Here is a 57,671-nt window from a genome sequence, read left to right as displayed (position 1 = left end):
CGGTCGCATGCCGACGCAGGTCGTCGCCGCGTTCGGGGCGTGGGTCGCGTTTCTGATCCGCCGGTCGCGTGCCGGCCAGCCTATCGTCGACCCGGCCGGTGAGACACTAGGTGCGATCGCCTCGGAAGGCAGCCCGGCGGAGGTTGTCGCCCGGCTCGCCGAGAAGGGCCTGGGCATTCCGCGCGAGGCGATGGACGATGCTGACCTGCTCGACGCCCTGATGCGCGCAGCCTGCGCTGCTCATGACGAAAACTGGACGACACTGTTCGCAGCCTGAGCATGCCCGCTTGTCAATGACACCGGTTTCCCATACGCTTCGGCAAAATAGAATACATGACAGGAGGGGTTCTTGGCGGCACTGCCGAACACGACCGACAACACGACACGGATCGCCCGAACTTTCGTGGAGGCGCGCCGCACCGGCAGCGCCGTACCCGAGTTTCCGGGTGACGTGCCGGTCACGCTCGACGAGGGCTACGCCGTGCAGGACGCCGCTTTGCTGCTCGCCGACGGCATCGTCACAGGGTGGAAGGTCGGCCGGATCAACCCGCCGCTGGACGGCATCGACCGACTGACCGGGCCGATCTTCGCCGATCAGGTCGTCACCGCCGACGTGGCTCCGGTCGCAATGCCGGTGTTTGCCGAGGGGTTTGCCGCCGCCGAGGCCGAATTCCTGCTCCGGATCGGCACCGCACCCGATCCCGCCAAGACGCTCTATTCGATGGATGAAGCACGCGCGATGATCGACGCAGTGCATGTCGGGATCGAGATCGCCAGCTCGCCTTTCCCCGGTATTAACGTGCTGGGGCCCACCGTCACCGTATCCGATTTCGGCAACAATAACGGGCTAGTCGTCGGCGCGGATGCCGAGGGCTGGAAGGATGGCGACATCAATGGCTGGCCGGTCGAACTGTGGATCAACGACGCCTTGATCGGGTCCGCGACGAGCGCGACGATGCTCGACGGGCCGTTCGGTGCGGTACGCTACCTGCTCGAACACATGGCGGCACGCGGCATCGCGTTGTCGCCGGGACAATGGGTCTCGACCGGCGCGGTCACCGGCGTCCACCCCGTCGCGATCGGCGATCGGGTCGAGGCGCGCTTCGACGGACGGTTCGCCGTCCATTGCACCATTAAGGCCCGCTAGAGGCTGCTTTAGGAGAAGAGGCCAATGGCAACCATGGACAGGCCGGAGGTCGCAGGTGTGGCCGGACCAAGTCTCGATGGCGCAGGCGGCGCGATCGGACGGTATCGGTGGGTGATCTGCAGCCTGTTGTTCGCGGCGACCGCGATCAACTATGTCGACCGACAGATGATCGGTGTGTTGAAGCCGACGATCTCTGCCGAGCTTGGCTGGAACGAGACGACCTATGCCGACGTCATCTTCTGGTTCCAGGCGGCCTATGCGATCGGGTATCTGAGCTTTGGCCGGATCGTCGACGTGCTCGGTGCGCGGATCGGTTATTCGGTTGCGTTTGTGATCTGGACGCTTGGCCATACGCTGTGCGGGTTCGCCGGCAACGCGTTCCAGTTCTCGGCCGCGCGCGTTGTGCTGGGCCTTGGCGAAGCGGGTAATTTCCCCGCGGGCATCAAGGCGGTCTCCGAATGGTTTCCCGCCAAGGAACGCGCATTTGCAACCGGCGTGTTCAACGCGGGGGCAAACATCGGCGCGGTGATCACGCCGCTGATCGTGCCGATCATCACGATCGCGTTCGGCTGGCGGATGGCGTTTATCATAACCGGCGTGATCAGCCTGGTCTGGCTGGTCGCGTGGATCGCAATCTATCGCCGCCCGCGCGAAGTGGCGAAACTGTCGCCCGCCGAACTCGCGCATATCGAGAGCGATCCGGCGGATCCCGCCAAGAAGATCGGCTGGCTCAAGCTGCTCGGCTACCGCGAAACCTGGGCCTATGCGCTCGGCAAGTTCCTGATCGATCCGATCTGGTGGCTGTTCCTGTTCTGGACGCCCGATTTCCTCGCCAAAACGTATAATCTCGATCTCAAAAGCTTCGGTCCGCCCTTGGTTGCGATCTACTTGCTATCCGACGTGGGCAGCGTCGCAGGGGGCTGGTCGTCTTCGAAGCTGATGAAGCGCGGTTACACCGCCAATTTCGCGCGAAAGGTGACGATGCTGGCCTGCGCGTTCCTGGTGATGCCGATCTTCTTCGCGCAATATGTCGACAATCTCTGGCTCGCTGTCGGCATCGTCGGGCTTGCGACGGCCGCGCACCAAGCGTTCTCGGCGAACCTCTACACGATCCCGTCGGACATGTTCCCGCGCGGCGCGGTAGGGTCAGTGGTCGGCATCGGTGGCACGGTCGGTGCGATCGGCGGCATGATGATGGCCAAGTTCACCGGCTATATCCTGCAGACCACGGGCAGCTACACGCTGATCTTCGCGGTCGCTGGCAGCACCTATCTGATCGCGATCATCGTCGTGCACCTGCTCTCTCCAAGGCTGGCAAGGGTGGACGCGGGCTGACGCCATCCCTGCCGCGGTGGTCTCCCGCGAAGGCGGAAGACCATGCTTTGGACGACGAATATTTGGCCAAATCGCTCAATGCAGATTGGCCCCAGGAGAGCACAGTGAAGCGTTTCACCACGGCGTCCGTCCTCGCATTAACCGTCGCCAGCATCGCGCCGGCACAGGCGCAGGACGCGACCGGCCTCCTCTTCCGCGCCTCGGCGGACAAGAGCCTGACCGCGGACTATGCCACTGGCGACCCGGTTCCCAATTTTCGCAGCGGCGTGGATGTCGTGCCGGACGGCGCGATCGGCGGCGCGGCGCAGTGGGCGGACGACGGCTATGTCGCATGGAAGGCGCCCGGCAACATCCGCGCCGACCGCGGCACGCTCGCCTTCTTCTGGCGGTCGCGCACGCCCGTCGGCGAAGCGCCGTTCGTGATCTTCCGCACGGGGTTCGCGGACCATTCGAGCTGGGACATGGCGTTCCTGCGGATCGACTGGAACGGCCACGGCTTCGACGCCTTCGTCACCGACGCGAACCTCTCGCGCCTCCGCGTGTCGTGGACGATGCCGCAAGCCCCCGATGCCGACGCCTGGTTGCACATCGCCTTCGCCTGGGACGAGACGGTCGGCGTACAGCTCTATATCGACGGCAAGCTGGTCGCGCGGAAGGACCAGAAGGCCGACCTCGACAGCGGCCTGGACCAGTTCGGTCTCGCCGGGCGCGTCATGTCGCCGCATCAGGTCCAGAGCCGCTACAATTTCATGCGCGGCTCCGACCTCGACGAGATCCGCGTCTATGACCGGATGCTTCCCCCAACCGACGTCTCGGCACTCGCGAGCAAGCGTGAACCGGCCCCCGCCCCCGCGACCGCGACCGAATCCCCCGCCAAACGCATCGCTTGGCTCCATCGCTACGGCTGGGACAAAACCGCTCCACCGGTCCTCGACGCCCGTGTCACCCGCGTGCGGAAAGTCGAGTTCGCCGATGCGAAGGACCTCAAGGAGTGGATGTGGAAAGGCGTCGACGGCATCGCGGAGACGACCTGGCCCGGTGTCTATAACCGGTCCCGCCTGCCCGGCCGCGACGATTATTTCCAGCTGCCCGACTGGAACACCTATGTCGAAGGCGGCAAGCGCTACGACTTGACGATCCCCCCCGGCGAGCGTGTCAACCGCGTCGAAATCCGCGGTGCGGCATACGGACGGCTCGACTGGAGCGACGGCGCCAAGACCTCCCCGCTCGCCACCCGCGCGCAAGGCATCGTCCGCAGCGTCGACCAGTTCGCGCCCCGCACCGGCGGTACGTTGCGGTTCACGAACACGATGCAGGAACAGCCGATCCAGGAAATCTGGGCCTATGACGTCGGCGCAGGTGCAGAACCCGCCGGCAGCTTCAAGCTCTCCTACACCGTAGACGCTGCCGCTTCCCCCAACCTCGCCGCGCTCGCCCCCCTCAATACCTACATCGCCGGCCGCTTTGCCCCGGACGAGCGCAGCACCGTCGTTGCCATGCCCTCCGCCGGCCTCAAAGCTGCAGTCGGCGCAGGCACCGGCGGCGCGTCCGGCGCCCCCGTCCGCCGCACGCACGCAGCCCCGATCGTCCACATCCTGATCCCGGCGAGCTTCGGCGACGCGCTCCCCGACCGCCCGCTCGCACGCGCATTCGATTACGGCTGGCAGAACCTCAACGACGCCCTCGACGGCATCGCGCTCGACATCCCGGCGCTGAAAGCCAAGCCCAACGCCGCCGGCCTGATCGCGCTCAACGTTCGCGTAAAGGACCCGATCTGGCCCGGCCGCGAGTTGATCGACCTCTCCGTCTCGGTGCGGCCGAACGAAGCACGCACGCTCTGGCTAGATCTGCGCGACCGCATCCTGCCCAACGACAGCCTCTATCTGACGATCGCCAGCGCCGCCCCCGACTTCGACGCCACTGCGCTGAACGGGGCCAAGATCCGCCTTGTCTTCAAGCCGCGGGCTGCAGCCCTGCCCGAACACATCGCCGACCGCATGGCGCAGGTGAAGGACAATTGGGGCTTCCTCGTAGAGGAACACACCGCCTCCAAGCGCGCCGGCCTATACCAGCGGCTCTTCGCGGATATCTCCGACTTGCTCCGCGTCGATCCGGAAAATGCCCGCGCTCGCGCCTATTGGGCCGACATCAATTACCGTCCCGAAAACCTGCCCGCGTTCGTCCAACCGGTCGCGCCCGCGGGCGTACCTCTTTGGGCCTTCCGCCAACTCGAAGACCTGAAGCGCGTGCGCCAGTTCGTTACGTGGTGGATCGACGAACGCCAGGTCCCTTATGGCGATTTTGGGGGCGGACTTTCCGACGATACCGACCTGACGCAGCAATGGCCCGGCCTCGCGCTGATGGGAGTCGAGCCCGACAAGATCAACGCGTCGCTCCGGGCGCTGTCCGACGCGGTCTACAAGAACGGTATGATCGTGAATGGCCTTGGCTATATCACCGCCGACGAACTCCACGCCTACGAGGAAGGGCTGAACAGCAACGCCGAGCGCCTGTATCTGAACTGGGGCGAACCCAGGGCGGTCGAGCGCCTGATGGAGAATACGCGCGCGCTCCAGACCGTGATCCTGAAGAACCCCGCCGGGCACAAGCACTTCGCCAGTAACTGGTATGGCGGTCGAAAGATGTACCGCGAGGGCGCATGGGAATGGCAGAAACCCTATGCCTTCACTGTCATGCACGGTCCGATGCTGGTCGGTCTCTACAACGCCAGCCCGGCCGCGCGCGAACTCGTAACCGGCGTGATCGATGGCTGGATGGCACACGGCAAGCAGGGACCGGACGGCAGCTGGAGCTATCCCAACGAGATTAATTGGCGCACCGATGCCGAACGCACTGGCGACGGCGGCGGCATCACAACGTCGTTGCAGGCGACCTGGGCCGCTTGGCGGTACACGGGCGACGCGAAATACCTCCGCCCGATCGAGGCACGTCTCGCCAAGGCCGGTCCGGGTGCGCTTGCCGAGTTCAACGAAAATGCTTTCGCCGCACTCCCCGGAGGCGCTGCGGCGCGCGCGAAACTGGCGGCGAGCAAGTCCGAGAATCCGTTCGCCCGCTACGCCGCCTGGTCCGCGACCGGCGACACCGCACCTCTTGAAGCGCTCCACGCCGATGCGATCGCGGACAAGTCGCAACACATGGACATGTACACCGAAGGCCATTGGTGGAGCGACCGCGTCGATCAGCCGAGTGAAATCCTGCAGCGCGAACGCCTTGGCGGCATCGCGCTGCGCCGCAACCAGAGCTGGCCCGGCCACACCGTAAGCTGGCGCTTTGCGGATCCGGGCGCTGCCGAACGGGTCGCGATCCTGCTTCCCGGCGCCACCCCCACCAGGTTCCGCGTGATCGCCTACAACACCACCGACCACGCGCTGGCCGCAACGATGTCGACGTGGACGGTCACCGCAGGCCGCTGGTCGATGCAGGCGTCGAGCAGTGCGGACGGCGGCAAGACGCTCGTTCCAACCGGCGCCGCGACGACGATGACACTCGAACGCAGCGCTGGTACGGATGTGACGTTCGCACCCGGCACGACGGTGTTCGATTTCGCGCTGGTCGAAGCCGGCACCCCGGTTGACGAGCGCGCAGACCTGGGTATCGGCGCGGACGACGTGGTCATGAAGGGCCGCAACGTCGCGGTCACCGTCCACAGCCTGGGCGCGAAGGATGCCAGGGGAGGTCGCACGGAACTGATCGATGCGACCGGGAAGGTCGTCGCCACCGCAACTATCCCGCCGCTTACAGCGCCGCTTGATCTTCAGCCAAAGACCACGATGGTGAAACTGGCGATCCCGGCGCGCCTCGATCCCGCAACGCTCTCCGTCCGTGTCGCGCTTACCGGTGACGAGCTCGAGATAACGCAAGCCAATAACCGTGTTCCGCTACCGCGATGAGGCCCCTCCGATGACGTCGCCTCGAAATTCTATCCGAAACGCGGTCCGGCGCGACTCAGCGCCCGCCCCCGTGAGTGTTGAACAAAGTCGAAGCGCTGTGTCCTGGGATACGCCCTTCGTTTTCGTTCAGGGCGAATGGAGGAGCGCGGATTGACGCCGAACCGCAGAAGCGTCGTTGCCGGACTGGCCGCGTCGGCATTCATCCCTGAATTTGCACGCGCGCAGCCCTTCGCGGTCTTGCGCGACGCCCTCGACGCCGCTGCAAGGTCCGATCCCGACGAGGCGCTTCGGCTGCTCGCTCCCTTCGACGAATACGCCCTGCAGCCGGGCGACCGCCTCGACCTGACGACGGCGCGCGCCGGTCTGGCGATCGACGCCGCCATCGGTCGGTCCGCGTTCGGCCGCACCGGCCGCAGCCCCTACCGTGTCACCCCCACGACCGGCGCTTGGAAAGCTGCACGTCCCGATGCCGCCGAGATCGACGCCGACACCACTGCGATCCTCGCCGACGCCGAAGCGGGCATCGTCCTGCCCCGCCTGTCTCTGGACCGCACGGTCCACGCGCTTCGAACCGCTCGCACGAACGCCGCGATCGACCGACAGATCGCCGCGCTTCAAAGTCTCCGCGATATCGCCCCATCCTCTCCTGGGGTCGGACGACTTAAGGGCGGCGCGGACTGGTATGCACTACAACTGCAACGCTCGCTCGGGACCATGACACCGAGCTATGCCGAACGCCGTCTATCCGCCGAACTGAGCCACCTCCACGCCCGCGCCACGCACCTGTTCGACCAGATCGGCGCCTCCAGGGGTACGGTTGCGGCACGCTACGCTACACTCTGGCGCGACGAACGTTTCCTCTACTCGGACACCGACGCCGGCCGAGCGAACGCTGTCACCGACATGAACCGCATGCTCGCCACCGCGCGAACCGCTATCACGCCGGCGTTCGGCCAGCTACCGCACTGGTGCCTAAACGCCAGCGCTAGCATGGTATCCGCGCAGGAGATCGCCGCCGGCCGCGGAGGCTATCGCGAGGTCCCGACCCCAACTCGACCCGGCGCCTATGTCGTCGATCTCAAGGACATCCGCCGCCGCCCACGCTGGACGCTCCCCAGCGTCGTCGCGCACGAACTGCTCCCCGGCCACATGATACAGTTGGGTCTGGAAGGGGCCGCGCCGCCCCACCCGCTCCGAGTCGAATACGCTTCGGCGTTCGTCGAAGGCTGGGGTATCTACGCGGAACAACTCGCTGAACAAGCTGGCGCCTATACCGACCCGCACGATACGCTCGGCCACATCCACTGGCTCCTGTTCCGTGTTGCCCGGGCGCTCGTCGATCTCGGTATCCATCTCCACGGCTGGTCGATCGAGCAAACCCGCGAGCGCCTTGCGGAATGGCAAGGCCAACCCGCCTATTTTGCACCGTTCGACGTCGAACTTGCACGGATCCCACTTGAACCGGGCGCTCGTGTTGGCGAAGCAATGGCTTGGCTTATGATCGCCTATCGAAGTCGACATAGATCACCTACTGCGTATCACCGACATCTTCTGCTACGGGGACGTAGAAGACTCTAAATCTTACATGATTCCTGATATCTACTGAAAAACCTTAGTTAGAATATAACACGTATTATAATCTCATGGAGAAATTAGTTAATTATCCAATATTATGACACATGATATGGCGTCTACCCTTAATTTGTCGGGTATTTGCGCAATTATTAGAATAAGGGAATATTAAAATCATTCCATGCGAGCGAAGCTTCTTCTAATCACTTTAAGGAGGAGGATCGCAATCTATCAGCGGTTGGCTCCGCCGCTACATTCCCCGGCATGGACGAATGCTTGCCCTAACCACCACCGGTCCCAACGCAGACACGCGTCAATCCACCATGAACCCGCCAATTGGGCCCTTGCCCCATCATCTGAACGAACGGCTGCTTACCGTGATCGCTGCCCGAAAGCGGCCGGGCCGCAATCCACCAAGATTTGACCTCGCTATGCCTTGACCTCTCTTCTGCTCAACCATGCGACTGGTCTGGTACCATCCCAGCCGCGGCGGTCGAGAGTACGTAGTACGGAGCCGCCGTCCGACGAGGTCCGCTCGGCACTGCGCTGGCTGATGGCGCACTGTCCCGAGCGCCGGCCGCTGGACATGTTCAGGGTCCCAGCGGCGACGGATTACGAGATCGGACGCGGTCAAGGCAGCACTGCGGCCACAAACGCAATCATGCGCCAGCTGAACCGAACCGCCCGCTGAACGGGATCTCCGCTGGCAGACGGCAGGACGAGGCCTATCGTGCCACCTACCTCCGCGTTCGACATTTGGCGGCTTCGAAAACGCCCCGACCCGGTGATATGCCCCCCCCGCTCCCCCGGGTCGATGCTGCGGCATCGCCGAAGACGGCATCCGCCGATTCCCCACCGACCAGTACGGTGTTGCCATGGATCATCGACGAAGGAAGAAGAAATGAGACCCATCATATGCCTACTCTGCCTGCTGGTCTTCGGATGCACGCAGGCAGCGACCTCCTGTCAGGGAGATACAGCCTGTCGACAACGACGCCGACAGCCCGTTGAAGGATGACCTCGCGAATGACTCCGAACACGGAAATACCGAAGCCGATCGATCGCGCTGTCCTTGCTTCGGAAGATGGCTAACCTGCGCGACCGAAGAGGACGGTGAATCGTCCGTTCAAGGGCGGATGGCGGCTTTGCTGTTGGCCGCAGTCGAATGCCCGCGGGCGGCCTTTGCCGGCGAAAGCGATTGAACGATGACACCGAGCAAGGAAGCCAACCCAGGCAAGCGTGCCATCTACCACCATGGCCGGCTGAGCGAAGCGCTCATAGAAGGGGCCGAATGCGATAATCCGCGAGCGGGGGCTGGAGGGGTTCTCCCGGCGGGAGGCGAACGCCGTACGATGCGGCAAGGCTATCGACATCCGCTCCCGACGATTGTCGAAGCCCGCCTCATCTCGTCGACAGTGGCGGGCGAATCGCGAGCGTCGCTTTGACTTGAGCCCTCCTAGAAGGCAGACGGCAGAAATGCTGGACGCCGAGCAATGCGGAGACTGATCCTTTTTCTGCACGGGCTCGGCGGGTCCGACGAAAAGAGCTGGGGCGCGTTCAAAACCCTGATCGACGCCGACCCGGACCTCGACGGGTTCGAGACCGCGTTCATCAGCCAGCCGTCGTCGTTCTGGCGCGGCTGGTTCTCTCCCGTCGCCGCCACGATAGAGACGCTCGCGGGCGGCCTACACACGGAGCTCATCGAACGCTGCGCGGAATACGATCAGGTCCTCCTCGTCACCCACAGCATGGGTGGACTGGTCGCTCGTAAATGGCTCGTGAACCTGACGATGCGCGCCACTCCGACGAACGTCGGGGGGATCGTCTTCTTCGCGGTGCCCCATGAAGGCAGCTCGCTGGCGCGCTACGGCGTCAGGCTGTCGGCCGATCATAAGCAGCTAGCGCAGCTTGCGCCTGGCTCCCCGTTCATACGCCAGCTTAACGAGGCCTGGGTCGCGATGGATTGCGATCGGCTTTTCGCCATGACGAACGTCACCGCCATGCAGGACGGGTGCGTGCCGCCGGAGAGTTCAGCGCCACTGTGGATGAAGGTCGAGAAACGGACGGTCAACGGCAGCGATCACCGTTCGGTCATCAAGCCCGCAAAGACTGACGACATGTCCTACCGGGTCGTGAGGAACGCCGCGCTCGCTCTCGCCGGCGGGGCGGTTGGAACGCTGGGGACCAGAGCTGCCGCAGTCGCGGAACCGGCGGATCCGTCGACGCCGGAAACCGGCCTCGGCACTTCGCCGCCGGCTCGCATGGGCAATCCGCTGTTCTATCGGTATACGCCTGACGACGAGCCCTACTATCTGGTACGCCCAGGCGATGGGCGCCTCGCGCAGATCGTCCCGTATCGAAATCTCTGGCTGCACGGATCGGCTGGCTGCGGCAAGACAGTCTGCATCACCCGGGTTCTCGTGAGGCTGGGCGGCCGTCAACGACAGATCAGCCTCGGAAGCGCGGCCGGCGGTGACCTCGATCGCGTCCTGTCTGTGATGGAGACCCAGCTGTCCCGGGGGATCGAGGCGTCAGATCCGGGGTCCGCGGACGTCATCGATCGTATAGTCCACCTTCTCAACGTCGAGGCCGGCAACGGACTGGCGGCCCTGCTCGTCGAGGAGATCCCACTCGGGGATGCGGCGGAGAACGCATTCTTCGCCGCAGTTCGCGCCATGGTGCTGCGCCACGCCGCGCAGGCGCCAGGGGTACCGGTAAGGCTCGTCTTCACCTCGCTCAAAGACCCCGGCAAGGCATTCGAAGGCAATGATCTGGCGTCCGAGAGCCTCGCCGTATTCGGCATCGACGACTGGTCAGAGGCTGAGCTCGAGGCGCTACTGCGGCAGATCGCACCGGAGCTCGGCATCGAGCTCGACGAAGACGTAGTTCGCCGCGTCTTGAGATCGCCGCACACATCCCCCAGATTCATCAAGGTGTTCCTAGGCAACCTCCGTATGCTCGACTCGTCCTCCCCCGATGCCGTCGATGATGCTCTGGCGGCGACTACCGGCAGCTTGGCACCATGAGCGCCCCTCGCCTTCCATCGGTCGCGATCATACCCGACAGCCTGTACGTCGAGCGTGCGGCCGATCGGCAGCTTGCGTCCATAATAGCGGAGATGGGTCGGCCCGGGTATGTTCTGGACCCGCGCCAGATGGGTAAGACCAACCTCCTTCTTCATGCGCGTCGCAAGCTGGGCAGCGACAAGCTACGCTTCGTCTACGCCGATCTCTCCCTGCGTTCGAAATCGGCACCCGCCTTCTATCGGCGACTGCTGGAGCTTGCGACGGCGGCCCATCCCGACCTGTTCGCGGGGGAGGAAACGGCCACGGCGCTCGCCGAGCTGCGCGATACCGGGCATGGCGACCCCTCCGGCGTCTTCGAGCGCACGCTTGTCAGAATTTTGGACGGCTGGGACGGTCGGCTGGTCCTGATCCTCGACGAAGTAGACGGCCTTACCGGCCGGACGTTCTCCGACGCGGTCTTCGCCCACATCCGAAGTCTCTACTTCGCGCGAGAAGACACTCCGTCGCTTGCTCGACTGACCTTCGTGCTCGCTGGCGTGGCAGAGCCGTCCCAGCTCATCACCGACAAGTCGATCTCGCCGTTCAACATCGGACAGAAGATCTTCCTCCGGGATTTCACGACCGATCAGGTCGCTCAGTTTCTCCAGAAGGCGGCGCTTTCATTTTCCCCTACCGTCATCGACCGGATCATGCACTGGACGAGCGGCAATCCCCGCCTCACATGGGATCTGGCCGCTGAGCTGGACATGGTGGAACTCGGGGGCGAGCCGATCGCCTTGGATGTCGTCGACGATGCAGTGGACCGCCTGTTCCTCACTTCCTTCGACCGCCCGCCGATCGATCATGTACGCACCCTGGTGAGTTCCGAGCGGGATCTTCGGCTGGGCGTACTTGCTCTACGTGACGGCAGAGATCTGTCCGACAGGCAGCGCAGCCTGCTGCATCTCGCGGGGATCGCAACACAGGTACCAGGCGATCGACAGCCGGAATTCCGGAACCGCATCATAGACCGTGCGATCTCCGGTCGCTGGCTCCAGGAACTGGAGACGGCGGCGCGCCATCACCTCGTATCGGCCCAGTTTGCTTTTCGGGAGCTGGACTTTCACGAAGCGGTACTGGCCTACGGTCGCTTTCTGGAGGGACGCCAATGGACGCGGGAAGAGCGGCAGGACGTGCTGAAGCTCGGCATCGCGCAGTTCGAGATCGGCGCCTTCGACGCGGCACTTCGGTCCTTTGAAACCTTCGGCAATCTCGGCGGTGCGACGCGCGAGCCTTCGGTACTGCTTTGGACTGCGAGGACCCGAAAGGCTCTCGGATCGTACATCTTGGCCGAGCAGGACTACCAGGCCGCACTTCGTTCCTTGCCGACCCCCGTCGAGCGGATGCGCATCTTCCTGGGACTTGCGCAACTTGCGGCGATCTCTCCCGCCCGACTAGGGGAAGCGGTCGATCTTGGGAGGAAGGCTCTTGCGTCGCTCGACGCCGCCCGCGCCGTGAACCCCGCCGCGAAACTGGATCGGTACGAACTGCAGGCGGTCGAACTGCTGGCCTCCCTGAGCGATGGGTCGGTCCGCGGCGACTATCTCGAACGCGCCCTTCGCCTTCAGGGTGAGACGCCTTCGCTGGCTACCGCCACGATGCTGGCCAGCGAAGGTGATGGGCGCCGCTATAGTCCCGTTCTCCGGCGGGCGTTCGTGACGACAGATCTCAAGCGCCGGAGCGTCAGGGAACTCGGAGCCGCCGCCCTGACGATACGGGCGTTCGAAGGACGCGAGGGCCTTCGCGAGGCCGTCGGTGAACTGGCCCGGAATGCGGGCGTCGAGCCCGGCGTCGTCTGGAGCCTTGCCTTCGACGGGCTTGCTCGCGCAGGCGAGAAAGCGGACATGGAAGTGTTGGCGCGGGACATTCTGGACGAAGGTCTGGTCGGCGCAGTCCGCGTGGCTCTCGCGCTTCAGGTAGGTCGGACCGTGCTGTTGCATAAAGGCAAATCCTCCTGGGATCTCGCCGACCGCTATCTCGAGATCATGGGTCGTGGAGACGAGGCGCTGACGCGCAACGACCACCTCACGCTTCTTTCGATCGCCGCCGACGGCAACGAGAATGGCGGATCCGAACTGAACGAGCGGCTGATCGCGGCGGCGTCGGCTCTGGAGAAGCCCACCGACCCCCGGCTCCGTCAGTCCTTTCTGCTGGTACGGTACGTGCAGGTCGTCGCAGCCCTACGAGCCGAAGACCATGAAACCGCGCAGACCCTGGCTCTGGACGGAATGATGCTCGTGGAGGAGACGACCGCGGCGCCCGAGCGAGATCTCCCCATCGACCTCGTAGCGCAGATCTCCGAGTTCCTTAGCAAGGTCACTTCGGTCCGCTCCGTTCGGCCGCCCCATCGCAGTCACTATCGGCATCTGGGACGCAACGACCAGGTCACGGTCGTATATCGCGACGGGACCCGCACGACAGGGAAGTTCAAGGCCCTTCAGGCGGATCTGGAACAGGGGGCCTGCGTGCTCGTCGAGAACGAGCCCGCCCCCTAGGGACGGGTCATCGCCTAGGGATGAGCCGCGGGGACGGATCCCCTATGCGTATCGTCGTCGGTCGGTTCGGCAAAGTGATCCAGCTCCCGCACGAGCCGCCGGATGCGATCGAACGTCCGCGCCTCGTCGAACGGAGGATCGGTCATGACGTAATGCACGACGAGCCCGACATGGGAGCCCAACTTGAGCTGCAGCGGTGTAGTCGAATCGTCTGCGGACGATCCCTTTCGCGCGTACCTGAGAGCTTTGGTCATGGTGCGCTCGCCCAGTCGCGCTAGGTATGTCCGGTCCGCCCGGTTTCCGGAAACGACGTCGTTCACTTCTTACTGCTTCCGATCATGCCCACGATCCTCGTTGCCGACTCCAGATTACCGAGCCTTTTCCGTCCCGCAATAGCGGACCCTGACGATTTGCGTTCCGCGGCACTATGACGCATCTGTTTAGACTTCGTCTCGAACGCGATCGTTTCGCCAGCGGCAGACCGTTCGTCCAGCGCTGGTGCCGACACGGTAAGCCGCGCCGCCGGATCGACCAAAGGGTCGCACCGGCGACGACGGTATCATCTCACCCCTCCTTGGGCCATAGTGCTCGGCCGCCGCGAGCGAGCTCGTCGGCAGCATCGAATATATGATCCGCCTTTCGTCTCGGCATGTCCGAACCGGAGGTCGAGGCCGTGGTGAAGTCCAGGGGATATACCGTCGGTCGCGTCCTGCGGTTCGTCGACTTCGAGACTCAGGTGCGTGCAGCAATCAACGCGCACGGCGGCGCTGGCGGTCGGCCCACGAAGTACGCGGTTCTCGGTGAGGCGTCGCTGACGGATAGGAATGGCGGCAAATACCAGCTGAAGATGCTCGTCTGGCCGGACGGATCTCATCTGGACGCGGTCACGTACATAGCACCGAGGGGCACCGGATCCGAGGATTGGCGCCGGGTTCTCGTCGCAAAGTGGGGCAGGTCGGACAGCGAGACGATCGGCCAGTCGTTCGTGGCTCGCTGGCGCGGCCGCGATGCAGCCGGTCCGGGGCAGGCGCACAGGTCGGACCATCTGGGGGAACGGTTTCCCTCTTCTCCGCAGAAGGCTCCAAGGGGCGTCCCGCCGCCCTGGTCGATCAGGCGGTAGACGCCTTCTTCGCCGCCAGAGCGGGAAGGCCCTCGCTATGATCTGCGATTTTCACTTGGCCCGGTACCTCCTGCTGGCATCGTTCCTCTGCACCCTGCCCGCCTGTGCGAAATCGTCGGATCCCGGCGAGACCGCGAGGACCTTCCTCACCGACGTTGCTCAAGGCCGGCAGGGCGAGGCGCTGGAGCGGTTCGACCCGGAGCTGCGTCAGGTCGGCGGAATGGTGCTCGCCGTGGGCCTCGCCGAACAGGGCGCAAAGGCCAGTAGGAAAAGCGGCCTCAGATCCGTGCAGATCCTGCGGACCGACATGATAGACGAAACGCATGCGAAGGTGACGACGCGGTCGGTCTACGGCGACGGATCAACCGAGACGGCGACCGGCAAGATGCGGCGGATCGAAGACCGCTGGTTCGTTACCACATAGCAGATGGAGCGGTTCCGGATGGCGGCGCCGCGTGTGCAGGAGTGGGGTCGCTTAGCATGGAGCCCGAAGATGACCATTCGTGAACGCGTGATCGCAGAGATCTCTCTTGCCGACGTGGCTCGCGAGACCTCGCAGCTCTGGCCGTCACCGTCGGGGTTGCGCTGCGAATGCCCCAAGCATCCCGATGTCAGAAAGTCGCTCTACCTCGGCGAGAGCCGCAACTTCTTCTTCTGCTTCAGCTGCGGCTGGAACGGAGATACGGTCGCTTGGACGATGGGATTTCTTGAACTGGACGAGGCGCAGGCCGTCGCGCTTCTGTCGCAACGGCTTCGCGAGCAGCCAGGACCGCACTGAACCGGTCGGCCCTTCGCCATCCCCCCGGATCGGATTCGATCATTCGCCGTAGAGGCGCGAGCGCAGGAATTCCTTGCCGCGCTCCCGACTTCCGAAGAGTTCCTCGATATCGATAACGGCACCGGTCGCCGGTATCTCCATACCGACATGAATGAGTTCGCTGAAGCGAGAGACCAATTCGCCGAGCGATGCCTGCGCCGGCGGCAGCAGCGCTGCGATGCACTCGACCACTCCCGAGTCGAAATCGGTCGTCATGGCGATAGGCACGACGTCCTGTTCAATCCCGTCCATAACCAAGGCGATCATCGCCGAGTGCCATGTCGAACCCAGATGCTCCTCCTCCAGATGGACGTGGGCCAGTGCCTTGTTGCGGAGTTTCCCGACATCGACGTGCATCACCTGGCTCTGCCCGCGCCCGCCACAAGTGCAGCGCCCCTGTCACGAAACGCGCCATCCGAGGAGCACAGCGCGACATGACCGTTACTCGCCACCACGATTAGGTGGTGGTGGCTTACCTCCTCGAGACTGCCCGGCCACCAGGAGGGTGGCCTTCTCTCCGTGAAGACAAGTGCCGCGCCGACCGCGCCGCCCCTCATCGTCCCCAGCTGCACGGTTCCCTGCTCTTGTACGCAAGCGTCGGAGGCGACCTTCAGCATGTCCGCGACTATGCCGGTGGTGGTCTTCCGGGCGCCGACCTTGAGCAGAACGACGCTGACGAGGGGTGCGAGATCGTCGAGCGCCGGCATTCGGGGAAGCGCAATGATCGGTGGCGTCTGGCCCATGCCGATCATGCTTCGACGAAGACGAAGGCGAAGACAAGTGCGGCGAGATACCCGCCCAGCGCACCTCCAACATCGGCTGCGAAGTCACGTGCGCATCGAACATCGCCGCGGAACGTGGCTCATGCAGGCAGTCCAACCTTGCCGACGTGATAGCCATCGATGAATCAGGCGGGACGAGTTCGTGCTTTCGAGTATGAAACGTACATTCGCCCTGTGCGCGCGCACGTTTGCCGTGGTGGTATCGTCTCGCCAGCACCAGCGCCAGCGCACCCATGGGGGCGGTTCGTACGCGACCGGATTCGGCCCCGGCGCAGTCGGCGGGACGGCGGCACCACCTGCGGCCATCATGACATGCTCGAGATCGCGGGTCGGGTGAACGGCGCCAGTGGCCACCTGCCGCCGGGCAGGCTGTCGCGCCTGGGGTTCCCGTCCCGATCCATCCGTGGACTATCCTCCGCAGCGCGATCCGCTATGCTCGGTCCGCCGCGGCGTCGTCGCGGCGCGGACGGCCGACGGGTATAGCAAAACAGGATTTTGCGGGTATAGTCGGTGTGGAAGTGTCGCCGAAAAACGGCGGTTTTCTGCGGCTTTCAGGATGTGGTGACCGGTCTCGTAGGGGTCACCAGCCATTATTTGTGTGATAGAGGCTAGCGGCAAAGTCATCCTTTGCCGGTGCCGAAACGTGGCCATCTGGGACGACGGCCGAATAGCGGAAGAGAAACCCTGCAGCGACGCGCTGTGATGCGGTAGGATCGAACCATCCGAAGATCCCCAAACTAAGAATTAGATTGCGACGGCGTACCGGCGACGCGGTAGCCTGCGGCATGCACCGCCCCCGCACCACCACCCGTCAACTCAGCTACTTCGTCGCGCTTGCCGAGACCGGCAGCTTTACCCGCGCGGCAGAGCGCATGGGGATATCCCAGCCGTCGCTGTCGCAGCAGATACGCGGTCTGGAACTCGTGATCGGTGCTCCGCTGTTCGAGCGGGGTGGACCCGCGATCCTTACTCCGCTTGGTCGAGAGGCGTTGGAGCGGGCAAAACGTATCCTGTTCGAACTGACAGATATGGAGGAAATCCGTGCTGCTTCCGCGGATGCGCTCGTCGGAACGATCCGGCTGGGGGTGTCGCCGACGCTGGGCGCGTATCTTCTGCCGAGCCTCGTGGCGCGCCTGCACCGCGAGCATCCGACATTGCGCGTGCACATTCGCGAAGGGCTGCCTGCCACGCTGACAAGCGGGCTTGCCGCGGGCGACCATGACCTGATCCTGCTCCAGCTCCCAGTCGCAGGACGCGCCTTTCACACCGAACGCCTGTTCCGCGAAGCCTTGTGGCTGGCGATGGCAACCGATCATCCCCTCTCGACGAAGCACGCGATCGAACCAGGCGATCTGCAAGGTCAGAATCTGCTGACATTGGTGCCCGAATACAGGCTTGCCGAACAAGTCGCGGCGATCGCTGCAGATGTCGGTGGGATCATGCTGAACGATTATGAAGGTACGAGTCTGGATGCCATTCGCCAGATGGCCGGCATGGGAATGGGGCTTGCGTTGTTGCCCGAACTATATGTCCGTCAGGAGGTGCGAGATGGCGACGACGTGATCGTCCGACCGATCAAGGGTGGTCGCTATTACCGTGAAATAGGGCTGTTATGGCGTAGCGGTGCGGGGCGGGCACCCGCGTATCGTCTGATAGCGGAAATGCTTCGCGTCGTCGGCCCATAGGAAAACCCTATCAATGTTATAGCTCACACTATCTTGTGCCAATAGCATCGATACCCGAGCGTGCATATCGTTCTAACGACGATGGATGATGCATGTGGCAGGCGAACGGACTGGATGGCGCCAGGCAAGCGAATGGCTGGATCAGGTCGTAGGGCCAGACATCCCGTACATCCGTCTGGCAGCGGTGTACGGTATCGCGATCAGCCTGTTGTCGCTAGCGACTCCTATCTCGGTCCAGCTTCTTATCAACAATGTTGCCAACACGGCGTTACCGGCGCCGCTCTGGACGCTGGCGGGATTGCTATTGCTGTTGCTGCTGTTCGTGGCCGGCCTCAGCGCGATGCGGTTCTGGATCATGGCCTTGTTCGAGCGGCACGTTTTCGCGCGGGTGGTGTCTGAGGTTACTACACGTGCGATACACGCGCAAAATCCGTTCTTTGCCGATCAGAACCGTGGCGATCTGTTCAACCGCTATTTCGATCTCGTCGTGGTGCAGAAGGCGGTGCCGAGCTTGATCATCGGCGGCTTCACGATCCTGCTGCAATCCGTGGTCGGGCTCGTCGTCACCAGTTTCTACCATCCCTTCTTCCTGGCCTTCAACGCGCTGCTGGTCGTGCTCGTCCTGGCGATCTGGCTGATCTGGTCGCGGGGGTCGATCCGGTCCGCGGTCGCGCTCAGCCACGCCAAGCACGACGCCGCGCGGTGGCTGGAGAGCGTCGGCGCGTCGAACGGCTTCTACAAGTCCAGCCGGCACCTCGATTTCGCGATGGACCGTTCCGAAGCGGTCACGGCGACCTATGTCGAGAAGCACCGCCGCTATTTCCGCTACAGCTTCACGCAGACCGTCGCGTTCCTGCTCCTCTACGCATTTGCCAGCGCGGCGCTGCTGGCGCTGGGCGGCAACCTCATTTTGCGCGGCGAGCTGTCGATCGGGCAATTGGTCGCGGCCGAACTGATCCTGAGCGGCGTCTTCTACGGCGTGTCGCAACTCGGCTGGTATCTGGACACGTTGTACGACCTGATCGCGAGTGCCGAGGAATTGTCGCTGCTGTACGCGATCCGCCAGGAACCGGCGGTATCCAAGGCGAGCGCAGGGCCCGCCGACGGTGCCGTACAGCTTGCAGGCGTCGAGATAGAGGACGCCTGCTTCGACTTTGCCGTGGCGGCGGGCGAACAGCTCGTTACCCTGCCCAATGGCGGCGCGGAGCGGTTGCTGGCGATGGTATTGCGGCGTCACCTCATTCCCGAGCGCGGCCTGATCACCGTCGGCGGTGCGGACATGGCGACGTTCGACATGTACCGATTGCGGTCCGAGATCATGGTGCTCGACCGCCCCTCGATCGTCGAGGTCACGATCCGCGAGTATCTCACCCTGGCCAATGACGACTCCATTCCGACAACAGTGCTCGATGCGCTGACCATGGTCGGCTTGCGCGATACCATTGCGCGGTTGCCGCTCGGTCTCGATACACCGCTCGCGGCGTCCGGCTATCCCCTGTCGATCGCCGAGGTCATCGCGTTGAAGCTGGCAAAGGCACTGCTCGTACGCCCGCGGGTCCTGGTGCTGTCGCAACTGTTCGATCTCGTGCCCGCGGACCGGCTTGCGAGGGCACTGCGCGCGTTGAAGGCAGCGCAGACGACCGTTCTGCTGTGTACCGGCAGACCCGAGGACATCAGCCTCGATGGCTGGTTCCAGCTCGACCTGCGCCGACAGCGGCGGTTCGACACCTGCGACGCGCTGATCGCAGCCACGCGAAAGGAGGGCACCGATGTCGTACACGCCTGATCGCCCCGCGCATTTCTCCACCTTGGCCAAGATGCGGCCACCTCGCGTGGCAACCACGCTCGCCTGGTTGCTGCTGATCGGCGTTGCGACCGCAGGGGCGATCATGGCGCTGGTCCCCTGGGTGCAGACCGCGAGCGGCACAGGCCAGGTCGTCGCGCTCGATCCCGACGATCGGCAGCAGCAGGTGACCGCGTTCGTCCCCGGTCGCGTCGAGCGCTGGTATGTCCATGACGGCCAGCACGTCGCCAAGGGTGATCCGATCGCGCGGGTCGTGGATCTCGATCCCGACCTGCTATCCCGCCTCGCCGCCGAACGTGCACAGGTGCAGGCGGAGATCGCGGCGATCCAGCAAAGCCGGGCGGTCGCCGGTATCGACGTATCGCGCACCGCGCAGCTGTTTGCCGAAGGTCTGGCCGCCCGGCGTGACTATGAGCAGACGCAGATCAAGGTCGCCGACGCCGGCGCCAAACTCGCGGAAGCACGGGCGAAGCTGAACCGGATCGACATCCAGCTCAACCGCCAGTCGGTGCAGATGGTGCGTGCGCCCCGCGAAGGCCGGGTCCAGCAGCTCAACGCCGCAACCGGGGGCGCGATGGTCTCGCCAGGGACGGTATTGGCCGTGATCGCCCCGGAACGGGTTGAGCGCGCGGTCGAGCTGTTCATCGACGGCCGCGACGTGCCCCTGCTCCGCACCGGCCGACCGGTTCGACTGGAATTCGAAGGCTGGCCCGCGATCCAGTTCAGCGGCTGGCCATCGGTCGCCCAGGGCATGTTCGACGGCCGCGTCCGTACGATCGACCCCAATGCCGCGGTCGACGGGCTATTCCGCATCCTCGTCGAGCCGCAACCGGGCATGCCGGCCTGGCCCGCCCGCGAGTTCGCCCGGCCCGGCGGCAAGGTACGCGGCTGGGTGCAGGGCGAGACGGTGCTCGTCGGCTACGAACTCTGGCGTCAGCTCAACGACTTTCCGCTCGAGTTCGGCCGCCGCCGCCCCGCCGCGACCGCCAAGGACGATCCAAAGGCGGCGATGTCGAAGGCAAGCGAAGACGACGGAGCAAAGAAATGATCCGCGTCCTTCTCGGCACGCTCGTCATGCTGTCCCCCCTCACCCCCATCGTTGCCGCCCCCGTTCCCGCCGCTACCGTCCCCAAGGCCTCTGCCGAGCCGCTGTCGAGCCCGCAAACGGCGCCCTCGGGCGAGGTGAAACCGCTCACGCTCGACGAGGTTCTACGGTCATCCGCACGGTCCGCGCCGCAGATCGTCGAAGCACTCGCACGCGTTCGCCAGGCCGAAGGCCGCTCGCTGTCGGCCGAAGGGGCGTTCGACACGGTGTTCGATGTCGATGCCAAGTCGCGGGTCGCGGGCTATTACGACGGAACCGTCATCGAAAGCCGCGCGACGCGCCCGCTGACCGGCAATGGCGGCTATCTCTACGGCAATTACCGCGCGTCGCGGGGCAGCTTTCCCGTCTATGAGGACCAAGCCTATACCAACCGGGCCGGCGAGGCGAAGGTCGGTGCGTTGTTCGCGCTGCTCCGCGACCGGGTCATCGACGAGCGTCGCACGCGCCGCACCGTGGCCGGGGCGGATATCGACGTCGCGCGGTTCGAGGGCGAGATGGTTGCGATCGGCGTGCAGCGCCGCGCGGTCGACGCGTATCAGGCCTGGGTCGCAGCCGGATTGCGGCTGCGTGCCTATCGCGAGCTGCTGGATCTTGCAGAACGTCGTCGCGGCGCCATCAGTCGCTTGGTCACGCTGGGCGCGCGGCCCGAAATCCTGCTGACCGAGAACGACCAGAATCTGGTCCGACGGCGCGCACTGGTCGTCCGCGCGGAGCAGGATATCGCGAGTGCCGCCAACTCGCTGTCGCTGTATCTGCGCGACGACGCGGGTGCACCGCTGCTGGTGTCGGCCGACCGGCTGCCGCCCGACGCGACGCCGCTGGCAGGTCTGGCGCCGACGACCCCGATCAAAGCGCCTGTCGCGCGACCGGACTATCGCGCGATCCTGACCAAGATCGACCAGTCGACCGCACGGCTGATGCTCGCCGAGAACGATCTTTCGCCGCGGCTCGACCTGCGCGGTGACGTCGGAAAGGATATCGGTGCGGTCGGTCTGGGTGGACCGAACCGTACGCCGCTCGAAGCCGCGGTCGGGTTTCGCTTCAGCGTGCCGCTGCAGAACCGCGCGGCCAAGGGGCGTGTCGCCGAGGCACGCGCCGAGATCGATGCGCTCGGGCAGCGCAGCCGCTTCCTGCGCGATCAGATCGCCGTTGAAGTCGACGGGATCGTCATCGCGGTCAATGCGACCGAACAGTTGGCGTCGATAGCGGAGGAGGAACGCCGGCTGGCCGATCGCTTGGCGGTGGCCGAACGGCGGCGCTTCGAACTGGGATCGGGAGACTTCTTCCTCGTCAATCAACGCGAGGAAACCGCAACCGATGCGCGGGTGCGCGTGATCGACGCGCAGGCGCGGATCGCATCGGCGCGCGCCGAACTTGCCGCTGCGACGGCCGACCGAAGAGCCTTGCAGCTGGACTGACCGCTACTGCCGCGAAGACCACACACGCTATGGCGACCTGCATCGTGAGCCATTACACCGATGATTCGGGGCGATCGTCAGACAGCTATCCGCGGCATGCGACCGTGTTTTGGGCGATTTCTTGCCAGCAACCGTTTCCTTGCGAACGCGCCATGGTTCGATCAGGGAATAGAGATGAAGAAATGGTCGTGGATCCTGCGCCGGATCGTCCGCAAGATCTGGTTTCGCGCCGCCATCATCAGCCTGCTGAGCGTGGTGCTGGCGATCCTGTCGGGTGCGATCGTGCCCTATCTCCCCTATGCGTTGGGCGCCGAGCTGGGCCAGGACGCGGTCGGCACGATCCTTCAGATCATGGCGTCGAGCATGCTGGCGGTGACGACCTTCTCGCTGACGGCGATGGTCAGCGCCTATTCGTCGGCAACGCAACTGGCGACGCCGCGCGCGACGCAACTGCTGATCAACGACCCCACCTCGCAGAACGCCCTGTCGACGTTCCTCGGCGCCTTCGTATTCTCGATCGTCGGGATCATCGGCCTCCAGACGCATGCCTATGGCAGCGAGGGCCGGATCATCCTGTTCGGCGCGACCGTCCTGATCGTCGTATGGGTGGTCGTCACGCTGTTGCGCTGGATCGCGCACATCACCGCGTTCGGCCGGATGTCCGACGTCATCGACCGGGTCGAGAACGCGGCGGCCGAAGCGATGACGGACTTCGCCGCAAACCCCTATCTGGGCGGGCGTCCCGCGATCGAAGTACCGGCCGGGGCACGGTCGATCCGCGGCACCGCGACCGGCTATGTCACGCATGTCGACGTCGCCGCGCTGGGCGCGATCGCGACCGAGCGGGGTATCGTCATCCATGTCGTCGTTCGGCCTGGGGCAATGATCCACCCGCACCGCGATTTGATGCGGATCGAAGGCGCCGTGGACGACGCGCTCCGGACGCTGGCGCTGCGTGCCTTCACGATCGAGCGCCATCGCTCGTTCGACCAGGACCCGCGGCTCGGGTTGATCGCGCTGTCCGAGATTGCGAGCCGGGCCTTGTCGCCCGCAATCAACGATCCCGGTACCGCGATCGAGGTCCTCAACGCGTTGCTTCGGGTGCTGCTCAACCTGCCAGCCGACCGGCCCGAAGCGATGGCAATCGACGAGCTGCCGCCGGTCTATCTGACGCGCCCGACCGTCGAGGAGATGCTGACCGATGCGTTCCGCCCGATCCTGCGCGACGGGAGCCAGGCGGCCGAAGTCGCGATCCGGCTGACCGTCACGCTCGCTTCGCTCCACGCGGCGCTGCCCGCGGCCCGACGCGATATCCGCGCGCTGGCCGATAACGCCCTGGAGCGTGCCCGCCGGATGATGGACGACCCCGGCGATCTCGCCGCGTTCGAGGCCGCGCATCGTACCGCTTGGGATAGCCGGGCGGAATAGCAGTGAGGGATAGCCGGGCGCCGCCGACGACCGCGGCGAGAGCAACCGGAATAGGCTGCGGACCGGCTCGCCTGAAACGAGGAGCGCATTTGCAGCACGCGGCAAATGCGCTCTCCGGGATGCCCGGGTTACTTGAACGTGTAGCGCGCACCGATGGCGAAGGTGCGGTCGATGAGCAGCGTACTGGAGTTGAACTGCTCGGGGTTACCGACGTCGCCGAACTTGTAATAGTTCTGCTGCTTGGCCTTGGTCAGGTTCACCGCGTCGAAGGTCAGGCCGATATCCTTGTTCACGTTCAAGGTCAGCTGGAAGTCCAGGCTCTTTTCCGGGGCGCGCCAGAAGCCGATCGGATTGGCGAACGACCGGGCTTCGTTGCTCTGCAGGAAGCCCTTGCGCCAGACGTACGACAGACGCGCGCCGATCGGCCCGGTATCGTAGGCCAGCGTCGCATTGTACGACAGTTTCGATACGCCGAAGAACGCCGACTTCGTCGATCCCGTGATCTCGCCGGCCGCGTTGGTGAGCGGGATGGTCTGTTCGGAATCCAGGATCGTGGCGCTGCCGGTGACCCCGAGCCCGTTCAGAGGACCGGGCAGGTAGGTCGGAAAATAGGTCAGGCCCAGTTCGACGCCCTTCAGCACGCCGTCCGACGCGTTCACCGGACGGGTGATGTTGAACGATTCGGTATAGGTCTCGTTGCGCGGCAGATAGTTGTTCGGGATCGATTCACGCACCGTAAGCGGCACGACCAGCCCGTCGATTTCACGACGGAAGGCGGTCACGTAGATCGCACTGTTGCGCTCGAAATACCACTCGACCGCCAGATCGATGTTCTTCGAATGGGTCGGCGTGAGGTTTGCGGTGCCCGACGTGCCCGAACCGAAGCCGATGCGCGACAGGTCGCCAGTTAGCACGGGATTGGGGTTCAGATCGCCGAAGCTGGGACGCCGGAGCGTTTCGCCATAGTTGAAGCGGATGCGCAGATTGTCCGTGAGCGCATAGCGCGCGGTGAACGAAGGCAGCCACTTTTCCGAACCGTTCGACACGCTCGTCCGGGCAAAGTTCGCACCGCGATCGAAATAGTCATAATCGGTGTCGATCGCCACATAGCGCACGCCGGCCTGAAGCTGCAGCGGACGCCCGAAGATGCTGACCTCGCCATCGGCAAGGGCATAGGCGGCCAGGTTCGTTTCCGAGATGCCGAACACCTGGCCGAAGCTCAGCTGATCGGAGAGCAACAGGCCGGGCGCCACGGCGCGATACAGGGTGCGGACGGCATCCCGGTCCATCGTGCGGGGATCGGCCTGCACCCAGCTCGTGGGAATGTCTGCCCGACCACCGAAGAAGCCGCTGTTGGTGAAGGGCTTTCCTTCACCGAAGGCCGCCAGCGTGGTGCCCAGCCCCCCTGCGCCCTGGTCGCGCACGAAAGTGTCGGCCTTGCGGTCGTCGAAGCGGAAGCCCGACTTGATGCGGCGCAGGAATCCGTCGTCCCATGAATATTCGCCATCGAGCATCATCGTCAGCGCGCTGCCGGTATTCTTCGTACCGCTGTCGAACAGGTTGCCGATCGTCCAGGCCGTCGCGTCGGTCAGCACGGCCTGATTGCCGAAGCTGTAGGACGGCAGCCCACCGCCCGCGTTGAAGTCCACGTCGATGTCGAGCGGCCCGCGATCGGTGCGGATGGCGAAGAACGAGGTCTCGTTCTTGCTGTCCTGATATGTGAGGTCGGCCGAGATCTTGCCGCGGTCGGCCACGTCCCACTTGGCGTTCAATGCATAGACATAGCTGTCGGTTTTGCTGGTGGCCGTGTCGCCGCTGTTGAACCCCGCGACCGATCCGGCCTGACGCGACTTGATGATGTTCGTGCCGTCGTACAGCGCGACGCTCGACCCCGGATTGGCCGGCAGGTCGCCCCACCAGTCGACGAAGCTGAAGTTCAGGCTGTTGAACGTCTTGCCCTTGAAGCCGGTGTAGAAGACTTCCGCCGTGTAGACCGAACGGTCGTTGGGCGCCCATTGCAGCGCTGCATTGACCGCGCGACGGTCGCGCTTGCCGTAAAGATCGGACGCGATGACCGCGTCCCTCGACAGATAATATGGCGTATCGACGCCGTTGATGTTGAGCGTGGAGCCCGGCGCGGTCGGCAGGCCGGCATCCAGCCCCGGCGTCCAGTTCTGGTTCCTGTCGCCCGGGAAGATCCGCTCCAGCGGGGCGAGACCCGAACCCGCCGTCGGGTTTTCCGTCGCGAACGGCACGATCGCGCCGGCCTGCAGATTCTGGTTGCGGAATTCGGCGCGCGTGTAGCTGCCGTTCACGAGCAGGCCGATATCGCCGATGCCGGTTTCCCAACGGTCGCTGATCAGCAGCGCGGCGTTGGGGTTCACCTTGTCGGCGAGTTCCGAATAGAGTCCGCGGGCGAGGCCCGATATCGTGAAGCCGTCGAAATCGAGCGGGCGCCGGGTCTGCACGTCGATCTGCCCGGCCAGACCCGTTTCCAGCTGGTCGGCCGAGCGGGTCTTGTAGACGTCCACCTGCTTGACGAGGTTCGCGGAGATATCCTGCAGCGCGAAGGACGTGCCGGCCGCGGTGAAGATGTTGCGCCCGTTCAGCGTCGTCAACGGATCGGTCAGACCTCGGATGGTGATCGTCGCCGCTTCGCCGCCGGCGCGGTCGGTGACCTGAATGCCGGTGACGCGCTGGAGTGCCTCGACGACGTTGTTGTCGGGCAGCTTGCCGACGTCTTCGGAGACGATCGAGTCGACGATCTGGATCGAATTCTTGCGGACGTTCAGCGCGCCGACGATCGAGGCGCGGACGCCGGTGACGACGATGTCGTCACCGCTTGCAGGCTGATCGGCCTGATCCTGCGGCGTGGTCGGCACGGCCTGCGCGTTGACGGGCGCGCCCAGCATCAGGGCTGCGATCGATGCGGAACACAGAATCAACGATTTCATCGCCATTTGGCCTCTCCCTGGCATGTCCATCCGACCTTATTCGCAGCCGGTATTACTCGGACATTAGGTATGAGAACCTAGTCATCGACGCAAGCGTTAATTTGCCAAACAATTTGCCTGATAGGTCTTGCAGATTGGTCAGCCAGGCGTGAGCCGATATAGCGCCGCACCATGTGACGGCAGGCTCTTCGTCAGCGTACCAGACGCCCGTTCCAGATCGCGCCGTGCCCAGAGATCACGGACGCCGACCGGCCCGTTGAGCGCGATCATGTCGAGACGAAGCTGCACGGACCGCTCGCTTTTGTCTGTGTTAAAAAGCGCGAGATAGCGGTCCTTCGATCCCGGCACGCGCGCCGATCAGACCCGGATGCCATCGGCGACGAAGTGCGGCTGGTTGTCGTAGCTCGCTTGATTGACCGCGATGACCTCGGGATTGGTCAGCAGGTCGAGCGTCGGGCGGTCGAGATGCCGCAGGTCGCCGCCCATGATCAGCGGCGAGCGCGCGATCGACCAGAGGGTCATCAGCGTGCGCTGTTCGTCGGGCGTGAACTTGGTATCGCGCGCACCGAGCGCGAGGCGACCGAGCGGCAGCATGTCCGCATCGGGCCAGCCGCCGGGCACGCGGTGCGCGTTCCAGTTCTTCAACCGGGTGAACTGCGCTTCGAGCAGCGACCATTCGTCCCAGAAATCGTCGCTGATCCGCCACATCTGCGCGAAACGGCGGACGTGATCGGCGCGGGGGACTGGCGTTTCCCCCGGCGAGAGGCTGAGGATGATCGGGCGCCCGGTCGCGACGATCGCGGCATGCGCGCCCTCGATCTCGGGGGCATGCGCGTCATAGGGACGGCTCATGTCGTCCATCTTGACGAGGTCGACGCCCCAGGATGCGTAGAGAGCGAACACGCTGTCGTAATAGGCCTGCGCGCCGGGCTTTCGCATGTCGACGCCGTACATGTCCGGGTTCCAGGCACAGATGCTGGCGGTGTCGGCGATATCGCGGGCGCGGTATTTCGTCCCGAGCACCGGCAGGTTGCGCTCCACCGCGAGCCGCGGAATGCCGCGCATCAGGTGGATGCCGAACCGCAGGCCGAGCGCGTGGACGCGGTCGGCGAGCGGGCGAAAGCCCGTGCCGCCGGCGCTCGACGGGAACCGGTTCGGCGCGGGCAGCAACCGGCCGTAATCGTCCATCACCGGCTTGGGCTTGGTTGCGTAGGTGTAGCTGCTTGCCCCCGGCTCGTACCATTGGATATCGACGGTGAAGATATCATAGCCCGACGGCAGCAGCTTTTCCGCCATGATCGTCGCGGTCTCGATCGCCTGCGCCTCGGTGATCGTCGTCGCGAAACTGTTCCAGCTGTTCCAGCCCATCGGCGGGGTCGGCGCGAGCAGGCGCGGTGCGTCCTTCGCACGCGCCGGACTTGCGGCGCCGATCGCGGTGGCCGCCAAGGTGCCGGTGAGGAGCGTGCGGCGGTCAAGCGACAGCGTCATGCTCAGCTCACCAGGAACGTGGCGGAGGCACGGTCGGCGGGGCGCGTCGCGCTCCCCAGCGCCAAGCCGCTGCCAACGTAACGCAAGACGCTACCGGGCTTGCCGAGCGCGGCGAAGGTCACGCCCTTTGCGGTGCTCAAACCCGGCTGCCGCAGGAAGCTCGCGCGTTCCGCGAAGGCGCGGCTCGCGTCCTTCGCAGCGAGTGCGATCCGTCCGTCGGCCTGCGCGACGAGATAGCGATCGGGCGCATCGATCGGCACGAGCGAGACGCTTCCCCTGCCCGTTAGCCCCGGCATCTGTCGAAACTGACTAGAGGGGATGTCCCCCTGCCCGACCGATATCCGGTCGCCGTCGTGACGGAGGAAGACCGTCCTGTCGCTGGCCGGCGAGAACCGGTCGGGCACCGGTCCGTTACCGACCGGGATGCCGAAATCGGGTGTGCCGTCGGCGGTGTAATACAGCCGCTGCATCCGGGTGTGGCGGTTCGGATCCAACAACGGATCGCCCTTGATCGCGGCATAATCGCGGCCATGATAAACCAGCACGTCGCGCCCCTGTTCGTCGACCGTGAAGCTGTTGTGGCCGGGGCCATAGACGCCCGTTAACGACGACGAGACGAACACCGGCCTGGGTGATTTCGTCCAGGAGCCCGCCTTCATGATGTCAGCATTGGCGTCCGCGGTGAGTAGGCCGAGGCAGTAGCGCGCGTCGGTCGCGCTGGCCGAATAGGTGATGAACAGCTTGCCGTTGCGCGCCAGCAGCGAGGGCGCTTCGGCGACCTTGTAGCCCTGGATTTCCCAGTCGAGCGTCGGCACCGCGATCCGGATCGGCGGCTTGGCGAGCGTGATCGGCGTGGCGAGCGGCGCGAGATACAGGTTGCTGTTGGTCTCGATCCCCGGCTCGCGCTGCGCCCAACACAGATAGCGCGTGCCGCGGTGGACGAACGAGGTCGAATCGAGATTGAAGCTGTCCCACGGCGTCTTGAGCTGGCCCAGCACAGACCAGCGCGCGGTCATCGGATCGGGGCCGTCGGCGACCAGCGCATAGGTGCGGATGCGGAACACGTCCTCGCCGCCGCCGCTCGGACCCGCCGCAAAATACATGATCCAGCGGCCGTCGATCAGGTGCAGCTCGGGCGCCCAGATGAAGCCCGACAGCGGGCCGCTGGCGAGATGCCGCCACAGGATCTGCTCGCGCGCGGTCGTCAGCCCGGCGAGCGTGCGCGAACGCCGCAGCACCAGCCGGTCGTATTCGGGCACCGACCCGGTCAGGTAATAATAGCCGTCGGTATGGCGGAACACCTGCGCATCCGCACGCTGGCGGACGACGGGGTTGCTCGGCACCGGAGCCGCAGCGGGGGTGCCGCCGGGCAGGCGCGCGATCGCGCCGCTAGCCGATGCCGCGGTGGCGCCGGCGAGGAACAGGCGGCGGTTCAGGTCCGTCATCGTCAATACTCCGCTACGGGCCAGCCATCGGCGCCCCAGTTGATCGGCGCGATCCGCAGCGTCGGCGCGCCATTCTTGGTCCGGTCGTACGCGTGGTAGACGACGTAATCCTTGCCGTCGGTGTCGTGCATGACGCCGGGATGGCCGGGGCCGCGAAAGCGTTGCTGCTCCTGGAGATCGGCACGCAGGAAGATCGTGCCCCCGCCCTGCACCATCGCGCTGCCGTCCTTGCCGAGATACGGTCCGGTGATCGCCTTCGATCGGCCGACGACAGTGTAATAGGTGCTGTTCACGCCCTTGCAGCAATAGTCGTAGCTCGCGAGCAGCCAGTAATAGCCGCCATGGCCGATGATGAACGGCGCCTCGACCGGAGCGGGTCCGCCGGCGGGTGCGGGACGGCGGGCGATCGCGTGGGGCTTCTCATTCGGGTCGAGCAGCTTGCCGGTCTTGGGGTTCAGCGCGAACAGCTTTAGGCCCGTCCAGAAGCTGCCGAGCGACAGCCATTCGCGGCCCTGCGCGTCGACGACGTGGTTGGGATCGATCGCGTTGAAATCGTCCTTGGGGGTGGACATCACCACCAGCCCCTCGTCGCGCCAGCCATAGCCGGGCGCCTTGGGATCGAGCGTCGGGCTGGTCGCAAGGCCGATCGCCGAGCGGTTCGAGCCGAACGTCGAGACCGAGTAATAGAGCCGGTAGCGACCGTCGGTGCCGCGCGAAATGTCGGGCGCCCACATTCCCTTGGTGCCCGGCACTGCCTTGGTCGCCCAGTCGGGCAGGCGCGTCAGCGGCGGCGTGCCCGCGGTCCAGTGGACCAGGTCCGGAGACGTGCGGGCGCTCAGCATCTGGCCGTCGAGCCCGGTGCCGTAGACGTAATAGGTATTGCCCGCGCGGATCATGACCGGGTCATGGACCGGCGCGATGTCTCCCGTCAGCCTGGCGTTGAGTGCCCCGCGGGTCGGCGGTGCCTCCGCGGTTTGCGCCGTCACGCCAGCCGCGAGCGTAAGCGCGATCAGTCCGGTCGCCCATCTCGGTGCGGCCATCGTCTCTCTCCCGGTCTGTGCGCCCGCCGGTTGCTCCGGCGGGCGTCACGATCATTTCAGTTCGAGCATCACCACCGACATCGGCGGCAGCGTCACCGACAAGGTGCCGCCGCTGAGGCTGGCACCGTTGAACGCCGTCGGTGCGACCGCATTGGGCGCCTCGAAGGTGTTGAGCGCGGTCATCGTCGGCGCGGTCAGCACCTGCCCGGTGACGGTTTGCGCGGTCACGCCCGGCAGCGCCGCGCTGACGCTGGTCGGCTTGTTCGGATCGAGGTTCGAGAGCGCTATCCGCACCACGCCGTCCTTGCCGCGTACAGCCGACGCGCTGACCGACGGCATCGTCCACTGGTCCTTGTTGTACCAGGGCGACTTGATGTCGATCGGCAGGACCGTGCCGTCCATGTACGGCTTGTACATCGCGAACACGTGATAGGTCGGCGTCAGCACCATCTTGCTGCCGTCGGTCAGGATCATCGCCTGCAGCACGTTCACCATCTGCGCGATCGCGGTCATCTTCACGCGGTCAGCATGCTTGGCGAAGATGTTGAGGTTGATCGCCGTCACCAGCGCGTCACGGAGCGTGTTCTGCTGGCGCAGGAAGCCGGGGTTGGTGCCCGGATCGCCGGCATACCAGGTGCCCCATTCGTCGACCGCGAGCCACATCGTCTTCTTCGGATCGACCTTGTCCATGATCGCCGAATGCTTGGTGATCAGCTCGTCCATCCGAAGCGTCTCGGACAGCGTCTCGGCCCAGCCGCGCTCGTCGAACACGGTCGCGGACGCACGCGGCGGCCAGCCGCCGGGGACGGTGTAGTAATGCAGCGACAGCGCATCGACCTTGCCGACCAGCTCGCGCGCCATCGTCTCGGTCCAGTTATAGTCGTCGACGTTGGCGCCGCTCGCGATCTTCATCACGCGCGTGTCCTTGGGCGCCTTGATGAAGGTGGCGTAGCGCCGCGTCACGTCGGCGGCATATTCGGCGCGCATGTTGCCGCCACAGCCCCACAGCTCGTTGCCGACGCCGAAATACGGGACGGCCCACGGCGCCTTGTGCCCGTTCTTGGCACGTTCGTCGGCGAGCGTTCCCGAGGGCGAGGTCATGTATTCGACCCATTCCGCCATTTCCTGCGGCGTGCCGTTGCCGACGTTGCCGGCGATATAGGCCTCGGCGCCGAGCTGTCCGGCGAGGTCCATGAACTCGTGCGTGCCGACCGTGTTGGGCTCGGTCACGCCGCCCCAATGCGTGTTGATCTTGACCGGGCGCTTGGCCTTGGGACCGATCCCCTCGCGCCAGTGATATTCGTCGGCGAAGCAGCCGCCGGGCCAACGCACCACGGGCACGCCGATGCCGCGCAACGCGGTCACGACGTCGGTGCGGAAGCCGCGGACGTTGGGGATCTTCGACTTTTCGCCAACCCACAGCCCGCCATAGATGCCGGTACCGAGGTGTTCTGCGAACTGCGTGAAGATGCGTCGATCATAGGTCGGGCCGGGTGTGTCGGCGTGGACCGTCACGGTTGCCTGAGCCGAAGTGGGCGCGGTGCCGGGCGCGTCGGTCTGTGCGGCGCCGATGCCGGCGGTCGAGAGCAGCAGCGCGGCGGCGAGGCCCTTCAGCGTGCGGGTCATTTTTGCCTCAATCATCGAAAGCCTCCACGGATTTGCGGGTGCCGCGCAGGAATGCGTCGGCGACGAGTGTGAACGGGGTCGTGTCGACTTCGCTTTGGCCACCGCGGATCAGCGCGGCGAAGCGGGTGTAGAGGCCGGGATATTCCTCGTCGTCATTGTGCACCGTGCCGCTCGGCAGGGTGAGCACCGCGCCGCCCTTGGCAAGGCTGAGCGTACCGGCATCGGTCTCGACGGTGATGTCCCAGCTCTGCGGGCCGGTCTGGCGCCAGTCGAGGTCCATCGTGATCGGCGTGCCCGCGGCACTGCGGAAGGTCAGGTCGGCAGCGATCGGCGCGGCGCGGTTGGCAGGCGTCGACAGCGTCGCGGCGGTCAGGAAGAAGGGCTGCGGCAGGATCTCGGTCGCGATCGACAGCGCGTTGATCCCCGGATCGAACACGCCGAGCCCACCCGGCTCCCAGATCCACGCCTGCCCCGGATGCCAGACGCGGACATCCTCGCGCCAGACGATCGACACGCGCTGGATCTGCCGGTCGGCGAGCCACGCCTTGGCCGGCGCGACACCGGCAGCGAACCGCGAATGCCAGCCGGCGAACAGCGTCGTTCCCGTCTCGGCAGCCTGCGCTTCGAGCGCATCGACCTCGGCGAGCGTCGCGCCGGGCGGCTTTTCGAGGAAGACGTGGACGCGCTTGGCGAGTGCCATCGCGGCCAGCTCGTAGCGTACCTGCGGCGGGGTGCAGAGCGCGATCGAGTCGATCGCCGGACCGTCGGCGAGCAGCGACTCCAGCGACTTGAAGTTGGCGACACCTTCGACGCCCGGATCGCGCGGGCTGACGCTGGCGACGAACGCGAAGTCGGCATTGCCGGCGATCGAGGGCAGATGCTGGTCGCGGGCGATCTTGCCCATCCCGACGACCGCGATTCTGATAGCGGCCATGCTCAGAGTGCCTTCACGACGACGGGCTGCGGTGCGGCCTTGGTCAGCGTGTTGCGCAACGGCAGCGTGAACGGTGCGGCCTCGATCTCGAACACGTCGCCTTCGCGCGTCGTCACGCCATCGGCGAACGACAGCGTCGCGGTGCCGAAGAAATGGACGTGCACGTCGCCCGGACGGCGGAACAGATCATATTTGAAATGATGCGCCTCGAGGTTGGCGATGCTGTGCGACATGTTCGCCTCGCCCGACAGGAACGGCTTTTCCCACAGCAATGCGCCGTCGCGGTGAATGCGGCTCGCACCCTCGATATGCTCGGGCGGCGTGCCGACCAGCAGTTCGGGCCCGAGCGACGCCTGGCGCAGCTTCGAATGCGCGAGCCACAGGTAATTGTGGCGTTCGGTGACGTGGTCGCTGAACTCGTTGGCGAGGCAGAGGCCCAGGCGGAACGGCGTGCCGTCGGGACCGATCAGGTAGATCCCGGCAAGCTCGGGCTCCTCGCCGCCATCCTCGGCGAAGTCGGGCATCGTCAGCGCAGCACCGGGTGCGACGAGACCCGAGCCATCGCCCTTGTAGAACCATTCGGGCTGCTGCCCGCGCGTCCCCGCGGCAGGCTTGCCGCCCTCGACGCCTTCGAGGAACATCCGCATCGAATCGGTCTGCTTCTCGGCATCCGCAGCGGCGCGGTGCATCTTGTCGCGGCCCTCGGCCGAGCCGAGATGCGTCAGGCCGGTGCCGGTCATGATCAGGTGCGCGGGATCGACATGATCGATCGGCGAGGTCAGACGACCGGCGGCGAGTTCGGCAGCGATATCGACGCTGTCGCCCGTTCCGCAGGCCGAAACCGCCCCGGCGAGATCGGTACCGTCGGCGATCGCGCGTTCGGCCAGCGCGCGGACGCTGTCTACGCCGGTAACGAACGCCGCCCCCTCGCTGGTGGCCGCGATCACCGATCGCGTGCCGTCGACGCCAACATGCTGCAACAGGCGCAAAGTCATCAGTCTCTCTCCTAGTCGGGACGCCGTCGTTACGGTTCGCCCCCCGATATTTCGATTAGTTGGCGGGAACGCCGTCGATCAGCCGCGGCGCCGTCGTGCCGTCACGCAGCACTTCCGGCAGCAGCTCAGGCAGCAGATTCTGGTACGACACCGGCCGCAGGAAGCGATCGATCGCGAGGCTGCCGACCGAGGTCGTGCGGCCGTCCGAGGTCGCCGGGAACGGACCGCCATGCACCATCGCATGCGCGACTTCGACACCGGTCGGCCAGCCGTTCGCGAGAATCCGCCCGGTCTTGCGCTCGAGCAGCGGAATCAGCCGCGACGCCATCTCAGCATCGCCCGCGTCCATCTGGATCGTCGCGGTCAGCTGGCCCTCAGCGGCGCGCAGCACGGCATGAAGCTCGTCCTCGCTCGTGCAGCGTACCAGCAGCGACGACGCACCGAACACTTCATGACCCAGCGCCTTGTCGCTCAGGAACTGCGCCGCGGTGGTCTCGAAGAACGCCGCCTGCCCCTGTGCGACGCCTTCGCCGACCTTGCCGCGCGAAATCTCCTTCACCGCCGCATGGCTCGCAAGCGCGGCGATGCCCTGCTCATACGCGGCATGGATACCGCCGGTGAGCATGGTCGCAGCGGGCGCCCCGGGCAGCGCGGTGGCCGCGGCGGAGACGAACGCGTCGAGCCCCTCGCCTTCGACCGCGAGCACGAGACCGGGATTGGTGCAGAACTGCCCCGCCCCCATCGTCAGCGACCCGACGAACGCCGTCCCCAGCGCCGCGCCGCGAGCCTTCAGGGCTTCGGGCAGCAGCACGACCGGGTTGATGCTCGACATCTCGGCATAGACCGGAATGGGGACCTCACGGGCCTGCGCGAGCTTGACGAGCGCCAGGCCGCCGGCACGCGATCCGGTGAAGCCGACCGCGGCGATGCGCGGATCCTGCACCAATGCGCTGCCGAGATCGTTGCCGGGACCGACCAGATGCGAGAACACGCCCTTCGGCAGTCCGCAGGCGGCAACCGCGGCATCGATCGCGCCGGCGACCATCGCGCCGGTCGCGGGATGCGCCGGGTGACCCTTGACGACGACCGGGCAACCGGCAGCCAGCGCCGATGCGGTGTCGCCACCGGCGGTCGAGAAGGCGAGCGGGAAATTGCTCGCGCCGAACACCGCGACCGGGCCGAGCGGGATCATCCGCAGCCGCAGATCGGGACGTGGCAGCGGTGCGCGATCGGGGAGCGCGGGGTCGATCCGCAGCCCCATCCAGCCGCCGCGACGGACGACGCCCGCGAACAGCTTCAGCTGGCCGACGGTACGACCGCGCTCGCCCTCGAGCCGCGCGCGCGGCAGGCCGCTTTCGCGCATCGCGGCGACGATCAGGTCGTCGCCGAGCGCGACGATCTCGTCGCCGATCCGCTCGAGGAAATCGGCCCGCGCGTCGTTGCCGGTCGCGCGATACGCATCGAAGGCGGCGTCGGCGGCAACGCAGGCGGCCTCGACGTCGGCTGGACCATGGACCGCGATCGGATTACCCACTGCAGCACCGGTGGCGGCGTCGATGGATCGAAACGCCGAACGCTCGGTCTGGCTCGTGCTTGTGTCTGACATAGTATCCACTCCCTATACTCCGACATATAAGCGGCGCCGGGCTTTGGCAATCTTTGTCGTTCCTTGATCGCGCAGGGACTGTTACGCCGTGTCCAGGGAGCAAGCGTTATGACGGACGTCAATCGTATCGGGGATCGTATCGAGGATCCTGTGGAGGGTGGCAACGACGATGAAACGCCGGTCGCCCGCGTTCCGCGCGGCACGGGTCGGCGCCTTCACGGTGCAGTCGCGCACAAGCTCGGCACCGCGATATTGTCGGGGGAGTATGCGCCCGGCGACACGCTGTCCGGCGAGGTCGAGTTCTCGAAAACGCTCGACGTTTCGCGCAGCGCCTACCGAGAGGCGGTCCAGGTCCTGACCGCCAAGGGATTGGTCGAAAGTCGACCGAAGATCGGTACGCGCGTCCTGCCGCGCAGTCGGTGGAACCTGCTCGATCCCGACGTGCTCGCCTGGGCGTTTGCGGGCGAGCCCGACATCACCTTCGTTCGCGGGCTGTTCGAATTGCGCGCGATCGTCGAGCCCGCGGCGGCGGCGCTTGCCGCGGAACGGCGTGAACGAACCGACCTGAAGATCATGAAGGATGCACTGGCGGCAATGCGGCGGCATACGCTGGCCACCGAAGCCGGGCGCGCGGCGGATCGCGAGTTTCACGACGCGGTGCTGACCGCGACGGGCAACGATGCGCTGATCGTGCTGAGTGCGAGTATCGGTGCCGCGGTCAACTGGACGACGCAGTTCAAGCAGCGCGCCCGTGCCCTGCCCCGCAATCCGATTCCCGATCACATGCTGGTCTATGACGCGATTGCCGCGGGCGATGCGAACGGCGCCAGCGCGGCGATGCGGACGCTGGTCGACCTGGCGCTGGAGGATACGAAACTGGCGATGGCGCGCTGATCATGATCCTCCCCCGCCAGGGGGAGGTGGCAGGCGCAGCCTGACGGAGGGGGCGGTGAGCGGAAACCTCTGCTCCGTGTCCGCCCCCTCCGTCGCCTTTGGCGCCACCTCCCCCCGGCGGGGGAGGAATATGGTCTAGCGGGTCGCCTGATCCGGCAGGGCGTTAGTGACCTTCGAGCCCCAGACCGCGTAGAACAGGATGTAGAGTTCGCACGCCGCGGTCAGCAGGAACGAGATCTGCAACCCGTAGGTGTCGGCGAGCCAACCCTGGACGATCACCAGCGCACCACCCGCGATCGCCATGATCAGCAGCCCCGACCCTTCCTCGGTCAGCGGACCGAGGCCGCGGATGCCGAGCGTGAAGATCGTCGGGAACATGATCGAGTGGAACAGCCCGACCGAGATCAGCGCCCACATCGCGACATGGCCGGTGGTGAAGGTCGCGATCACCATGACGACGAATGCGCCGATGCTCGCCACCGCCAGCACGCGCTCGGCGGGGATCGTCCGCATCACGACGCTGCCGACCAGCCGGCCGACCATCATCCCGCCCCACAGGATGAACAGGTAATGCGAGGCCTGTTCGTGCGTCAGATTGCCGATCTGCGGCTGGCTGACGAAGTTGATGAACAGATTGGCGACGCCGATCTCGGCTATCAGATAAATGAAGATCGCCGGGATGCCGAGCACCAGGTTGCGGTGCGACCAGAGCGACAGCCCCTTCCGGTCCGCCTTGGCCGAGCGCTGCGTCGCGGCGCCCATCGCTGGCAGCGGGAAGCGCGCGATGACGATCGCGAGCACGACCAGCACGCCCGCGACGATCAGATACGGCAGCACCACCGACTGTGCGTCGGCAAGCCGCTCGGCCGGCGTCAGCACCGCGGTCGAGCCGGCGACGGCGGTGCCCGAGGTCGAGCGGCCGAGGATCAGATAGCCACCGAACAACGGCGCGAGCGTCGCGCCGGCCGAGTTGAACGCCTGGACCAGGTTCAATCGCGACGACGCGGTCTCGGGCGGACCGACCACGGCGACGTACGGATTGGCCGCGACCTGGAGCAGCGTGATGCCGCTCGCGATCACGAACAGCGCGACCAGCGTGACGCCATAGCTCGGCAGGCGCGCGGCAGGCACCATCATTAGCGCACCGACTGCCATCAGTCCGAGCCCGAACACCATCGCACGCTGATAGCCGACTCGCTCGATCAGCTTGGCAGACGGAATCGACGCGAAGAAATAGGCGATGAACCAGACGCTCTCGATCAGCGTGGTCTGCGTATAGCTGAGGTCGAACACGCTGCGCAGGTGCGGCAGCAGCGTGTTGTTGATGACCGTGATGAAGCCCCACATGAAGAACAGGCTGGCGAGCAGGGTCAGTGCGGAGCGGTAACTGGGACTGCCCCCCGGCGGACCCTGTGTCGCTGCGCCCTCGACGGGTCGTTGCATCTGTATCGGCATCGCCATAATCGCTCACCCTCCGTGCCATGTCTGCGACTGAACGACAGTCTTTTACCGCATGGCTTGCTCAGAAATATATTGTCCGACTATATAGCCTCACAAGGCGCGTCAACGGCGTCGAGCGATTAAGGACGGGAACCGAAATGCGCGCAATCGGAAAAACGGGGATCATCATGGCGGCCGTACTGACGGCGGTATCGACGCAGGCCGCGTCGGCCGCGTCGGCGAAGCGGGAATCGTTCGGCAAACTGCCCGACGGTACCGCGATCGAAGCCGTCACGCTGACCGGCACCAATGGTGTGAGCGCGCGCATCATGACGCTCGGCGCGACGCTCCAGTCGTTGAACGCGCCCGATCGCAACGGCAAGGTGGCGGACATCACGCTCGGCTACGACGACGCCGCGAGCTATGCCAGCGCGCCGAACTTCTGGGGCCAGACGATCGGCCGCTATGCCAACCGCATCGCCGGCGGTCGCTTCTTGCTCGACGGCAAGACGTATCAATTGCCGCTGAACGACAAGACCAACACGCTGCACGGCGGCACCGTCGGGTTCGACAAGCTGGTGTGGAAGATCGTCTCGGTCACCAATGGCGCGCAGGCGAAGGTCGTGATGACGCTGACCAGCTCGGCGGGCGATCAGGGCTATCCCGGCACGTTGATGGCCAAGGTCACCTATGCGCTCGACGACAAGGGCGCGCTGACGATCGATTTCGACGCGACCACCGATGCGCCGACGATCGTCAACATGACCAACCACGCGCTGTTCGATCTGGCCGGCGAAGGCTCGGCGACCGGCATCTACGGCCAGCGGCTGACGATCCCGGCGCGGCGCTACACCCCGGTGAACGCCACGCTAATCCCGACTGGCGAGATGAAGCCGGTCGCCGGGACGGTGTTCGACTTCACCAAGGGCCGCGCGCTGTCCGACGGCCTTCGCGACGGCCGCGATCCGCAGATCGTGATCGGCCATGGCTGGGATCATAACTTCGTGCTCGACAAGGGCGCGACGCCGGAGCCCGGCCTTGCCGCTCGGGTGGAAGATCCGGCGTCTGGCCGCGTGCTCGAAGTGCTGACCACCGAGCCCGGCGTGCAGTTCTATTCGGGCAATTTCCTCGACGGGTCGCTGATCGGCAAGTCGGGCCATGTCTACCGGATGGGCGACGGCCTGGCGCTCGAACCGCAGAAGTTTCCGGACACGCCCAACCAGCCCGCGTTCGGCTCGGCCCGCGTCGACCCCGGCAAGCCCTATCATCATCGCATGATCTACCGCGTCTCCGTCGCGCGTTGATCCGACCGATCCCGATCTTCCAGAAAGCCTCCCGATGACCGACCCGATGACCGATATGCCCCCCGCTTCCAGCAAGCTCCGCAGCCGCGCGTGGTTCGACAACCCCGAGAACATCGACATGACGGCGCTCTATCTGGAGCGCTATCTGAACTTCGGGCTGAGCCTCGAGGAACTGCGCTCGGGCAAGCCGATCATCGGCATCGCGCAGACCGGCAGCGACCTGAGCCCGTGCAACCGCCACCACCTCGTGCTGGCCGAACGCCTGCGCGAAGGCATCCGTGAAGCCGGCGGCATCGCGCTCGAATTCCCGGTCCACCCGATCCAGGAAACCGGCAAGCGGCCGACCGCCGGGCTCGACCGCAACCTTGCCTATCTGGCGCTGGTCGAGGTGCTGTACGGCTATCCGCTCGACGGCGTCGTGCTGACGATCGGCTGCGACAAGACCACGCCGGCCTGCCTGATGGCCGCCGCGACCGTCAACATCCCGGCGATCGCGCTCTCCGTCGGCCCGATGCTTAACGGCTGGCACAAGGGCGAGCGGACCGGCTCGGGCACGATCGTGTGGAAGGCGCGCGAACTGCTCGCGACCGGCGCGATCGACGACGAGGGCTTCATCAAGCTCGTCGCATCGTCGGCGCCGTCGACCGGTTACTGCAACACGATGGGTACCGCGACGACGATGAACAGCCTCGCCGAGGCGCTCGGCATGCAGTTGCCCGGCTCGGCCGCGATCCCCGCGCCTTACCGTGATCGCCAGGAGGTCGCGTACAAGACCGGCAAGCGGATCGTCGACATGGTTGCCGAAGACCTGAAGCCTTCGGACATCTTGACCAAGGAAGCGTTCCACAACGCGATCGTCGTCAATTCGGCGATCGGCGGCTCGACCAACGCACCGATCCACTTGGCCGCGATCGCGCGCCACATCGGCGTCGACCTGCCGATCGACGATTGGCAGACGCACGGCCACAAGGTGCCGCTGATGGTCAACCTCCAGCCCGCGGGTGAGTATCTGGGCGAGGATTATTATCATGCCGGCGGCGTGCCCGCGGTGGTGGCCGAGCTGATGAAACAGGGCCTGATCCACGAGGACGCGATGACCGCCAACGGCAAGTCGATCGGCGACAATTGCCGCACCGCGACGATCGAGGACGAGCGCGTCATCCGCCCGTTCGCGACGCCGCTGCTCGAGAATGCCGGCTTCATCGTGCTGCGCGGCAATCTGTTCGACTCGGCGATCATGAAGACCAGCGTGATCTCGCCGGAATTCCGCGCGCGCTATCTCAGCAACCCGGACGATCTCGAAGCATTCGAGGGCCCCGCGGTCGTGTTCGACGGGCCGGAGGATTATCACCACCGGATCGACGATCCCTCGCTCGGGATCACGACCGACACGTTGTTGTTCATGCGTGGCGCCGGCCCGATCGGCTATCCGGGTGCCGCCGAGGTCGTCAACATGCGCCCGCCGGCGTACCTGATCCGCGAGGGCGTCCATGCCCTCCCCTGCATCGGCGATGGGCGCCAGTCGGGGACGTCGGGCTCGCCCTCGATCCTCAACGCCAGCCCCGAAGCGGCGGCGATGGGTGGCCTCGCGCTGATCCGCACCGGTGACCGGGTTCGCATCGACCTTGCAAAGGGATCGGCCAACGTCCTGATTTCCGACGAGGAACTCGCCGAGCGGCGCCGCACCCTCACCGCAGACGGCGGCTATGCCTTCCCGCGCTCGCAGACGCCGTGGCAGGAAATCCAGCGCGCCACCGTCGGCCAGATGGAAACCGGTGCGATCCTCGAAGGCGCCGAGAAGTATCAGCGGATCGCGCAGACGATGGGTCTGCCGCGCGACAACCACTAAGCACGCGGACAGCATCGCCTCCCTTGTGGAGGCGATGCTGCCTATCGCTTCAGCGTTGGCGACCTGCCGCTGACGTATCGGACGGGGCCACCGGTACGACGCCCTTCGGCGCTGCGCTCAATCGCCGGATGAAGTCGGTTTCAGCCTGCCGATACGGCGTGCCGTCGTTCCGGAACACCTCGTGGAACCAGATCGTCGGCTCGGCCAGCACGTACGGTTTCTGCCAGCTGTCCCAGGGGAGCCGCGTCTGCGTCTTCCCGTCGACGAACCCCCAGTTGATCATGCCGACATTGTAGCGCTTGCCGATCGGCAGCGACCCGTCGAAGGTCGAGCCGTTGCCGCGCGCCATATACTCGGTGCAGATGATCGGGCGATTATAGGCGAGCAGCTGCTTGATCCGCCGCTCGAACGTCTCTGGCCAGCTATAGTCGTGGAACGTCACCACGTCCGATTGCGCGAGCTGGAGCTTTTCCATCGGCGACGTCTTGCCGCCCGGTGCCCAGTCCTCGCCGATCCACACCCCCGAGGTCAGCGGCTGCGACGGATCGGCGTCGCGCGCCCAGTCGAACACCTGCGCCAGCAGCGCGCGGACCAGCGGCTCCTTGCCCTCCTGCCCCTTATATTGGTCCGCGCCATTATCGGGCTCGTTCCAGACGTCCCAGCCGAGGATCCGGTCGTCTTTCGCAAACGCGCCGACCACGCCCTGCACATACGCCTTGTAGCCGGGATAGCGCGTACGATCGCGCAGGCCCGGCAGCCCCGGTCCCTGCACCCAGCCGGAATTATGCACGCCGGGGATCGGTGGATGCTGTGGCCCGCGTTTCGGATCCGGATCCCAGCAACTGTCGAACAGCACGAACAACGGCTTGATCTTGTGCGCCTTGGCCATCGCCAGGAACGCGTCGATCCGCTGCTTGAAGCCTTCCGGATCCTGCTGCCAGAGCTGGTCGTGGAGGAACACGCGCATCGTGTTCATGCCGATGCCCTGTGCAAGGCCGAGTTCGTAGTCGATCCGTTTCGGATCCCAGGTTGCCGCCTGCCACATTTCGAGCTGGTTGATCGCGGTGGCGGGCGCATAATTCGCGCCGACCAACCACGATTGCGCAGCGTACCAGGTTTTCGCCTGCGCCTCCGTCCAGCGCCCGCGGGCATCGGCAGGACTGGCGACGAACACCGCGGTGGCGAGCAAGGCAAGGTATAGCGGCTTTGCAGCAGTTGCGGTCCTCGCGGTCCGAGGCTCTGGTATCGACCACGCGGGCGACCGCGCCAAATTGCCATCGTTCACGGGCGTTCCTCTCCTGTTCAACGGGTTTGTCGCGCGCCGTATCGACGATACGCAGCGGCCTCACCGCGGTGCTTTTTCCGCATCCTGAACAACTCTAGCGGGCCAGGTATCGGATCAACAAGACCCCGCGAGGAATCCATCGCTCTTGTCCTACAAAAAGGATTGATTGCGCGGTTTGATCGTTTTAGCGTGGCGGCAAGTCGTATGGAAAACCAGCGACACTGAGGGGGAGAGAGACATGAACGCGAAAGCACGCCTTTGCGCATCCGTGGCCGCCGTAGCGATCGCCACGACGGCGCCGGCAACCGCACAGACGTCCGATGCCACGCAGGCCAGGGCCGGCGGCCAGGATCTGCCCAAGCCGACAACGGCGTCGGACCAGAATGCCAACCCCGCCGCACCACAGCCGTCGGTCCAGGAAAGCCCGACCGAGGGCGGTGACGAGATCGTCGTGACCGGCCTTCGTCGCAGCCTCCAGTCGGCGCAGGCGATCAAGCGCAATTCCGACGGCATCGTCGATGCGATCGTCGCCGAGGACATCGGCAAGCTGCCGGACACGTTCGCGTCGTCCGCACTCGCGCGGGTGTCGGGCGTGCAGGTGACGCGTGGTGGCGGCGAGTCGGCGGGTGTCACGGTGCGCGGACTGCCCGATCTCAGCACGACCTATAACGGCCGCGAGATCTTCACCGCGGAAGGCCGCTTCGTCCAGATCCAGGATTTCCCCGCCGGCACGGTCGCCGCGCTCGAAGTCTATAAATCGGGTACCGCCAACCTGATCGAGGGCGGCATCGGCGGGCAGGTCAACGTTCGCGGTCGCCGGCCATTCGATTTCAACGGCTTCGAACTGTCGGGGTCGTTGAACGGCGTGAACTGGCAGCAATCGGGCAAGATGTCGTGGAACGGCAACCTGCTCGTCAGCGACCGGTGGGACACCGGGATCGGCGAGATGGGCCTGCTCGTCAACGCCTCCTATGTCGGCATCAATTTCCTCGATGCCACGCGCGAGCAGTCGCTGGTGATCGGCACGACCAATTCCGCGAACACGCCGGATACCGCCGGTGGAGTCCGCTATCCGGACGCACAGTCGCTCTTCCTCGGTTACGGTCGACGCTGGCGGCCATCCGCCAACGCGGCGTTCCAGTGGAAGCCGACGCCCGAACTCGAAATCTATGTCGACGGCCTGTACCAGGGCTATCGCGGACGCGACTCCAACCGGTTCATGTTCGTCCCGATCTTCGGCGGTGCCGACTTCCAGCTGACGAACCTGACCACGCGTCCCGGCAACGCCAACGTGCCGCAAAGCGCGACCGTCACGGGCGCCAATGCGCCCGACGGCTATTATGGGTCGGCCAACGGCACGACCAACACCTATCAGGCGGGTGGCGGCGCGATCTGGAAGCATGACAATCTGCAGATCTCGGGCGACGTGGCCTATACCGACAGCAGCTACACGTTCGACCTGATCAACATCGACTATACGTTCCGCAGTTCGCCGGTGCGCAACGTCGTGTTCGAAGCCCCCGGTACCGATGGCGGCCCGACGCTGAACCTGGGCGACTTCAACCTGACCGACCCGGCCAACTACCTCAGCCGCGGCTTCTTCCAGGAATATACCAAGGTCGGCGGCAAGGACATCCAGTCGCGCGTCGACGTCCAGTACGATGTCGGCGACGGGCTGTTGAAGCGGTTGCAGTTCGGCGTCCGCTACAATGATCGCGACGCCAACCGCGATCGCGGCGCGCCGTACATCTTCAACCTGACCGCGCAACTGCCGATCACCGCGCTGCCGGTCAGTACGGAATCCACGCTAGCCGGGTTCGGCTACAACAACACCTTCCCCATCCGCACCTTCACCGCGATCCCGTCGAGCAGCATCCGCGATAATCTGGTCGCGCTGCGAAGCTTCTACGGGGCGCCGGCAGGACGACCGGAATTCAACCCGTCGGAGAATTTCCGCGCGAACGAAAAGGCGCTGGCCGCCTATGCCCAGGTCAAATACGGCTTCGATATCGGTAGCGTCGTCGTCGACGGCGTCGTCGGCTTGCGGGCGATCCGCACGAAGAACCGCATCAGCGGCTTCCTCCGCGACGAACAGACGCCCGGAAATTTCGTCATAACGCCGATCACCGCGAAGAACGAATACACCGACTACCTGCCCAACGTCAGCGCGCGTGTCGCCGCCACCGATGAGTTGCAGCTTCGGCTAGCCTATACGCAGACGCGGACTCGGCCGAACTTCTTCGATCTCAATCCGGCGCTGACCGTCGGATCACCGCCGACGATCGATCCGAACAATCCGCCGAACCCGAATGACCCCAACAGCAACGTGCGTACTATCACGGCCGGCAACCCGAACCTGTCGCCGCTGACGTCGAACAATTACGACGCGAGCCTCGAATGGTATTTTTCGCGGAGCGGTTCGCTGACCGGCGCAATCTTCCGTCGCGATGCGCAGGGCTTCATCTCGAACACGACCGTCTTCACCACCGACCCCACTTATGGCCGCGTACGTTTCACGCAGCCCGAAAACACCGGCGCGACGCGGTTCCAGGGTGTCGAAGTCGGCTTTACGAGCTTCCTCGATATCGACGGCCTCCCCAATTGGGCAAAGGGCTTCGGCCTCCAGGCCAACGGCACCTATGTTGACTCCAAGGGCGATCTCGCCTCGACGCTCGCGGCCTCGCCCAACGTCGCCGGCCAGCAGCAGCGCTTCAACGGCGTATCGAAATGGACTTATAATCTGGTCGGGCTGTACGAGCGCCCGTTCTTCTCCGCGCGGGTCGCGTATAATTTCCGCTCGGACTTCGTTCAATATTACAGCCAGGAGCCGCTCGACGTCGACGTCAACGGCGCGCAACGGACCGGCGGGGTCATCGAGAAAGCGCGCGGACAGCTCGATCTGTCGGCAACGGTCACGCCGGTTCCGAGCGTTACGCTGGCATTCGATATCGTCAACGTGCTGGGCAACCCGATCCGACGCTATCGTGAGTTCAACGACGCCGGCGACCAGTTCGCACGCCAGATCTTCTACCTCGAACGCACCTATTCGCTCGGCGTACGGTTTCGGTTCTGACCTCACACGGCGATCATGGGAGATCTATACATGCAGCGTGCGGATTTCTGGTGGATTGGCGTGACGCCCCCGGTTCTCGAGGCGGCGTTCGTGCTCGATTATGCGCAGCCAGCGCAATGACGCGGCGTTGGGAACCATGGATCGCAAGCGCGATCGGGGTCGCACTGGCTACGGCGGCGGCAGCCACTGCGCGCAACCCGGTGTTCCAAGGCGCCGACCCGCACGCGATGATGATCGACGGCGAGATGTGGATCTTCCCCACCGGCGGTCCGGGTGGAAGCTGGGCCGCGGACCGGTTCGGTGCGTTCTCGTCGCGTGATCTCCAGACCTGGTCCAGCCGTGGCGAGATCCTGCGGCGCGATCAGATCCGCTGGATCGGCGACGACGGCGCCAAGGCGCATTTCCTGTGGGCGCCGGGCGTCGCGACACGCGACGGCAAATGGTATCTCTATTACTCGGTCGGGCCGCAAAACCCGACCCCGAGCCGGATCGGCGTCGCCGTCGCGGATGCACCGCAGGGCCCCTACCGCGACAGCGGTCGGCCTTTGGTAACCGGCGGCCGGCAGGCGAACGGCCAGTTCGAGGCGATCGATCCGATGGTCTTCGTCGATCCGCGGTCCGGCAAGGCCTATCTCTATGCCGGCGGCAGCGCGGGCGCGAGGCTGCGGGTGTGGGAACTCGGTCGCGACATGGTCAGTCTCGCGCGCGAAGTCCCGGTCGACCAGCCTCCCAACTTCACCGAGGGCGCTTTCATGCACGAGCGGAACGGCGTCTATTACCTGTCGTACAGCCACGGCCACTGGGACCGCCCAGACTACTCGGTCCATTACGCAACGGCCCGCTCGCCGATCGGTCCGTGGCGCTATCGTGGAAAGATTCTTAAAAGCGATGAATCCCATCAGGGACCGGGCCACCACAGCTTCGTCCGAACGGCCGCAGGCGATTGGCTCATCATATATCACCGTTGGGAGCAGCGATCCGGTACCGGATCGTTGAAGGGCGAGCGCCAGGTGGCGATCGACCGTGTTCGCTATGGCACCGACGGCGCGATACGGCCTGTCGCCATGACCGACGGCACCGACGCCCCGACCCTCTTGTCGGTCGGATCGGCGATGCCGGGCATGGTCAAATCGTCACCCATGCCGGAATAGGCCGCGTCTTGAACCCCGCGGCCCCTCTGATCCTTCGGAATAACTAGCTCTAGCCGGCGCGGCACAGCGCCTCAGAACGAGACCATGATCGAGCCGTAACCGTAATTGACGTCCCGAGGGTCGGGTGCGTTCGGTGCGTCGCGAAAGAAGCGCCCCTTGAACAGCCGCGCATAGCCGATGTCCAGCGCGACGACCTTCGGAACGAGGTCATATTCGAGCTGGGCCTGCACCTGCTGCCCCGCACTGCGTCCGGCGCGCCCGGTTTCGTCCCGAACGTCGCTGTTGCTGAACCGGTCGACGGCGCTTGCCAGCCTGAGCAGCCGATAGTCGCTCATCAGCGACAACCGCTGGGTGGGCGATGCCTTCACGCGGAGACCCGGGGAGACGAGGTTCGAGCGATCTGCGGCGCCGAACAGCTCGGTCGGACCGAATTCGAAACGGCGTGCACCGTAAAGCGTATCGAAACGGCTGATCCGCCCCTCGCGGCGGTTGCCGGTATAATAATCGAGAAACGCGGAAAGCTGCGGCTGCCAGCGACCGCCGAACCGATAGCCGATGTCGCCATGCGCGCCATAGGCCTCGACCGGCAGTACCGGCTTGCCGCTGTCGGGGCTTCCATCGCGGGCGCGGCCGAACTGCGCCATGCCCTCGATCTCGAACTCGACGCCGCGGTCAGGTTTGTTGAACACGCGCAGGCCCGGGGTGAACAGACGGCGGTCGCTGCGATCGGCCTGGCTTTCGCCGCGTTCGATCAGGCCATAGGCATAGGTTTCCAGGCTGACGCCGCGGCCCACAGGAACCCGGTTGAACGCGCCGAACAATTGCAGGTCGGTATTCTCCCGGTCCCATTGCGGGCTGTTGCGACGAATGGCGCGTGCGCCGGTCGGCAAGCGTACGGTCGGCATCGTCCAGAAGGCGACGAACTGGCGATCGTCGTCGCCTTCGCGGATCAGCCGGACGCCGGTGAACGACGTGACCGATGTGCGGAACCCCTGGCGCGCGACCAGTCGCTCGGAGCCGATCTGCATCGTCATCCGCCCAGCCTTGATATGGCTGTCGCTACCCGCGCCCAACGCTTCGCCCAAGTCGCCCCGCAGATAATATTGCGAGAATTCGAGCGCGTTGACGATGTCGGTGCCGACCGACGAGTTGCGGCGCTGGAAATACGCACGGGCGTCGTGGAACTCCGCGCCGATCCGAACCGGTCCGGTGTCGTATTCTGCAAAAATCGTGGTCCGCAGCGCCAGCACCTGATCGCGGTTGACGGCATCTTCGCGATACTGGCCGTCGATCGCCTCGAACCGGGCGCGGACGCTTCCCGAAAGATGCAAGGCGTCGGGCGCGCCGATCGCCGCGTGGAGAGGCCCATCGTCCGTGATCTGCCCCTGCGCGCTGCCGGCGCCCAGAATACCGATCAGGCCGATCAGATACCCGGATCGTCCCAACGCCGATCGTCGGCCGTCCACCCTTCGGACTGCCGGGCTCCTCGCCCTCCCCATCCTCGCACCGTCTTCCAAATGGTCGACCTCCCCGCGCGCATCGATTCCCGGCGCATCATTCCGCCCCGCAGGAGTCGAGCAATCGACACCCACAACCCGCAAAGCGCGATAAAGAGCCAGCGATGCGTCATTCCCCTTTTTGAAATCCCGGAAATGGCGCTGACGGTCGTGCGGGGATAAGGCATAACGACAAGGGCTGACCGCGATGCCAAGTCTGGCTAACGGATGTGCATGACGGTGTGATTGTCGGGATGATCGTCGGGCGAACGACGCCGAGGAGCGCGCATTGGAGAACCGGTTGGAACACGATGCCTGGTGGCAGATATACCTGAAGCAGTGGACGGCGCTCCCGTTCCATGACCTGATCGCGGCTGTCGCGATCCTGAGCATGGCGCTGCTGCTGGGAATCGTCGCGGCGCGTCTTGCCTGTCGATATCTCCTGCCCGCCCTCGCGCCACGCCATGCCGACGTGATCGCGCCGCGACTGATGGCGATTTCCCGCGCCGGCGTGACGGCGCTGGTCCTGACGGCGTTTCTCGGCGTCCGTGGTCTGAACCCGAGCGCGGATCTTCTCCTGGCCGGAGGTCTCGGCATCGCCGTCGCCGTGCTGGCCTATGAGTTCGGCCGGGCGCTTGGCCTGCAAAGCCGACCCGCATCGCTGATCGCCGCCACCTTGTTCCTCATTGTGCTGGCAAGCCGGCTGGGCGGCCTGACCCCGTTGATCGCGGGACTGGACCGCGCCAGCATGGGGGTCGGCAGCCGCCGCATCTCGCTGCTCGACATCGTCAACGCGGTCGGCTTGTCGCTCCTGCTGTTCCTCGCCGCGCGCGCGCTGCTCGGGCTGATCCTGCGCTGGATCGGACAGGCCCGGCTGCTCGACGCGGCGCAACGCGTGCTGTTCCAGAAACTCGCCCAGATCGCGGTCGTCACCGTCGCGATCTTCGTCGGCATCGACCTTCTTGGCATCGATCTCACCGCGCTGGCCGTGTTCTCCGGGGCGTTCGGGCTCGCGATCGGTTTCGGGTTGCAGAAGACGCTCGGCAACCTGATCGCGGGGCTCATCCTGCTGCTCGACCGATCGATCAAGCCCGGCGACGTCATCGCGGTCGGCGATACCTTCGGCTGGGTCAACAAGATCGGTGTCCGCGCGGTGTCGGTGCTGACCCGGGACGGCAAGGAGCATCTGATTCCGAACGAACGGCTGATGACCGACGAGGTCGAGAATTGGTCCTTCTCGAGCCGGGACGTGCGGGTCCATGTCGGGTTTCGGGTATCGTTCGATTGCGATCTTCGGCTGGCGCAACGGCTCGCCGTGGAGGCCGCGTCGGTCTCGCCGCGCGTGCTCACCGAACCTGCGCCCGTGTGCTGGATTAAGGAATTCGGCGACAATGGCGTCGAGTTCGATCTGCGAATCTGGATCGACAGCCCCGAGGCGGGGGTCGGGAACGTCACGAGCGACGTGTTCTTTCGCATCTGGGACCTGTTCAAGGAGCACGGCGTCACCATCCCGGTGCCGCAGCGCGATCTGCGCTTTCATGTGCCGCCAGTCCAGGAAATGGCTCCCACGACCAAACCGAACCGGTAATCGCCGGAGGCGCGGCTCAGCCGTCTCGCCCGCCACAGCTCAGCAACGACCCCGCAACACCCGTCCGAGACCGTGCGCTCGTTGGCCAACTCACCCTGTAGGTGACCCGAAACCCGTCATGATCCGACAATCGAGGGCTGCCGGCCGAGCCGTCAAAGACCGCTTCGACGCGGATCGGAGTCATGGCGACGGTGGAACCGCTTTCGAAGAGCTGGAGATCCTGCGTATCCATCCAGGGCTCGTCGCCATCCCATGATATGCGCGTATCGCACGGCAGCGGGTTGGCCGTGCACCATTCCTGCACGATCTCGAACGGCTCCGTCACATTCCGGAATCGTTCGAACCGGATGGCCGAATCCTTCATGTTGAAGTCGCCCCCGAGGATCGTCGGGACATCCTGGTCGCCAACCGCGGCGATGAAGGCGCCCAGTTCGTCGACCTGCAGACGATGCGCGCGGGCATGACGCCTGGGCGACACGCGCGAGGAGCGCTGCGAGTTGAGGTGCGTGTTGAAAAGGTTGATCGCGCCCGGAACGCCCGGGATCGCTACGCGGGCGTACAACACACCCTTATTGCTGAGGCAGTCCAGACCGGCGCACCGCCGACGCCCGAACGGTTCGGAGCGCGTCTCGAGGATCGGATACCGGCTCAGGATGGCCAGGCCCGAGCCGACCATGTGAAGGCCGAGCTCGCCCTTCTTCCACCGATACGGTCCCCCCATGCGATCGGCGCCCGGCAGGCTCTTCCGCTGGGTGCGTGACGGCCCGAAAACCATGTTGGAATAGCCGATACCCGTGACGGCGCGGACCGCGGCCTTGCTGAACATTTCCTGCACCATGACGACATCCGGCGAGTCACCCCGCGCCTCCATCTGCCTGAGCGCGGCGCTTATCTGCTCGAGCGCCGGACCACGCTTCCCGCGTGCGGGCCAACCCAACCCCTCGATATTGAATGTCAGGACATCGAACGTCGTGCTGGCGCGGGTGCCGTCCGTCGATACCGACACCGGCTCCCGCGAAGACGGCAAGCATTTTTGCATCTGAGCCGGCGGCAATGTCGCACAGCCGGTCGAGCCCGCAAGCAGGCCGATTACCGCCAGATGTTTCAACTGAAGACGACGAGGGACGCGGAGCACATCCCGGCCAACGACCGGCACCGGATTTCGCTCCCGTCGAGCGCTATCACCCAAGTCGCAAGCGATCCTCGAGGATCAACCGTTCGTGCGCCAGCGCCGCCTGGCCGATCAAGGTGTTGAACAAGACGCCCCGGTCGGCCCTGATCGGGTCACGACCATCGGGACGTGCGAACGCCACGACCGCCAAAGTGCCGAGCGATGTGCGCAAAGGTTCGAGGCGCCATTCCGCGGAAGCCACCGCGGTCGTGCCCCGCCCCGCCGCTTCGCCCCGTTCCCAGCACCATTCGAGCGCTGCCTGATCGATCGGTCCCCACACCAACGGCTCGATCGTCGCGCCGACCCGCTCCAGCTTGCCGCCGTTTTCGCGAAAGACCGCCACCTCGGCTTTCAACACGGCGGCAAACTCTTCGCAGATCGCGCCGGCGGTTTCCTCCCAGTCCGCCGCGCGGGCGAGGACCTGCGAGAACGTCGCGATCCTGGCATTCTCCTTCGCGCTACGGTCGCTGAGCGCAACCCGGTCCCGGAGCGCTTGGGTGACGAGGCTCGTATAGACTGCAACCGCCAGCAGCGCAGCCAGCGTGACCACCATGACCGGCGCCGCCGGCTCGAGATGAAACCGTGGCTGGAGCAGGAAAAAATCAAAACCGAGCACCGACGCCGCCGTTGCAGTCAGGGCCGGGGCCAATCCGAAGCGTGCGGCGGCGGCAATCACTGGAAACAGGAACAACAGGTTCAACGGTCGTCCGCCGAGTAGCATACTGGCCAGTTCGGCAAGGCCAAGCGTGATCGCCACGAGACCCAGCGCCCAGAGATGCTGCCGCAAGTCGGATTTGGGCTTTGGGGCAGCGTCCGGCACATCGGCGCTCTTCGTCGCCAGGTCCGCAGCGGGAGCGATGTGGAGGGTAAGCGCTGGAAATCGCTTTTGGACCGACGCCATCACCGATCGCCGGCGCCAGCGATCGGGACGCGCCGCAGACGGCGTTCCGATCACCAGGTGGTCAGCCGGCATGGTCGTCAGATGCGCGACCAGGCCGCCGACGACATCATCGTCGGGTTCGTTGCTGACCGTGGCACCATAACGAACCGCAAACGACAATGCGTCTGCCGCCCGTCGTGCAACCGCTGGATCGCGGGCCGACTTGGGCGTCTCGATAAATACGGCATGCCAACTCGCGTCCAGCGCGGTCGCCAGATCGGCTGCGATCTCCACCACCCGCTGTCCGCTCCCCGATCCGCTGACCGCAGCCAGGATACGGGTCTCGGGAATTTTCTCGACTTCGGGGACGGCGGTTCGCGCGTTCGGACCAGTCTCTTCGTAACCGCTCATGCGGCAGCGGACTTCGCGACGATCATCGGCGTCACGTCCGGCTCGCCGATGCCCAGGTCGCGATCGTGTCCTGCGTCGAAGGGTTCTCGATTCCGACATCGTCGAGGCTCACGGCAACGAGACAAATCGGACGTTGCTCCTTGCCGGCGGGCTGACGGCACCGAACCGTCGATCCATCGGGGAAACGCGCCACGCGACCGCGAAGCCGGACCCGCAGTCCCTGATCGATCTTCAGATCGTTCTCGCCGATCCGACGGACGCTTTCATAAGGCTTGCCGCCCCGTCGGGCGTTTTTCGAGCCCTCTTCGGTGAAAATCTGCGCGAGCCCCAGCGTCTGACCGGGGAGCGTCACGGCGTCGATGCCGAGCGGCGCGGCCGTGGGCGAGCCAGCTTCACACGTGCCTCGCGACGACCACGGTCTCGCAATCCAGAAGCCCTCGATAGCCTCTTCGCTTGCGGCCGGGGGCGTGGTGCCGGCACTATCCGATGACGGCTTGCCCAGCCATTCGCCCGGATCGAACACCGCCGGTGCGACGGAAATCCTGAGCGACGAAGATTCGGAATCATACCGCCATCTGAAAGGCTCACGGCTGTTTTCAGCCGCCGGGCCATCGCAACCGAACGGCAGGTCGACATCGAATTGCGCGCCCTCCGCGGCGCCGACTCGCTCGGGCATCTTTGCGCCCGAAGACGTCGCATCCGCAGCGGCGTTGGCGATCTCGATGATATCGGCGCGCGAAAGCACGCGGGCGACAGGCGCCTTGGGCGCGACCACGGGTGCTGAAACCGGCGCCGCCGCTGGCGCTACGACTGGCGGCGGCGGAGACGGCGCGGTGTTGCGCCCGAGCAGGAATCCGCCGCCGCCCAACAAGATGATCGCGGCGGCCGAGCCGGCGACGACAAGGCGACTGGTGCGGGGGGATGGCTCGTGCATCAGCGAACTGTAGCAAAATTCTCGCGATGCTCCATACCGCGTGGCATGAGAGTCCGAATGGGAAGCGCCGTGTTCTGGTTGCCAATGAGGCGTTTATGACACTCGACCAGATCGTTACACTGCTCGTGCTGGGTTGCGTGGTGGCCGCGCTGATCTGGGACAAGATTCGTGCCGACGTCGTCGCGCTTGCAGGGGCAGCCGTCTTGCTGATGACCGGCGTGGTTCGCCCGGTTGATGTCCAGGGCGCCTTCGCCAGCCCAGCGATCATCGCGCTCGCCTCGCTCTTCGTCATTTCCTATGCCCTCGAACTGTCCGGACTGCTCGATCGCGCGATCGAGGCCACCGTCGCAATGTGCCGCCGCCTCGGCGCGACGGGGGTCTGGCTGTTGCTGGGGATCGCGGGGCTATTCTCCAGCGTGTTGAACAGCACCCCGATCGTCGTGCTGACCGCCCCCGTCGTGAAGGACGTCGCCGCCAGCTTGCAGCTATCGGCCAAGCGCTATCTGATGCCGTTGTCGTACATCACGATCCTCGGCGGGTGCTGCACGTTGCTCGGAACGTCGACCAACCTGCTCGTCGACGACATGGCGCGCATTGCCGGGCAAAGCCGCTTCGGCATCTTCGAGATCACGCCCGTAGGCTTGCCCGTCGCCCTGGTCGGCGGTCTCTATCTGCTGCTGTTCAGCGGCAAGTTGATGGGGACGCGGATGCTCGATCCCGATGATGGGCGTCCGGATACGACGATCGACGCTGCTGGCGGACAGGTGGGCGATGCCGAAGTGTTCGCCGAACGCCGTCCGTTTCAGCCGGCCAAGGCCGCCATCGCGCTGGCGACGTTCGTGGGGGCGATCCTGCTGGCCGCGCTCAACGTCGCGCCGATCGCCGCGACGGCGTTCGCGGGCGCGGTGTTGTTGATCCTCTTGCGCGTCATCTCGGCCGATCAGGCTTATGGCGGCCTTCGCCCGCAGATCCTGATCCTGATCGCCGGGATGGTCGTGCTGGGGATCGCGATGGCGCAAAGCGGGTTGGCCAGCGCCGCCACGACGACGCTGATATCGTCGCTCGAAGGGGTCCGTCCGCTGACCGCCCTCATCGTGCTTTACGGCCTGACGATGGTGCTGACCGAACTGCTGTCGAACGCGACCGTCGCGGTCCTGGTGACGCCGGTCGCGGTAGCGCTGGCGGAAAGCCTCGGGGTCAGCCCCCGTCCCTTCCTGGTCGTGGTCATGATCGCCGGCAGCGCCTCGTTCGCGACCCCGTTCGGCTACCAGACCAACGTCATAGTCTATCAGCTCGGACGCTATCGCTACACCGACTTCCTGCGTGTCGGGCTCCCGCTCAACCTGATCACCGCGATCGTCGCGATCACCACTACGCGCATCTTTTTCCCGTTCTGATGCTTCGATCCAACAGCAGCGGAGGATCGACGCCGTAATCACCTCCGCCAGCTGTCGATCGCCCTAACGGACACGCTCCGGCCTCGCGGGCTGCATCGCGGACAACGTGAAGCTGTCGATGTCGAAAGACCCGCGGCTTGCCGCCGGCGCGTAGCAGAACAGCGCGAATTGCTCGCCCTGGAACGTGCCCGTCCGCCACGCGAATGCCAGCGGGAAATCGCCGCCGAGGCCAGTCCAACGCCGCCCGTCCACGCTATATGCGACGCGCGCACGATCGGTCGTAAAGTCCATGTCGGTCCGCAACCACAACGCCTCGGCCGGCGGGAGCGGCGCGGTGGCGCGAACCGCGGTCCGAGGACCGGCGACCGTGTCCTCGGTCACCTCCATCGCCAGCGTCGCCTTGCCCCCCGCCGCGCCCTGCACCGTCGAGTTCCCGCTGAACTGCCCGAACGTGCCGAACCCGCAGCGATCGCCCGGTGCGAGATGGCGGATGTCGAGCTTCACCTCGCCCCGGCTCGCAGGCCCCTGCCCCTTCTGCACCAGCGTATTGCGCGCACTCCAGAACCCGGCTGCAACCGTCGGTTTCAACCGCAACCATCCCGGCCGTTCTGTCAGCGACCAGCGCGAAGGCTCCGGATTGTGGTTCCACTGCCACTGCAACCCGAGCATCGGCTTCCCGAAATCATCCGACCTCGCCGGCTCCGCAAACGGCGATCCCAAGATCGGTTTCACGCTGCGCCGCGGCACGCGACCGGGTGCCCCGCGTGTGCCCCATACCGGCCAGTCGTCCTGCCAGAACACCGGGCTGAGGTTCGTCATCCGCCCGATCGCGCCGCTATCCTCCATCACGAAGCCGAACCACCGACCGTCCGGCAGGTCGACCAGCGCGCCCTGATGCCCGCCGGTCTTGTCGTCGATCTGGTCGCGCGTCTCCCACGGCCCGAACAGGCTGCGCGACCGCGAGACGCTGAGCGCCAACCGCGGCGGCAGCGCGTTGAACATGTAATAATACGCACCACGCCGGATGATCTTCGACCCCTCCGCGCCCTTGATGTAATGCACCTTCTGCGACGCGGTGACATGCGCGAGCGCCTTGTCGAGCGTCAGCAGCGTGATCGTCCCGTCCGCGGTACTCGCGGTCGCCAGATACGCGCGCCCGTCCGGCTCGATGAACAGCCCCGGATCGAACGCCTCGCGCTCCAGTTCGTGAAAGCGCCACGGCCCGCGCACGTCCTTCGCGTACCAGATCCGCGTCTTCTGCCCGACCGGCGTGTTGGCCAGATAATAGGTGCCCGCGTGATAGCGTAAGGAGGAGGCGTAGAGCCCGTGCCGGTACGCGTTGCCGCCCTTCAGATCATATTCGGGCTTGCCCTCCAGCCGATCGACGAGGTGCGAGGCGAGCGTCCAGTTCACCAGATCGCGGCTATGCAGGATCGTGATCCCAGGCGTGTTCGCGAACGTCGTGGTCGCGAAGTAATAGTCGCTGCCGACGCGGATGATGTCGGGGTCAGGATAATCCGCGAACAGCACCGGATTGCGGAACGTCCCATCGCCCTGATCCGATCGCCACACCTGCGCCGATGCTACCGTCGCCATCAGCCCCAGTGCGATTGCCAACCCGACCCTCACTCGCCGAACGCCAGCGTGCGCGAAAAGAACGGCATCATCTTGTCCTGCACGCGCCCCGCGACGCCGCTGGTGTGATCGCCCGGATACACCTCGAAGCTGTTCGCGATCCCGTAGCGATCCAGCGCTTCGTGAAGCTTGCCGGCATCGTCCTTCAGCCCATCGCGGTCGCCGACGTCGATCCCGATCGCCGCGTAACGCCGCATATTGCCGACATATTGGTCGAGCATCGCCAGCGGCGCATTGGCAGCCCAGCGCGCCAGCACGTCGGGCTGCGGCACGCCGTCCTTGACCGGCAGATCGAGATACAGCGGCGGTGCCTTGGGATTCGGCGACCACGCCGCCGCGGTCGCGAGTTGCGCGCGCTGCCCCCATGACAAGGTCGCGCTGTCCGCCGGCGAGCGCAGCCCGCGGATCGCCGTCTCGGTCGCCGCATCGGGCGTGCCGAGCGCGCGTGTCGAGAGGCAGCACGGGCTCATCATGTAGAGCGCGCCGAACACGTCCGCGTGCTTCATGCCGATCCGCGCGGTACCGTAACCGCCCATCGAATGGCCCGCGAGGCCGCGACTGCGACGGTCCGCGATCGTCCGGTAATGGCCGTCGATATAGCCGACCAGATCATGCGCGACGAACGTCTCGAAGTCCCCGACCGTCACCGAACTCGAATAGAACGACCCGTTATGCGCGGTCTTGCTGTCGGGCAGCACGACGATCATCTCGCGAGCACCCTTGGCGAACGCGCCCTCGATCGTCTGCGGTACATGGATCTCGCCGATCCACTGTTCGACGCCGATCGAATAGCCGTGGAGGGCATAGACCACCGGATAGCGCTGCTTCGGGTTGGAGCGATAGCTCGGCGGCAGGACCACCAGCACGGCCCGGTCCGGACTTTCACCTTCCAGATTGCCTTCGATCGCGGGCGAGTGGACGGTAATCCGCTCGATCGTCACCGGGCGCGCACCGGCGACGGGCGGCGGTGCCGGCGTCTTGACCTGCGCCGATGCGGGATCGATCGACAGCATCGCCAACGCGGTACCGATTGCGACGAAAACTCTGTTCACGGACATCCCCTTTGTTTGTTCATGCGCGCGTCAGATCGCTACCGCGCAGCCTGACCGCCTTGCCCGGCGTCAGCACGACCTCGACCCGCCTCGTGCCCAGGCGAATCACGCGGCGTCCCGATAGCTCGCCACGAAATACCGCCTCGACCAGCTCGCCGCCCTGCCACTTCACGTCGACCGTGCACCGGCCGCGGGCGCGCAATCCGGTCACCGAACCAGTCGGCCATGCACGCGGCAGAGCCGGCAGCAGGAGTATCTCGTCGCCGCGGCTCTGCATCAGCATCTCGGCGATCGCGCGCGTGCCGCCGAAATTACCGTCGATCTGGAAGGGCGGATGCG

General features: G+C 65.4%; 41 protein-coding genes and 1 pseudogene (2 of these 42 cut by a window edge). 23 read left to right on the top strand and 19 right to left on the bottom strand.

Annotated features, from left to right (window positions below):
- From U1737_RS09035 to U1737_RS08985, 11 genes are all read left to right on the top strand, one after another.
- Positions 1–277, top strand: partial view of a mannitol dehydrogenase family protein gene (locus U1737_RS09035; protein ID WP_332796511.1) — the end only. It extends 1,163 nt beyond the left edge of the window; the window shows 277 of its 1,440 coding nt (coding positions 1,164–1,440); its start codon lies beyond the left edge, outside the window; it ends in the stop codon at positions 275–277.
- 72 nt (positions 278–349) lie between these two features.
- The gene (locus U1737_RS09030; RefSeq protein WP_332796510.1) at positions 350–1,147 is read left to right on the top strand and encodes a 2-keto-4-pentenoate hydratase; all 798 of its coding nucleotides are present in this window, start codon (positions 350–352) and stop codon (positions 1,145–1,147) included.
- Positions 1,148–1,180: 33 nt separating this feature from the next.
- The gene (locus tag U1737_RS09025; protein WP_332796679.1) at positions 1,181–2,482 is read left to right on the top strand and encodes an MFS transporter; all 1,302 of its coding nucleotides are present in this window, start codon (positions 1,181–1,183) and stop codon (positions 2,480–2,482) included.
- Positions 2,483–2,586: 104 nt separating this feature from the next.
- Positions 2,587–6,393 carry a LamG-like jellyroll fold domain-containing protein gene (locus tag U1737_RS09020; protein ID WP_332796509.1) on the top strand — a complete coding sequence of 1,269 codons (3,807 nt, stop codon included), beginning with the start codon at positions 2,587–2,589 and terminating at the stop codon, positions 6,391–6,393.
- Positions 6,394–6,543: 150 nt separating this feature from the next.
- The gene (locus U1737_RS09015; RefSeq protein WP_332796508.1) at positions 6,544–7,971 is read left to right on the top strand and encodes a DUF885 family protein; all 1,428 of its coding nucleotides are present in this window, start codon (positions 6,544–6,546) and stop codon (positions 7,969–7,971) included.
- A gap of 1,487 nt (positions 7,972–9,458) precedes the next feature.
- Positions 9,459–10,991, top strand: a complete 1,533-nt coding sequence (locus tag U1737_RS09010) for an esterase/lipase family protein (protein WP_332796507.1) — start codon at positions 9,459–9,461, stop codon at positions 10,989–10,991.
- Positions 10,988–13,525, top strand: a complete 2,538-nt coding sequence (locus tag U1737_RS09005; RefSeq protein WP_332796506.1) for an AAA-like domain-containing protein — start codon at positions 10,988–10,990, stop codon at positions 13,523–13,525. The genes U1737_RS09010 and U1737_RS09005 overlap by 4 nt, the downstream gene beginning before the upstream one ends.
- 44 nt (positions 13,526–13,569) lie before the next feature.
- Positions 13,570–13,803, top strand: a complete 234-nt coding sequence (locus U1737_RS09000) for a hypothetical protein (protein ID WP_332796505.1) — start codon at positions 13,570–13,572, stop codon at positions 13,801–13,803.
- Between the two features lie 371 nt (positions 13,804–14,174).
- The gene (locus U1737_RS08995) at positions 14,175–14,645 is read left to right on the top strand and encodes a hypothetical protein (RefSeq protein ID WP_332796504.1); all 471 of its coding nucleotides are present in this window, start codon (positions 14,175–14,177) and stop codon (positions 14,643–14,645) included.
- 55 nt (positions 14,646–14,700) lie between these two features.
- A complete protein-coding gene (locus U1737_RS08990) occupies positions 14,701–15,069 on the top strand; it encodes a hypothetical protein (protein WP_332796503.1) in 369 nt (122 codons plus the stop codon).
- Positions 15,070–15,138: 69 nt separating this feature from the next.
- Entirely contained in the window at positions 15,139–15,423 is a 285-nt protein-coding gene (locus U1737_RS08985) for a CHC2 zinc finger domain-containing protein (protein WP_332796502.1), read from the top strand.
- A gap of 39 nt (positions 15,424–15,462) precedes the next feature.
- On the opposite strand, the gene U1737_RS08980 is transcribed toward U1737_RS08985, so the two are convergent.
- Positions 15,463–15,819, bottom strand: coding sequence for a hypothetical protein (locus tag U1737_RS08980; RefSeq protein WP_332796501.1), 357 nt, complete (start codon positions 15,817–15,819; stop codon positions 15,463–15,465).
- On the bottom strand, positions 15,819–16,205 hold the full coding sequence (locus tag U1737_RS08975) for a hypothetical protein (protein WP_332796500.1): 387 nt from the start codon (positions 16,203–16,205) through the stop codon (positions 15,819–15,821). Before U1737_RS08975 ends, U1737_RS08980 begins: the two co-directional genes overlap by 1 nt.
- Positions 16,206–16,993: 788 nt before the next feature.
- Between U1737_RS08975 and U1737_RS08970 the strand changes: the two genes are divergently transcribed.
- From U1737_RS08970 to U1737_RS08950, 5 genes are all read left to right on the top strand, one after another.
- Positions 16,994–17,929 (top strand): hydrogen peroxide-inducible genes activator, encoded by a 936-nt coding sequence (locus U1737_RS08970; RefSeq protein WP_248520597.1) that lies wholly within the window; start codon positions 16,994–16,996, stop codon positions 17,927–17,929.
- Positions 17,930–18,017: 88 nt separating this feature from the next.
- Positions 18,018–19,715, top strand: coding sequence for an ABC transporter transmembrane domain-containing protein (locus U1737_RS08965; protein WP_332796678.1), 1,698 nt, complete (start codon positions 18,018–18,020; stop codon positions 19,713–19,715).
- Positions 19,699–20,781, top strand: coding sequence for an efflux RND transporter periplasmic adaptor subunit (locus U1737_RS08960; protein ID WP_332796499.1), 1,083 nt, complete (start codon positions 19,699–19,701; stop codon positions 20,779–20,781). Before U1737_RS08965 ends, U1737_RS08960 begins: the two co-directional genes overlap by 17 nt.
- On the top strand, positions 20,778–22,256 hold the full coding sequence (locus tag U1737_RS08955; RefSeq protein WP_332796498.1) for a TolC family protein: 1,479 nt from the start codon (positions 20,778–20,780) through the stop codon (positions 22,254–22,256). The genes U1737_RS08960 and U1737_RS08955 overlap by 4 nt, the downstream gene beginning before the upstream one ends.
- A gap of 174 nt (positions 22,257–22,430) precedes the next feature.
- Positions 22,431–23,684 (top strand): DUF2254 domain-containing protein, encoded by a 1,254-nt coding sequence (locus tag U1737_RS08950; RefSeq protein WP_332796497.1) that lies wholly within the window; start codon positions 22,431–22,433, stop codon positions 23,682–23,684.
- 128 nt (positions 23,685–23,812) lie between these two features.
- On the opposite strand, the gene U1737_RS08945 is transcribed toward U1737_RS08950, so the two are convergent.
- The 8 genes and pseudogenes from U1737_RS08945 to U1737_RS08910 form a co-directional block, all read right to left on the bottom strand.
- The gene (locus tag U1737_RS08945; RefSeq protein ID WP_332796496.1) at positions 23,813–26,644 is read right to left on the bottom strand and encodes a TonB-dependent receptor; all 2,832 of its coding nucleotides are present in this window, start codon (positions 26,642–26,644) and stop codon (positions 23,813–23,815) included.
- A 132-nt stretch (positions 26,645–26,776) separates the two neighbouring features.
- A pseudogene (locus U1737_RS08940) lies at positions 26,777–28,126 on the bottom strand (glycoside hydrolase family 27 protein).
- 2 nt (positions 28,127–28,128) lie between these two features.
- The gene (locus U1737_RS08935; protein WP_332796495.1) at positions 28,129–29,571 is read right to left on the bottom strand and encodes a family 43 glycosylhydrolase; all 1,443 of its coding nucleotides are present in this window, start codon (positions 29,569–29,571) and stop codon (positions 28,129–28,131) included.
- Between the two features lie 2 nt (positions 29,572–29,573).
- Positions 29,574–30,611, bottom strand: coding sequence for an arabinan endo-1,5-alpha-L-arabinosidase (locus tag U1737_RS08930; RefSeq protein WP_332796494.1), 1,038 nt, complete (start codon positions 30,609–30,611; stop codon positions 29,574–29,576).
- Between the two features lie 51 nt (positions 30,612–30,662).
- On the bottom strand, positions 30,663–32,237 hold the full coding sequence (locus U1737_RS08925) for an alpha-N-arabinofuranosidase (RefSeq protein ID WP_332796677.1): 1,575 nt from the start codon (positions 32,235–32,237) through the stop codon (positions 30,663–30,665).
- A gap of 7 nt (positions 32,238–32,244) precedes the next feature.
- On the bottom strand, positions 32,245–33,171 hold the full coding sequence (locus U1737_RS08920; protein ID WP_332796493.1) for a Gfo/Idh/MocA family protein: 927 nt from the start codon (positions 33,169–33,171) through the stop codon (positions 32,245–32,247).
- Between the two features lie 2 nt (positions 33,172–33,173).
- Complete coding sequence (gene araD1 / locus U1737_RS08915; protein ID WP_332796492.1) at positions 33,174–34,166, bottom strand: AraD1 family protein; 993 nt, start codon at positions 34,164–34,166, stop codon at positions 33,174–33,176.
- 55 nt (positions 34,167–34,221) lie between these two features.
- Entirely contained in the window at positions 34,222–35,772 is a 1,551-nt protein-coding gene (locus U1737_RS08910) for an aldehyde dehydrogenase (NADP(+)) (RefSeq protein WP_332796491.1), read from the bottom strand.
- 108 nt (positions 35,773–35,880) lie between these two features.
- Here U1737_RS08910 and U1737_RS08905 point away from each other — a divergent pair, with 108 nt between their 5' ends.
- Entirely contained in the window at positions 35,881–36,666 is a 786-nt protein-coding gene (locus tag U1737_RS08905; RefSeq protein ID WP_332796490.1) for a FadR/GntR family transcriptional regulator, read from the top strand.
- Between the two features lie 135 nt (positions 36,667–36,801).
- On the opposite strand, the gene U1737_RS08900 is transcribed toward U1737_RS08905, so the two are convergent.
- On the bottom strand, positions 36,802–38,109 hold the full coding sequence (locus U1737_RS08900) for a sugar MFS transporter (RefSeq protein WP_443027115.1): 1,308 nt from the start codon (positions 38,107–38,109) through the stop codon (positions 36,802–36,804).
- A 155-nt stretch (positions 38,110–38,264) separates the two neighbouring features.
- On the opposite strand from U1737_RS08900, the gene U1737_RS08895 reads away from it, so the two are divergent.
- Both U1737_RS08895 and U1737_RS08890 read left to right on the top strand, forming a co-directional pair.
- Positions 38,265–39,410, top strand: coding sequence for an aldose epimerase family protein (locus U1737_RS08895; protein WP_332796488.1), 1,146 nt, complete (start codon positions 38,265–38,267; stop codon positions 39,408–39,410).
- A gap of 46 nt (positions 39,411–39,456) precedes the next feature.
- Positions 39,457–41,259, top strand: coding sequence for an IlvD/Edd family dehydratase (locus U1737_RS08890; RefSeq protein WP_332796487.1), 1,803 nt, complete (start codon positions 39,457–39,459; stop codon positions 41,257–41,259).
- A gap of 49 nt (positions 41,260–41,308) precedes the next feature.
- On the opposite strand, the gene U1737_RS08885 is transcribed toward U1737_RS08890, so the two are convergent.
- The gene (locus U1737_RS08885; RefSeq protein WP_332796676.1) at positions 41,309–42,448 is read right to left on the bottom strand and encodes a cellulase family glycosylhydrolase; all 1,140 of its coding nucleotides are present in this window, start codon (positions 42,446–42,448) and stop codon (positions 41,309–41,311) included.
- Between the two features lie 334 nt (positions 42,449–42,782).
- Here U1737_RS08885 and U1737_RS08880 point away from each other — a divergent pair, with 334 nt between their 5' ends.
- Together U1737_RS08880 and U1737_RS08875 are read left to right on the top strand one after the other, a co-directional pair.
- The gene (locus U1737_RS08880; protein WP_332796486.1) at positions 42,783–45,617 is read left to right on the top strand and encodes a TonB-dependent receptor; all 2,835 of its coding nucleotides are present in this window, start codon (positions 42,783–42,785) and stop codon (positions 45,615–45,617) included.
- A gap of 116 nt (positions 45,618–45,733) precedes the next feature.
- Entirely contained in the window at positions 45,734–46,768 is a 1,035-nt protein-coding gene (locus U1737_RS08875) for a family 43 glycosylhydrolase (protein ID WP_332796485.1), read from the top strand.
- A 71-nt stretch (positions 46,769–46,839) separates the two neighbouring features.
- Here the strand turns inward: U1737_RS08875 and U1737_RS08870 are convergent, their stop codons facing one another.
- Positions 46,840–48,213, bottom strand: a complete 1,374-nt coding sequence (locus U1737_RS08870) for an alginate export family protein (protein ID WP_332796484.1) — start codon at positions 48,211–48,213, stop codon at positions 46,840–46,842.
- A 340-nt stretch (positions 48,214–48,553) separates the two neighbouring features.
- Here U1737_RS08870 and U1737_RS08865 point away from each other — a divergent pair, with 340 nt between their 5' ends.
- Positions 48,554–49,852 (top strand): mechanosensitive ion channel family protein, encoded by a 1,299-nt coding sequence (locus tag U1737_RS08865; protein WP_332796483.1) that lies wholly within the window; start codon positions 48,554–48,556, stop codon positions 49,850–49,852.
- A 16-nt stretch (positions 49,853–49,868) separates the two neighbouring features.
- On the opposite strand, the gene U1737_RS08860 is transcribed toward U1737_RS08865, so the two are convergent.
- The 3 genes from U1737_RS08860 to U1737_RS08850 form a co-directional block, all read right to left on the bottom strand.
- Positions 49,869–50,858, bottom strand: coding sequence for an endonuclease/exonuclease/phosphatase family protein (locus U1737_RS08860; RefSeq protein WP_332796482.1), 990 nt, complete (start codon positions 50,856–50,858; stop codon positions 49,869–49,871).
- 175 nt (positions 50,859–51,033) lie between these two features.
- The gene (locus U1737_RS08855) at positions 51,034–52,314 is read right to left on the bottom strand and encodes a DUF4118 domain-containing protein (protein WP_332796481.1); all 1,281 of its coding nucleotides are present in this window, start codon (positions 52,312–52,314) and stop codon (positions 51,034–51,036) included.
- Between the two features lie 31 nt (positions 52,315–52,345).
- Positions 52,346–53,248, bottom strand: a complete 903-nt coding sequence (locus tag U1737_RS08850) for a hypothetical protein (RefSeq protein ID WP_332796480.1) — start codon at positions 53,246–53,248, stop codon at positions 52,346–52,348.
- Positions 53,249–53,343: 95 nt separating this feature from the next.
- On the opposite strand from U1737_RS08850, the gene U1737_RS08845 reads away from it, so the two are divergent.
- Positions 53,344–54,645 (top strand): SLC13 family permease, encoded by a 1,302-nt coding sequence (locus tag U1737_RS08845; RefSeq protein WP_332796479.1) that lies wholly within the window; start codon positions 53,344–53,346, stop codon positions 54,643–54,645.
- Between the two features lie 63 nt (positions 54,646–54,708).
- On the opposite strand, the gene U1737_RS08840 is transcribed toward U1737_RS08845, so the two are convergent.
- The 3 genes in view from U1737_RS08840 to U1737_RS08830 are tightly spaced (at most 58 nt apart) and all read right to left on the bottom strand, a layout consistent with a single transcriptional unit that may run on beyond the window.
- Positions 54,709–56,262 (bottom strand): glycoside hydrolase family 43 protein, encoded by a 1,554-nt coding sequence (locus U1737_RS08840; RefSeq protein ID WP_332796478.1) that lies wholly within the window; start codon positions 56,260–56,262, stop codon positions 54,709–54,711.
- Between the two features lie 8 nt (positions 56,263–56,270).
- Positions 56,271–57,293, bottom strand: a complete 1,023-nt coding sequence (locus U1737_RS08835; protein ID WP_248521430.1) for an alpha/beta hydrolase — start codon at positions 57,291–57,293, stop codon at positions 56,271–56,273.
- 58 nt (positions 57,294–57,351) lie between these two features.
- Positions 57,352–57,671, bottom strand: partial view of a glycoside hydrolase family 95 protein gene (locus tag U1737_RS08830; protein ID WP_332796476.1) — the final stretch only. 2,029 nt of this gene lie beyond the right edge of the window; only the last 320 of its 2,349 coding nucleotides appear in the window; its start codon lies off the right edge, out of view; the stop codon is at positions 57,352–57,354.

Source organism: Sphingomonas fucosidasi (genome assembly GCF_036663855.1).
Classification (GTDB): Bacteria; Pseudomonadota; Alphaproteobacteria; order Sphingomonadales; family Sphingomonadaceae; genus Sphingomonas; species Sphingomonas faeni_B.
The sequence above is the reverse complement of the archived record's forward strand: the minus strand, read 5'-3'. Positions and strand labels throughout refer to the sequence as shown.

Excerpts from the sequence above, each read along its gene's own strand:
- U1737_RS08925 (WP_332796677.1), bottom strand. The coding sequence starts at position 32,237 with ATGACCCGCACGCTGAAGGGCCTCGCCGCCGCGCTGCTGCTCTCGACC.
- U1737_RS08895 (WP_332796488.1), top strand. The coding sequence starts at position 38,265 with ATGCGCGCAATCGGAAAAACGGGGATCATCATGGCGGCCGTACTGACG.
- U1737_RS08935 (WP_332796495.1), bottom strand. The coding sequence starts at position 29,571 with ATGACGGACCTGAACCGCCGCCTGTTCCTCGCCGGCGCCACCGCGGCA.
- U1737_RS08975 (WP_332796500.1), bottom strand. The coding sequence starts at position 16,205 with ATGGGCCAGACGCCACCGATCATTGCGCTTCCCCGAATGCCGGCGCTC.
- U1737_RS08985 (WP_332796502.1), top strand. The coding sequence starts at position 15,139 with ATGACCATTCGTGAACGCGTGATCGCAGAGATCTCTCTTGCCGACGTG.
- U1737_RS08955 (WP_332796498.1), top strand. The coding sequence starts at position 20,778 with ATGATCCGCGTCCTTCTCGGCACGCTCGTCATGCTGTCCCCCCTCACC.
- U1737_RS08900 (WP_443027115.1), bottom strand. The coding sequence starts at position 38,109 with ATGCAACGACCCGTCGAGGGCGCAGCGACACAGGGTCCGCCGGGGGGC.
- U1737_RS08920 (WP_332796493.1), bottom strand. The coding sequence starts at position 33,171 with ATGGCCGCTATCAGAATCGCGGTCGTCGGGATGGGCAAGATCGCCCGC.
- U1737_RS09010 (WP_332796507.1), top strand. The coding sequence starts at position 9,459 with ATGCGGAGACTGATCCTTTTTCTGCACGGGCTCGGCGGGTCCGACGAA.
- U1737_RS08910 (WP_332796491.1), bottom strand. The coding sequence starts at position 35,772 with ATGTCAGACACAAGCACGAGCCAGACCGAGCGTTCGGCGTTTCGATCC.
- araD1 (WP_332796492.1), bottom strand. The coding sequence starts at position 34,166 with ATGACTTTGCGCCTGTTGCAGCATGTTGGCGTCGACGGCACGCGATCG.
- U1737_RS08930 (WP_332796494.1), bottom strand. The coding sequence starts at position 30,611 with ATGGCCGCACCGAGATGGGCGACCGGACTGATCGCGCTTACGCTCGCG.
- U1737_RS08950 (WP_332796497.1), top strand. The coding sequence starts at position 22,431 with ATGAAGAAATGGTCGTGGATCCTGCGCCGGATCGTCCGCAAGATCTGG.
- U1737_RS08875 (WP_332796485.1), top strand. The coding sequence starts at position 45,734 with ATGACGCGGCGTTGGGAACCATGGATCGCAAGCGCGATCGGGGTCGCA.
- U1737_RS09005 (WP_332796506.1), top strand. The coding sequence starts at position 10,988 with ATGAGCGCCCCTCGCCTTCCATCGGTCGCGATCATACCCGACAGCCTG.
- U1737_RS09000 (WP_332796505.1), top strand. The coding sequence starts at position 13,570 with ATGCGTATCGTCGTCGGTCGGTTCGGCAAAGTGATCCAGCTCCCGCAC.
- U1737_RS08960 (WP_332796499.1), top strand. The coding sequence starts at position 19,699 with ATGTCGTACACGCCTGATCGCCCCGCGCATTTCTCCACCTTGGCCAAG.
- U1737_RS08845 (WP_332796479.1), top strand. The coding sequence starts at position 53,344 with ATGACACTCGACCAGATCGTTACACTGCTCGTGCTGGGTTGCGTGGTG.
- U1737_RS09025 (WP_332796679.1), top strand. The coding sequence starts at position 1,181 with ATGGACAGGCCGGAGGTCGCAGGTGTGGCCGGACCAAGTCTCGATGGC.
- U1737_RS08850 (WP_332796480.1), bottom strand. The coding sequence starts at position 53,248 with ATGCACGAGCCATCCCCCCGCACCAGTCGCCTTGTCGTCGCCGGCTCG.
- U1737_RS08995 (WP_332796504.1), top strand. The coding sequence starts at position 14,175 with ATGTCCGAACCGGAGGTCGAGGCCGTGGTGAAGTCCAGGGGATATACC.
- U1737_RS08965 (WP_332796678.1), top strand. The coding sequence starts at position 18,018 with ATGCATGTGGCAGGCGAACGGACTGGATGGCGCCAGGCAAGCGAATGG.
- U1737_RS08880 (WP_332796486.1), top strand. The coding sequence starts at position 42,783 with ATGAACGCGAAAGCACGCCTTTGCGCATCCGTGGCCGCCGTAGCGATC.
- U1737_RS08835 (WP_248521430.1), bottom strand. The coding sequence starts at position 57,293 with ATGCTGTCGATCGATCCCGCATCGGCGCAGGTCAAGACGCCGGCACCG.
- U1737_RS08890 (WP_332796487.1), top strand. The coding sequence starts at position 39,457 with ATGACCGATATGCCCCCCGCTTCCAGCAAGCTCCGCAGCCGCGCGTGG.
- U1737_RS08980 (WP_332796501.1), bottom strand. The coding sequence starts at position 15,819 with ATGCACGTCGATGTCGGGAAACTCCGCAACAAGGCACTGGCCCACGTC.
- U1737_RS08855 (WP_332796481.1), bottom strand. The coding sequence starts at position 52,314 with ATGAGCGGTTACGAAGAGACTGGTCCGAACGCGCGAACCGCCGTCCCC.
- U1737_RS08945 (WP_332796496.1), bottom strand. The coding sequence starts at position 26,644 with ATGGCGATGAAATCGTTGATTCTGTGTTCCGCATCGATCGCAGCCCTG.
- U1737_RS08905 (WP_332796490.1), top strand. The coding sequence starts at position 35,881 with ATGACGGACGTCAATCGTATCGGGGATCGTATCGAGGATCCTGTGGAG.